This window comes from Desmospora activa DSM 45169 (assembly GCF_003046315.1).
Taxonomy (GTDB): domain Bacteria; phylum Bacillota; class Bacilli; order Thermoactinomycetales; family DSM-45169; genus Desmospora; species Desmospora activa.
Map to the genome: position 1 here is coordinate 1 of NZ_PZZP01000003.1, position 56,272 is coordinate 56,272.

The following is a 56,272-nucleotide window of genomic DNA, read 5'->3' on the forward strand; positions in this document are numbered from 1 at the left end:
AGCCAGGATCAAACTCTCCATAAAAAGAGCTTGAAACGCTCATAATTAAGAATTGAACAGGGTCGTTCATTCGCTCTTCAGTTTTCAAGGAACGCTTGTTGCTTCAGGCTTTTTCAACCCTGCCGCCTCTTGCGGCGACAAGATCTATCTTATCAAACCGTGATGATCTTGTCAACAACTTTTTTTGAAGTTGTTTTTTTGTTTCGCTGCCGTGTTGCGGCGACAGATATTAATTTAACATGGGCAGGCTTTTACGTCAAGAGGTTTTTTAAATTTATTAGGATGCTCTTTTGGAGGATCATGATTCAATTGGCTCCCACCCAAAATAGAGGAGCGAGCAATCCCTTGTGGCTCCTCTAAGAATAAAAAAAGTATATGACAAAACAAGTCTTTGTCGTACTCAAGTTAGTGCGTTAGCTTTGATTTACGCCCATTTGGTAAATGAAGCGATGGGATGATAACAAAAAGGGCAACCATAAATACAAAGAAAGCAATCCCATAAATACCGAAGAGCGAAAGTTGATCTTTTAACTTTCCGGCGATACTACTCGCAATTACCATGGAAGCGGTATATAGCGGAATTAGGATTCCATTTACTCTTCCAATGTATCCTTCGTTCGTCTTTTGCAATATCAGTGTATTGAGTCCAATTTGGACAAGGGGCATCATCAAACCCGAAATAAACTGGGCAACTAATGTTATCCATAAATATGTTGATAAAACCGAGACACACAGACTAAACGCACTCACTATAATCCCAATCATGACTAAATGCTGGGGTGAAAACCGTTTTGCAGCTGTGATAACTAAAAGCCCGCTTAAAGCAGTTCCCGCACCATTCGCTGTCAACAACCACTGTAGCCATTCGTTACCCAATGCTAATCGCTCGGAAACCAAAAATACACTTAAGGGTTGAACCAGCCCAAACCCTAAATAGGATAAAATAAAACAGATACCCACTCGCTTCAGTTTTCTTTTTGAGAAGACATAGCGAAAGCCTGCTTTCATCTCAAAAAGAATGGCGGTTTTAGCCTGTTCTCCCTTGGTTTGTTGATCGTGAGGAAGGAGTGTTTGTACCAGCGCCGATAAGAGATACATCATCCCCATAATCGCGATCGCTACATCAACACCAAATCGTTGAAATACGAAGGTACCTATTACCGGGCCAAGGAGAATAAAGATCGAAAAAGCGGTCTGATAGATCGCGAGGCCTATTTTTAATTGGTTCTCTTGGAGATGCTTTTTAAATAACTTGAATCCTGCCGGTTGTGAAAATTGCATAAAGCTAGCATACGCAAGCGGTACAAGGAATACTGCCTTCCAACTGATAAAAAGAAACGCAATCAGAACGATAAATACAAATACAGCGTTTAACAAATCACATACAATCAGTGTTCTTTTTGGTCGCCAGCGATCCGCGAAGGTTCCACCGATAAAGGAAAAAAAGATTACCGGAGCAAATTCTGCTACCGTTAGCAACGAAATCGCAAATGGATCGTGTTCGTCCGTTCGATGATAAACATCAGTACGGCATAATAACGAATCCAAATACCGACTTGTGAACATAAGATCGCTGTAATCATAACCAAAAGAACGCGATTGCGGAATAAAGCTGACAGTTTGGATTCGATTATTTCCTCTTGTGGCATATTGATAGTCCCTTTCATCGTCATCGAGAAATGCTTTATTCCACGAATCTGCCCTTCGCTTCGAAATCAACATCATACTCAATATATCTTGCAGTTTTCTTTGCCATCTCATTACCGTAAAAACGGTCGACCAGATGAAGGGACATTTCGATACCTGCAGAAACGCCAGCAGCTGTAATGATCTTTCCCTGATCAACAAACTTCACTTTTTTCATCACAGTCGTATCTGGAAATCTGTTTTGTAACTCCTCAATACTTGCCCAATGAGTGGTTACTTGCTTTCCATTAAGTAAACCAGCTTTCGCTAATAAAAAAGCACCCGTACAAACCGATGCCATGACTTGAACATGTTCCATCCGTTCCTTAAGCCACTGAATGGTTGCAGCATTATAAAACTCGTTTTCAATACCCGGCCCTCCCGGAATAACGATGATGTCAAATGGAGGAGCAGAACAGAAGCTATCATTGGGTAATATCTTTAGCCCATTTCTGGCTACAATCGTTTCTCCTGATTCCGAGAACGTCGCAACTTGAAAAGGTTTGGCTTTCCAATCTTGCTCAAATTGAGTAACCGATAAAACTTCAAATGGACCAGCAAAGTCGAGTACCTCTACACCTTCAAATAAAAAGATCCCTACACTGATTGGCTTCATAATCAAATTCCTCACTCTTCATATTTTCGAATACATCTCGATTATAAAAATGAAAACGGGTTTGATCATGACTCAAAAGAGCTATTAGATGTGTCAAAGAATTGAAAAGCGCAAATAAATATGCCGATTATTTTGATAACCTATTTTGAAAAATGGACTACAAATTAGACCTACTAATCTTATCACCGATTGGGATTACCATTTCATTAAGCCCACCCTTGTTCATAAGCGTAACGTGTAAGTTGAACTCTATTTTTTAAATGAAGCTTATGCATAATATTTTTGAGGTGGTTCTTCACAGTATGCTCCGATAGGGTCAAATGATTGGCGATCTCTTTATTACTCCATCCCTTCGCCACAAAAGTTAATATTTCTTGTTCCCTTTGAGTAAGGTCATTTGGTTGTGCAATGCTTGAACGGTTAAATTCTTTCATCATTCGTTGCGCTATCTCACGGGATATCAAGGCTTCATTGTTCACCAATGTATGTAAATATTCAATCCATACCTCCGGGTTTAAGTTTTTAAGAAGATACCCTTGTGCCCCTCTCTTTAAGGCTTCAAATAAATCAGAAGCATCATCTGAAACCGTCACAATCGCGATTTTCACAGCTGGAAAACGTTCTTTAATTATTCCTGTGGTCTGAAGACCGTTTAATACGGGCATGTTAATATCCATCAAAATTAAATCCGGCATGGTTTGTTCAGTCAATTGGATGACGTCTTGTCCATTCGTCGCTTCTCCTATGATTTTAAAAGCAGGATCACTCTCAATAATCATTCGTATCGCTTTACGGGCATGCTCGTGATCATCACCGATCACGATTCGATAGGGAGCGTTCATGTCGCTTTCTCCTTTTGAATGACTAACCTTGTTTTATCTTGTTGTCGTGAAAGGGTTAAAGTCGCCTTTATTTCTCGCACTCGCTCCTGCATAATCCTTAAACCAAAGCAATCCAGTTGTTGAAATGGATTTCCATGAAATCCTTGGCCGTTATCCTCTACTTCCAAACACCAACCCCATTCCTTTGATTGAAATCGAATTGTAGCATGGGAAGCATGAGCATGTTTTCGGATATTGGTTAACGCTTCCTGGATGCAAGCAAACAGTTCCACTTTTTCTTTTGCTGACAGCTGCGTCTCTGCCAACTCTAATTGTAATTCAACGATTACCCCAGTATCGAATTGAAACCGTTCTACCAGCTCTTGGACAGACATTTTCCATGCTGTAGCTGGAGTCGATGCAGGAGTGCCCTTTAGATTAGAAATCGAATGGCGAACATAGTTGTGAATCTGCCGTAAACTTTTGTCTAACTCCTCCCACCCCATATCGGGCTGCTTTTGTTTCATCTGACTGATCTGTACCGAACATAAAAACAAGGATTGAGCGATTCCATCATGCAACTCCCGTGCAATCCGTTCACGCTCCTGTAAGATTGCTTTTTCTGTTCGTTCTTTTTTTAGTTGCTCCTGTAGCTGTTCATACCTTTTAAACAATTGGACAAGAAAAGTCATCGTAACAAAAAAAACAATGATCGGTGATAACCAGTTACCCAGTTCCATCGAAATATAAGGAAGCAGAAATTCGTGACGCACATATTCCCACAGTCCGATCACGATCGTGGGAATGATGAGTATCAACCATTTAATTTGTTTATCAGACATGTCGAGATTGCTCCATGAGAAGGATTTTCGTTTGCTTTTTATCCATTAAATATGGATACGTCAAGACCAATCCGGCCACATACAATCCCAAGGCGATATAAGCCGGTAACAAATGAAAATGATCAATATAGCCCACATCAAAATGAACCCCGATTCCAGCGACAAAACCGGGAAGCCCGCTTAAGAAAAGCGCCCACCACACCCAGCGCTCCCCTTGCCGGATTCCCCATAAGGCCGTTAACAAAAAAACGATTCCCGTCGCTAGCAATGTGCCGCCAAAACCTGCGCGGTCATGGGCGATCAGAGGCTTGTGCATTTCACGGGAGACAGCCGCTACCGCAGCAAGGTGCTCCATCCATTCCCGTTGATCCCAGTCACGATGATGGGTTTCATCCAAAATAAAAAACGAGAGGAAAGGCGCTAGCTCACGCAGCAAACGGGTACGCTCATGCGTGATTTCCTCCACACTGGCAGTCGGTTTGTAACCAAGGCGCACCGTCAACGGAGTCGATATTGAGCCGATGTCACGCAAACGGGCCAATAACGCCTCTTTTCCTTGATTGACCCAAGGATGGGATAATTGAAGTCCACCCTCTTTATCATTTCGTATAATCGTGCCCACAATCGGCTCTTCTGTCACCATTCCCAAATCGAGTAGTCCTGCTCCAAATAGGGATAACGGTTCCACTCCCAATCGTTCGGGGTCGATATCACCGGCGATGGCGACGGGGGAAGCGAGTTCAACTCCTAATAAATGCCGGGACAATTTTGGGGATGGGGCCATATGACCCATATGCTGAATTAGTTGCTTCCCCAGTGGAAAGCGGTAAAGCCCTCGCATCGCACCCAGCGTCAAACGGCGGGCACGCTCATCCGACAGCGAAAACAACAACGGCTGAAACAGCGTGCGATAGGACCAATCCGGCATCGAGTGATTCGTCCCTTCCCTATTAACTTCAACCTGTGAAGGCTTTTGCTAATCGAAAAAGCAGGGAGACTTCCTGCGATGTTTGGAATGTGCTCCCCCTTTAATGTTTAGTCCACACTTGTAAGGATAAAAACAGATCATACTCAACGTGAAAAATTACTCATATCGCTCGCCATTGATGGAAAAGCTGGTGGTTACCTCTGCATTGAGGGATTGAGAGACGGAACAATATTTGTCCCGGGAGAGATCGACGGCGCGCCGTACTTTATCCACAGGAAGGTCTCCGCTTAATTGATAATGAATGTGGACATGGGTAAACCGCCGCGGATGATCTTCCGCCCGCTCTCCCGATACTTCCATTGCAAATGACTCCACCGTCAGGCGCATTTTGCGCAAAATATCGACGATGTCAATCCCGGAGCATGCCCCTGTGGCCGCCAGCAACAGTTCCGTCGGACGCGGACCTTCATTTTCCCCACCCACTTCCGGTGCCGCATCCAATAGTACTGTATGTCCAGATGGAGTCTGCGCCTCAAAACGCATCTTTCCGCCCCAAGTCATTTCCATTTTCATCGGTATTTTCACTCCTTATGAAAAGTCGCCTAAGATGGTGATCAGACCCGCCTCGATCAAGGCGGCAAAAAAGAGTAACACCACAATTCCCACCAACATCGGTAACGTCCGTCTGCCGATGCTTTTCCACTCTTCTCCGCTTTTTACACGGGCAGTGGTTGAAAAAATCCCCACAATCGATCGGGAGACCGTTATGCCTAAGCGAATCCCAAAAGCGGCCGCAATCAAGATCGCCGGCAGTTCCAATATGCCGTGAGGAAGGATGGTGGTAACAAACAGCACCAACGGATTAGCACCTGATTGAGTAGCAGCCATTCCCAAAACTACACCTAAGAGCATCCCATTGGAAAAGAGGGCAACCAAGGGAAATACGCCAAAAAAGAGCCCCGATACCACCATAATAAGAGAGGCGGTAACATTATTGACAAAGATGGTGACAAAGGCATTGGTATAGGTGGGGTTTTGCTGGATCCCTTCCAAGGTTTTTTGAAAGTCTTCCCACAGCGGAGAATCCATCAAAGCTTTTGCGATGGTTTCCGATCCTGCATATCCGGCCAATGCGGTAAACAGAAAAACGAATGTGGCAAAGATCAGGAAATTTTTATCTTCCCCAACGGCTCGAATAAAACGACGCATCCCCTCACACTCCTCTTTTCCCACCAACCTATCATAACACTCGTCCACGAGAATACATTTAAAGTGGGACAGGTGCATCAAGCACCCATTAACGATTGTGGCGGAGGTGGCGGGAGTTGAATTTCTTCTGGGTATTGTCGGGCAAACGGCTAAAGCGCATCCTGATGGTGGCGGTTGCCCTAATCCTGGCATTTGGTATTTATGTGGCGGAACAGCGGGACATCCAGGTCTTTATGCCGCTTAATCAAGGTCCGGCAGCAGTCTACAGTGTCGATACGGATCAAAAAAAGTTGGCCCTTACCTTTGACATCAGTTGGGGGGAAGAGCGAGCGGGGCCCATTCTCGATGTTTTGGAACAAAAAGGGATAAAAAACGCAACCTTTTTCTTGAGCTCCCCCTGGGCCGAGACACACCCTGACATCGTCAAACGGATCGTCGATATGGGATATGAGGTTGGTAGCCACGGTCATCGTCATGAAAACTACAGCACCTATGACGAAGAAAAGATTCGCACCCAAATTCGCAAAGCCCATCAAATATTGACCGAGTTGACTGATCAAGAGCCCAATCTAATTCGCTTTCCCAACGGAGACTTCGACAAACGCGTATTAAAAGTTGCCGATGACATGGGCTATACCACCATCCAGTGGGATACCGACTCCTTGGACTGGATGAATCCCGGCAAGGATAAAATTATCAACCGGGTAACCAGTAAAGCCCATTCCGGGGATATCATTTTGATGCATGCCAGCGACTCCAGTAAACAGCTGCATGAAGCACTGCCGGTGATTATTGACGATCTGACGGAAAAAGGGTATGAATTTGTGACTGTATCTGAGCTGATCGCAGGCTCAGAGGTAGACTTAAACCCCGTGGATTAGGAGGCTGACCACACCGGTTCAGCCCTTCTTTTTTTTCTTTTTCTTTCCTTTGTGCTTGTTAGTCTCTCCTCGATCGGCTGTCTTGTTCGTTGAAGTTTTTGCCGGTTCCAGCAAGCGATGCAACTGCATGATTTGCCAGGTGTTGCAAGCCATTAAGGTTAACACCATCAACAACATCATTTCCAGCGATTGCGCTTCAATTGAAGGAACTGCCTCCAACCATGTAGCCGCCACCATAAAGAAGAGAGCGGGGATAAAGCCCATTTCATTGGTCGCTTTCATTTTAAACCATGCCACAATCAAGGAAACAATCAAAATCGTAAGCGGTAACACCAGATGCAGAGTAAAGGAAGTGGTCTCCTCTCCCTGCAAGCGAAAAGGTGTGGAGAAAATATTGACCAAAACGAGAACAGTGAATAGCAACTGCAACCCTTGGTAAAGATAAGGATTTCGAATAAATCCCCGGGCCACCATATTAAACACCATATAGGCAAAAAAGCCCATCTGGGCGATCGCGCCAAACATCAACCCCGCCCACAATAGATAGACAAAATCGATTCCAAGCGGTCCAAAAAACAGCTGTAACAACCCTCCAGCCAGCGGTGCCGTCAATGTTCCCAAAGCCAATGTCGTCCAAAACAGAAAAAATAATTTACGTATCGTCATCGGGCGATTAGCGCTCCTTTTTCCATAAATCCACACCCATTATACCGATGACCTGGCTGAATGCAAATAATATCCACATCACCAATGTGACAGTTCAAAGGAATTCATAAAATATCCTTCCCCTTCCCATATTAACAGTGTGAGCTTGGAAAGGGAGTTGACTCATATGGTTCATCGTTTGCACGTTGTGCCAATCGTACTTCTATCGTTGATCGTCACCGTTTCTTGTAGTCCCGCTAAACGACCGGAGTCAGAGTCTCCGGATTACGGAGAGACGAAACAGATGGTGATGGATGTTTTGCAGACACAAGAAGGCAAAAAAGCACTGGTGGAATTGCTGCGTGATCCGGAATTTCGTCAAGATATCATCATCGATGAAAAAGAGATGGAGCAAACCATCAGCGACACCATGCTTTCGCCTAAAATGGAAAAACAACTACAAAAGCTGCTGGAAAAGCCCAAGGTGGCAAGCAGCTTTGCCAAAGCGACGCAAAAAGAGCAAAAACAGCTGATGAAGTCGCTGTTAAAAGATCCTGAATATCAAAAGGGATTGTTGGATATTATGCAGGATCCTGAATACAGTAAACATCTGAAACAACTGATGAAAAGCCGGGAATACCGCCAACAGACGATGAAGACAATGGAAGAAGCACTGGATAACCCCGTGTTCCGGGAAAAGTTCAGCAAAGTAGTGGAAGAGGCGGTCAAGAAGCAAGAACAGGAGAAAAAGAAAAAGGAGAAACAAGGAGGACAACAGCAATCAAGTGAAGGGGAAGACGGCGGCACTTAGGTTACTTCTCTTAAAAAACAAGCGACCGTCAAAAGAACAGTCGCTTGTTTGGCCTGATCAAGAAGATTGAACCGGGCTCGTGCGCTCAATCACTTTTTGGGCCAGCTCTTTATACAACTTACCGACAGACGTATCGGCGTCATAGACGGAGGGTGAGAAATCAGGAGAAGAGGGGTCTCCGTTATTAGGAGCACCTAAGGGAATTTGGGCGAGCAAATCCGTTTGCAGCTCCTCCGCCAACTTCTCGCCGCCACCCTCTCCAAAAACGTAATCCCGCTTGCCACAGTCCGAGCATTGGTAGTAAGCCATGTTTTCTACCACACCCAAGATCTCATGCTCCGTATGCAGCGCCATCGCCCCTGCTCGTGCCGCCACAAAGGCAGCGGTAGCATGCGGCGTCGTCACCAGCAATTCCTTGCTCTGGGGCAACATCTGGTGGACATCCAGCGCCACATCACCAGTACCGGGAGGCAAGTCGAGGATGACATAATCCAATTTGCCCCACTCCACCTCTTGGAAAAAGTTGCGCAACATTTTGCCCAACATGGGACCGCGCCAGATCACCGGGGCATTTTCCTCCACGAAAAAGCCCATGGAGATCACTTTGACACCAAAGCGTTCCACCGGATAGATCGTTTTATCCACCACCGCCGGACGCTCCTCAATCCCCATCATATCAGGCACGCTAAATCCGTAAATATCGGCATCGATCACCCCGACGCGTTTTCCTTCCCGCGCCAAAGCCACCGCCAGATTGACCGCTACCGTCGATTTTCCCACCCCGCCTTTACCGCTGGCGACTGCAATAAAGAGAGTGTTGGAATCTTGCGCTGTTAGTGAGGAGGCTTGTTCCGCCTGTAGCGGTGTGCGCCCCTCTGCCCGCTTAGCACGAACTTTTTGTTGATGTTCCGCGCGTATGCGAGCACTTAACGCATCCCGCTCCTTTTCACTCAAAATGCTGACGGTGATTTCTACCTTTGGTACGCCAATGTCTTTTAGCACTTTCTCCACCTCTTGGATCAACTGATCCCGGTGGGGAGAATCTTCGTTGAACAACATCAATTCCAGTGTCACCTTATCTGCAAAAATACGGATATTGCGAACCAGGTTTAATTTAACAAGGTGATGTTTAAACTCCGGTTCTTCCACTTGGCGAAGCGCTTCCAGCACGTTTTCGATCGTCGTCATACCCTTGTTACACCTCAATCCAAAGCAGCTTTATTCATTTCCATCATACCAATCATCGCCGCATTTTCAAAGTGAGCCCTCTTCCTCCGTCTCTTTTTCCACGAGGTAACTGATTACTCCGTGGTAAATGGAAGTGGCCAATAGGTTTTGATACGGTTCCTGGGCTAAACGGGAAGCCTCTTCCGGGTTGGATAAAAAGCCGACCTCTACCAAAGCCGAAGGAACGGATGAGGTTTTCAATATGTAAATTTCTCCGCTGTGCCGTTCTTTCCGTTTGGTGTTTTCCAGATTGCGAACTAACTCATTTTGGATATGACCGGCGAGTAACTCATTATCTTCCAAGGTGGGGTAATAAAAGGTTTGGGCACCGGACCAGCGGGGCGAAGGAACCGCGTTTAGGTGGATGCTGATAAACAAGTCCGCATCATTTTCCTTTACCATCTGCGCCCGTCGGTATAAATCCTGTGCTTTGCGCTTGCGGGCGCCATCGTCCGCCAAATCCCGGTCCGTCTCACGGGTCATAATCACCAAAGCACCCGCCTCCTGCAAATAATCCCGCAACTGCAACGCAATCGCGAGGGTAACTTCCTTTTCCACCAATCCGTCCCGACTAACGGCTCCCCCATCCCTTCCGCCATGTCCAGGGTCTACTACAATGATTTTTCCGGACAATGGCATACTCCAGGCATCTTGGCTTGCAGAGCCCGTCCACCACGCCAGCACTGATGTCGCCGCAGCGAGAAGTAAGAGGAAGGATAAAACCCAAAAAGCCGGGCTCCGTTTCGATATCCATTCTTTCCACTGGTCCATAGGGGTCCCCCCTTTGATACAAACCGGGTTTGTCCCATATATATGGAGAGACGGGCCGATTATGCCTGTTACTGCATTCGTTTCCGCAGTTGGATGCCAAAATCAATCCCTTCTAAAAACCAGCGCGTCGCCACCTCGTCAAAAAAGAGCAATACGGACTGGCAGGTCCACTCGTCTACATGAAAAAAAAGGTCCATCTCGTCTGCGATTCTCCCTACTAAACGATCGCCTTGTTCACGAAAACGGGTATTGTACCAATGGCGTCGTTCGGAGAAGGGAAGATCAGGCGGGCATTCCACCGCACCACGACGAGAGTGCTCAATTCCTTGTACATAGGATTCAAACGCTAATCGATATACTGCTTCATCGACGGCAAACCGCTTATGAGGAGACAGGGAGCGCGTGGTTGGCTCCAATACCTCCTCCACCAGTCGGGACAATTTGCCCCAGGAGAAACAAGCCAGCGCTTCTTGGCGTACCCGTTCCATCCGTGTCAGTCGCCACGCTTCCAGCCATACCACTTTGCCCATCACAGTCCCCCCTTTCGCCTCACCGATCATCATGGCTTTCCTGATGTAGTGTTGCCGGGGAGAGGAAAGATTACCAGTCCAATCGATCTGGTACATTGTGCTACAAAGCAAAAAACCCCGCCGCAAAGGGCAGGGTTGATGCGATCCCATCAGCGCTTGGAAAATTGAGGCGCGCGACGGGCTTTTTTGAGGCCGTATTTTTTCCGTTCTTTCATCCGCGGGTCACGGGTGAGAAAGCCGGCTTTTTTCAGGGACGGACGCAGTTCCGGATCTACTTTTAACAGAGCGCGGGCGACGCCGTGGCGGATCGCTCCCGCTTGGCCGGTAAAGCCGCCACCTTCAACGGTGACCAATACATCGTATTGGTTGACCGTTTCGGTAAGTACTAACGGTTGCCTTACAATCGCCTTCAACGTTTCCAGACCAAAGTAATCATCCATCTCGCGACCATTGATCACGATGCGGCCGTCTCCCGGTACCAAGCGAACGCGAGCAATCGATTCCTTGCGGCGACCGGTGCCGTAAAATTGGACTTGTGCCAAAGTTGGTTCCCTCCTTTATTATCCGCGTACTTCCCACTGTTCAGGCTGTTGCGCCTGATGGGGGTGTTCCGAACCGGCGTATACCTTCAGCTTTTTCAGCTGTTGGCGACCCAGTTTATTCTTGGGCAGCATGCCTCTGACAGCCAGTTCAATCATCATTTCTGGCCGCTTCTCACGTAAATCGCCAGCGGTAATGCTCTTGAGACCACCCGGCCAGCCGGAGTGACGGTAGTACATTTTATCTGCGGCTTTGTTCCCGCTCAGTTGGATTTTGGCGGCGTTGATGACAATCACAAAGTCACCCGTATCCACATGGGGGGTATACTGGGGTTTGTGTTTTCCGCGCAGCAGGGTCGCCACTTCCGTGGCCAAACGACCCAACGTTTTATCGGTAGCATCTACCACATACCATTTCCGTTCCACTTGGTTCGGTTTGGCCATAAATGTGGTTCGCATTCAAATTCCCTCCTCGTGGCCACAACCATCGCTCTTATACATGGTCTGGCTTTCATTCAAAAAGTGTTGCGCCGAACATGTTCCACCGGGGCAAGTGGAAAAATACCAACGATCATATTACACCAACTTCAAGCTCGTGTCAAGATAAGGAATTTCTCTCTACAAAATCATCATAGCCCACCCGCATTAAACACAACCCTTGCGGCGGTAGCGTTTTCCCAGCCGCCTCCCGCTTTTTGGCAGCTACGATCGCGGGAATGCTATCGGCGGATATTTTTCCCATACCGACATCCAATAAGGTACCCGCGATAATACGGACCATGTTATACAAAAAACCATCCCCGATCACATCCATCGCTACCACTCCTGGTTGTGGTTGAACCATGCGACAGTCGTACAAGGTGCGCACACGGTGGGAGACTTGTGCTCGCGCAGCGGAAAAAGCGGTAAAATCATGGGTACCGATAAGATGGCGCCCCGCTTCAACCATCGCATTCCCATCGAGGGGGTGAGGCCAGTGGGTGGTATACCGGCGGATAAATAAATCGGGAATGGAACGGTTGTCCCAGGAATAGCGATACCACTTCCAACGCGCATCCTTGCGAGCGTGAAAGCGATCGTGCACATGCTCCACCGCTTGCACCAATACGTCTTGCGGCAAGGTGTGGTTAAGGGCGCGAGCCCAGCGCTCTACCGGCATCGTGGAGTCAATATCGCAGTGAATCACCTGCCCCTTCGCATGGACACCAGCATCGGTTCGACCGGAGCTGGTGACGCGAACGGGATGGCCCGCCACTTTTGTAAGGGCTTGTTCGAGGACGGTTTGCACCGTGCGGCAACTCGGTTGGCTTTGAAACCCGGAAAAACCAGTACCGTCATAAGCGACCGTCATTTTTAACCGCATGGTGCTCCCTCCTTTTAATTCCGCAGTCCCACCAGGGCGAGAATCACCACCGTCAACACGCCCCATAAAAGGAAGTCAAGCCGGGTGTAGCGGAGTTCCCGCAGTTTGGTCCGACCGACACCACCCTGGTAGCCGCGGGCTTCCATCGCCCATGCCAACTCTTCCGCCCGCCGAAACGAGGAGATAAATAACGGGATCAAAATGGCGATAAAGCCTTTGGCTCGTTTCCACACCCCTCCCGATTCAAAGGAGGCGCCACGGGCTTTTTGCGCTTTTATGATTTTATCCGTCTCTTCCCACAGCGTAGGGATAAAGCGAAGGGCGATCGACATCATCAGTGCCAGCTCATGTGCAGGCACCCCGACGCGGGTAAGAGGGGACAGGAGCTTCTCTAACCCGTCCGTCAGGTCGATGGGAGAAGTGGTCAGAGTGAGCAAGGTGCCGGTCACCACCAACAGCAGAAAGCGAAGGGCGATCATCACGGCCTGAATCACCCCTTCTTCATAAATGGTGAACCATCCCCAATCGACCCACACCTCACCACCACGGGTCATCCACAAATGAAGCCCGGCGGTAAAGGCGATTAAAAACAGGATCGGCTTTAAACCCCGCCACACCATCAACAACGGAACACCAGACAGCAACAGACCCGTCAGGGTTACCACCACCAACAAGCCATAAGTCAAACCATTGTTCGCCAAAAAGACGACGATCATAAACAAAAATACATAGATCAGTTTGGCGCGGGGATCCATGCGGTGCAAAGAGGAGTCTCCCGGCACATATTGGCCCAGGATCGGATTGGATAGCGCACTCATAAGCCTCCCCTTCCTTTGACCCGTGCCATAATCGCTTCCACCAGTGCCTCCGGTGTAAAACGATCCAATTTCAACGGAACGGCGAGTTCCTGATTGATGCGCTCCATGAGCCGGATCGTTTCTGGTAGTTCCAATCCCCATTCCCGTAAGCGGTCTGGGTGTTGAAACACCTCTTGCGGCGAACCACTTAAAACCATCCGCCCTCCCGCCATCACAAACAACCTTTCCGCATATCGACTCACATCTTCCATGCTGTGGGAGACTAAGATTACGGTCATATTTCGCTGCCGATGAAGGGAGTAGATGCGATCCAGCAGTTCGCGTTGTCCGGCAGGATCGAGACCGGCAGTAGGCTCATCCAGGATCAAAATCTCAGGATGCATCGCCAATACCCCGGCTATAGCTACTCGCCGCATCTGCCCTCCGCTCAGTTGAAAGGGGGAGCGCTGAGCCAGTTCTGGTGACAACCCTACCCATTCCAGTGCCGTTGTTACCCGCTGCTCGATCTCATCCTCTGCCAACCCCAAATTACGGGGGCCGTACGCGATATCTTTGATCACCGTCTCCTCAAATAATTGATGTTCAGGGTATTGAAACACGACTCCTACCCGTCCACGTAGTGACGATAGATCTTTGCTGTCGACATCGATGACGGTATCTCCAATCCGCAATGTACCAGAAGTGGGGCGAAGTAAACCGGCGATATGCTGGATCAGCGTCGATTTGCCGGAGCCTGTCGGCCCGATCACCCCGACAAAAGCGCCGGTCGGCACCGTTAGATTTACTTCGGTGAGAGCCGGTTTGGCATAAGGAGTTCCCGTCAGATAAACATGGGATACATTTATTGCAACAATGCCCATAATTCCTTCACCAACGTTTCTTCATTGGAGATACGACGGGAAAGGGGAAGGCCCTGTTGCCGCAGTCGGTCCGCCACTTCGGCAAACAGCGGCAACTCAAGGGACCATTCCTGCAAATGATCCACCTGGTTGAATACATCGACCGGGCTTCCGTCCAACCGGATCGCTCCCGCGGCCATTACCACTACCCGTTGGGCGTATAAAGCTTCTCTGGCGGAGTGGGTAATATGGATCACCGTCGTTCCCCCTTGATGGAGCGAACGGATCGCATGTAGCACTTCTCTTCTCCCGGCGGGGTCCAGCATCGATGTGGCTTCATCAAATACAATCACATCGGGTCGCATCGCAATCACACCGGCAATCGCCAGACGCTGTTTTTGTCCGCCGGACAAATGGTGAGGGGATTGATCCTCCATTCCGGAAAGGCCCACCCGCGGGAGGACATCGGCGATTCTCCGCCGCATTTCCTCCCGGGGCAGGCCCAGGTTTTCCAGTCCAAAGGCGACATCGTCACGAACAGTGGTGCCTACGATCTGGTTATCGGGGTTTTGGAAGACCATCCCCACCCGCTGCCGGATCGCGCCCCATTGACGATGATCGTTGGTATCCAAACCACATACTTGCACCGTTCCCGCAGTTGGAACCAGCAGCGCATTTAACAATTTGGCTAGGGTGGATTTTCCGGAGCCATTGGGACCCATCACAGCGACATACTCGCCTCTGTCCACGCTCCAATCCAGCCCGGAAAGAACGGTACCCGTCCCTTCTTCTCCCTGGCCGGGGTAGTGAAAGCCGACATTTTGCAATCGAATTATCAAGCCATCCACCCCTGTTCTGCAAAGAAAAAAGGGCAGATTTCAGGACCGGATCGATCCTGCCCTCTCCCTTTGATCCACAGACGGTTTATTTCACCAGTTCAAGATAAACCATTTCCGTCGCATCGCCACGACGTGGCCCGATTTTAATGATGCGGGTATAGCCGCCATTACGCTCTTCATAACGGGGACCCACTTCATCAAACAGCTTTTTTACGGCATCCACTTTTTCGTGGTTGACCTGCTCCCCTTCTTTTTCAGTGCGGGAACGGTTGGTCCTTACGAAGGAAGCGGCCTGGCGCCGGGCATGGAGATCGCCCCGTTTGGCCAGGGTGATCATCTTTTCCGCAATCGAGCGTACTTCTTTGGCTCGAGTCGCCGTCGTTTTAATCCGTTCGTGGATGATCAGGTCGGTGACCAGATCACGGAGCAGCGCTTTCCGTGCTGCTGTATTCCGACCCAGTTTTGAATATGCCATCGTTTTTCCCCTCCCTTGTAAACAGATGATGAGAGTTAGTCATCGCTGCGCAGGGAGAGACCCAACTCGGACAACTTCTCCTGCACTTCTTCCAGCGATTTGCGTCCCAGGTTGCGAACTTTCATCATGTCCTCTTCCGACTTCTGTGTCAGTTCTTGGACGGTGTTGATTCCAGCCCGCTTTAAACAATTGTAAGAGCGAACCGACAGGTCCAGCTCCTCGATGGTCATTTCCATGACCTTTTCTTTTTTATCTTCTTCTTTTTCCACCATGATCTCCGCATCTTGCGCTCCTTCTGTCAAACCGACAAAAAGCAACAGATGCTCAGTCATGATCTTAGCCCCCAGGCTGACCGATTCCTCTGGACGGAGGCTACCGTCGGTCCACACTTCCAATGTCAGCTTATCGTAGTTGGTGACTTGGCCGACACGGGTGTTTTCTACCTGGTAATTAACCCGTTCAATCGGGGTATAAATCGAGTCGATCGGAATCACACCGATCGGTTGGTCTTCACTTTTGTTGCGGTCCGCAGGAACATATCCACGACCCCGGTCAGCTGTCAGACGGGCATGAAGGCGTCCATCATCAGCCAAAGTGGCGATATGAAGATCCGGGTTAAGAATCTCCACATCGGAATCGGCGCGGATATCGCCGGCTTTTACTTCACCGCCGCCCTCCACGTCAATTTCCAACACCTTCTCCTCATCGGAATGAACCTTGAGCGAGAGGCGTTTTAAGTTGAGGATAATTTCCGTTGTATCCTCTACCACACCGGGAATCGTGGAAAACTCGTGCAACACCCCGTCTATCTGGATGGACGTAACCGCCGCACCCGGAAGAGAAGACAACAGAATACGCCGTAGCGAGTTGCCCAGGGTGGTGCCATAGCCGCGTTCCAAGGGTTCCACAACGAATTTTCCGTATCGGCCATTTTCGCTGACCTCAACGGTCTCGATTTTGGGTTTTTCGATTTCAATCATCAGCTTTGAAACCCTCCTTCAGAACGTCGCATTCCGGGTGACATCGGTGTAATCTGGGATGGAATAAGCCATCTATCGCCCGGCAAACGGTCATGGGCAACCAAATGTATAAATGGGTACCCTACCAGTATACACATAGCCTTACCAGTATAAACCAAAAATCAACCCGGAATCCAATCGGTCATCAGACACGGCGACGCTTCGGTGGGCGGCATCCGTTATGGGGAATGGGAGTGACGTCTTTAATCAGGTTGACTTCCAACCCGGCCGCTTGCAGCGAGCGGATCGCCGCTTCCCGACCGGCACCCGGTCCTTTGACCATCACTTCCACGGTTTTCATTCCATGTTCCATCGCCTGTTTAGCAGCGGCTTCCGCAGCCATCTGGGCGGCGAAAGGAGTACTCTTGCGGGAGCCTTTAAACCCTAAGGTACCGGAGCTAGCCCAGGAGACGGTGTTCCCGCGCTTATCGGTAATGGTGATGATGGTGTTGTTAAAAGTGGAACGGATATGAACCGTACCGGACTCCACATTTTTCTTTGCACGCCGTTTGACGCGTTGGTTGGTCGTCCGCTTTTTGGCAGCCATTTGTTTCCCTCCTTATCCTTATTTTTTCTTGTTGGCGACAGTCCGACGAGGACCTTTGCGAGTACGTGCGTTGGTTTTGCTCCGTTGCCCCCGCACTGGCAGACCGCGGCGGTGACGAATACCCCGATAGGAGCCGATCTCGATCAAACGCTTGATGTTTAAAGCGGTCTCCCGACGGAGATCCCCTTCCACCATCACGTTTTTATCGATAAAGCTGCGCAGCTTGGAGATTTCGTCTTCCGTCAGGTCGCGTACACGCGTATCCGGATTGATGTCGGTCTCCTTTAAAATGCGGGCAGCTTGGGAGCGACCAATGCCAAAAATATAGGTCAGCGCAATTTCCACCCGCTTTTCACGGGGCAAATCGATGCCTGAGATACGAGCCAAGGTTGAGCACCTCCTGTCTTCAGCCTTGTTTTTGTTTATGCTTGGGATTTTCGCAGATCACCATCACAATTCCTTTGCGACGGATGACCTTACATTTTTCACAAATCGGTTTTACCGAAGGTCTCACTTTCATCTTGTTTCCCTCCTGTATCCACTCGGTGTCAACTCCGGGAATGCGCCCGGATCACGTTTGACGCTGCCATCCGAGCGGAACATTCCGCGGGGGGTCACTTATAGCGATACGTAATCCGGCCGCGAGTCAAATCATATGGGGAAAGCTGGACCGTCACCCGGTCACCGGGCAAAATCCGGATAAAGTGCATGCGGATTTTGCCAGAAACATGGGCGAGCACTTTGTGTCCATTCTCCAGCTCCACGCGAAACATGGCATTGGGCAACGGCTCGATCACCTTGCCTTCTACCTCGATCACATCTTCCTTGGCCATTGACTCACTCTCCTTTTCGCTCTCCAATGTGGAGAAGGTATTGGTTCAAGGCGTGGCGCAGCTTAGCGTTGCTCACCCGGCCATCTTTTGTCATGGATTCTTCTACTTCCCGGGCGATGTGCTTGGTAGGTTGGATATGCTTGACGTTTTTCCTTTTGGACTGGCTAAATTTTCGTTTGTCCCCGTCCACGAGAAGAACAAAATGCGGTTCTTCCCACCCGATCACGATCGCATATCGCCCCGCCTCACGACCTTTTTTCACTTGGACGATCTGCCCGATGGAAGGCCGTCTCTCGGCATCAATCACATCCATCACCCTTCACCTAACCAGCTGTGGTCAATATCTCGTGGCCATCTTCTGTGATCGCAATGGTATGTTCAAAATGGGCACAGAGTGAACCATCTTCCGTGACGACCGTCCAGTTATCCCCCAAAGTCTTCACGTGACGAGATCCCACATTTACCATCGGCTCTACAGCCAAGGTCATACCAGGCTTTAACCGCGGGCCTTTTCCCGGAGGGCCAAAGTTGGGAACACTGGGCTCCTCATGCAGGTTTTGCCCTACGCCGTGCCCGACATACTCTCGTACAATCGAGAATCCAGCCTCTTCCACAATCGTCTGGATCGCGTGGGAGATATCTCCGATGCGGTTTCCGGGTAACGCTTGCTTCAATCCGCGATACAGGGAGTCTTCGGTCACTTCTAGCAAACGTGACGCTTCCGCGGAGATGGTGCCCACCGGATAGGTCCAGGCGGAATCACCGTGATACCCATCTAAGAAAGCTCCAATATCGACGGTGATAATATCCCCTTCCTCCAACACGCGCTCACCAGGGATACCGTGAACCAACTCCTCGTTGACGGATGCGCAGACACTACCTTTAAACCCGTTATACCCCTTAAAAGAAGGAGTGGCTCCCTGCTTCCGAATGTAGGAATCAACGATCCGGTCGATCTCCTTGGTTGTGATCCCCGGCCGGATCGCCTCTCGGATCAACTGGTGGGCTTCATATACAACGCGACCCGCCCGTCTCATCCGCTCGATTTCTTTCGACGATTTTAGGATTATCATTCTACTGATCCCCTAAGGTGACCAAGAATGTTTTGGGTGACAGCTTCAATCGACTGTTGGCCGTCGATTTTACAGACGTTGCCTTTGTCCTTGTAGTAATCCAGCAACGCCTGTGTCTGTTCCAGGTTGACTTGCAAACGCTTGGCCACCGTTTCCTCTTTGTCGTCGTCCCGTTGATGAAGGAGACCGCCGCAGCGATCACAAACCCCTTCATTCTGCGGGGGTGCAAACGCCACATGATAAGTGGCTCCGCAATCGCGACAGATCCGTCGACCGGTCAACCGTCTCAAAAGCTCTTCCTCTTCCACCTCGATATAAATAACATGATCGAGGGTTTTGCCCATCTCAAGCAGGCTGTCATCCAAGGCCTCCGCTTGCGGAACGGTACGGGGAAACCCGTCCAACATAAAGCCTTCGGCACAATCATCTTTGCCCAACCGCTCTTTTACGATACCGATGGTAACACGGTCAGGAACGAGTTGTCCTTCATCCATATAGGACTTGGCTTCCAATCCCAAGGGAGTGCCTTCTTTCACTGCGGAACGGAACATGTCGCCTGTGGAGATGTGCGGGATGTGGAACGCCTCAGTGATCCGGTCAGCTTGGGTGCCCTTTCCGGCACCAGGCAGTCCCATCAGCACGATATTCAAGCCTCATCCCTCCCAGTGGTGTAAACAAACACAGGGCGGTCCGCCTGGAGATCACCCCCGGTGCTCGCTCCCGGTTTGCGAGAGCAAGCACCGTCATGTGCGACAATCGGCCTGTCGGCCGTTTACACGGGATTCCCCAGGAAACCTGGGGAATCATTTATTTGTTGATAAACCCTTTGTAATGGCGCTTGATTAACTGGCTTTCGACCGTTTTCATCGTCTCCAGAGCCACGCCGACCACGATCAAAAGCGAGGTTCCGCCAATCTGTACCGAGCTGGGTAAGCCGGCCAAGCTGGTGAAGAAGACCGGCAAAATGGAGATCGCAGCCAGGAACAAAGCACCGGCAAAAGTGATACGGTTCATCACATAGGTAAGGAACTGGGAAGTCACTTTGCCTGGACGTTTCCCCTGGATATACCCACCGTTTTTCTTTAACTGATCCGCCAGCTGAATCGGGTTGATCTGTACAAAGGTGTAAAAGTAGGTAAATCCGATGATCAGCATCACATAGAAGACCATCCCCAGCGGTGCATTAAAGGTCACATTGGCCATAACCCACTGGGAGATGCTGCTGTTGGGGAAAAATTGGGCAATGGTAGACGGGAAAATCAACAGCGACATGGCGAAGATAACCGGAATCACCCCTGCCGCGTTCACTTTCATCGGGATGTAGGTGGATTGGCCGCCGTACATCTTGCGTCCCACGACCCGTTTGGCATATTGGACTTTGATCTTCCGTACTCCTTGTTGGATGAAGATCACACCGACGATGATCAACATCAACACCGCTAAGATAATCAGGATCTTGACAATGCTGAGGAAGATCTCATCACCGGCATTGAGGAACTGCGATTGATAGATTTGCTGACTTGCCGGTGCAATGCCGGCAATAATCCCAGCAAAGATCAGGATGGAGATCCCGTTTCCAATGCCGTGTTCGGTGATGCGCTCACCCAACCACATCAGGAAGGCCGTTCCGGCGGTCAAGGTGATGGTGATCAACGCTAAGGTAAAGAAGTTGGGATCATTGATAAAGTTCATCCCCATATTGGCGCCCATCGTGTTAAAACCGATCGTCAGAGCGATGGACTGGATCAATGCCAGCACTATCGTACCATAGCGGGTTACACGTGCCAACTTGCGCCGACCCACTTCCCCTTCTTTTGCCCATTGGGCAAACTTGGGTATCACATCCATCGTCAATAACTGCACAATAATCGACGCAGTGATATAAGGAAAAATTCCCAAGGCAAAGATGGAGAAGTTCAGCAGCGCTCCCCCGGAAAAGGTATTCAACAGACCGAATACCCCGGCACCTTCGGTCAGTGCATGGAGGGCGTCTTTGTTGGTATTGGGTACGGGAATGAAACTACCGATCCGGAAGACGACGATCATCGCCAGGGTGAAAAGTATCCGGCGGCGAAGGTCCTCCACCTTAAAGATGTTACGCACGGTCTGAAACATCAGAGCACCTCCGTCGTGCCTCCGGCTTTTGCGATTCCTTCCGCAGCCGCGGTCGAGAACTTATGAGCCTTCACCGTTAGTTTGACTTTCAGTTCCCCATTCGCCAGCACTTTCAAACCGTCCTTCATATTTTTCACCACACCAGTTTCCTTGAGGAGTTCCGGCGTCACCACCGTGCCCTCTTCAAAGCGGTTGAGGGTATCCAGATTGATCACGGCGTATTCTTTGCGGGTGGGATTGGTAAACCCGCGCTTCGGCAGACGGCGGTAAATCGGGTTTTGTCCCCCTTCAAATCCGGGTCGCACCCCACCGCCGGAACGGGCTTTTTGCCCTTTGTGCCCACGGCCGGAGGTTTTACCTTGGCCAGCAGAAATCCCGCGGCCTAAGCGTTTGCGGTTTTTCCGGGCCCCTTCCGCCGGTTTCAATTCATGCAATTTCATCCTTTGCACCTCCTCTGCGAGCTCGATGAGTCACGGATCAAGCATCGACTTCTTTCACTTCAAGCAGATGCTTGACTTGATTAATCATCCCGCGGATTGCCGGGGTGTCGTTTTGGATCACGGTCTGTTCCCGCTTGGTCAGGCCGAGAGTCCGTACCGTCACCCGTTGTGGTTCCGGACGGCCGATCAAGCTCCGTTTGAGGGTGATAGCCAATTTTTTTGCCACGATATCATCCCTCCTTATCCTAACAACTCTTCTACTGTTTTCCCGCGCAACTTGGCCACATCTTCGGGACGCTTTAAGCTTTCAATCCCTTGCAGGGTGGCGCGAACCATATTGATCGGGTTGTTGGAACCTGTCGATTTGGTCAAAATATCACCGACACCGGCCACTGTCAACACATCGCGGACAGCGCCGCCGGCGATCACACCGGTACCTTTGGATGCGGGTTTCATCAACACCCGTCCGGCTCCGTAAGCCCCGATCACATCATGGGGGATCGTCGTCCCGTTGAGCGGGATGGAAATCATATTTTTCTTGGCGGCTTCCACGCCTTTGCGGATCGCTTCCGGTACTTCAGCCGCTTTGCCGATTCCGGCACCCACTTTGCCCTTGCCGTCACCGACGACGACCAAGGCGCTAAAGCTAAAGCGACGACCGCCTTTCACCACTTTGGCCACCCGGTTGATGCTGACCACTTTTTCGATCATATCGTCTTTGGGTTGGTCCTTGCGCACGCTCTTACCCCCTCTGCTCAAAAGTCGAGACCTCCTTCGCGAGCACCCTCAGCCAATGCCTTAATCCGTCCGTGGTAGAGATATCCGCCCCGGTCGAATACAACATGCTGGATGCCTTTTTCAGAAGCGCGCTTGGCCAACAGTTCGCCCACTTTGCGCGCAGCTTCCACATTGCCGCCGTAGATCCCCAGCTCTTTTACTTCCGAGTCGAGGCTAGATGCGGAAACTAATGTTTTGCCGTTTTTGTCGTCGATCACTTGGGCGTAAATATATTTAGCGGAACGGAACACATTTAGACGTGGACGCTCCAACGTGCCGGTAATCTTTTTGCGGACACGCAGATGGCGCCGTTTCCGACTCGCGTTGCGGTCTAGTTTGTTGATCATGCCGCTGTCACTCCTTTCTGCACGAGATTACTTCCCGGTTTTCCCTTCTTTGCGACGAATGCGTTCATCGCTGTATTTAATCCCTTTACCTTTGTAGGGTTCCGGTTTACGGATTGAGCGGATATTGGCGGCTTGTGCGCCTACCGCTTCTTTGTCGATCCCTTTGACGATAATTTGGGTTTGAGAGGGGACATCCAGTTCAATCCCTTCCCGCGGATCCACTTCCACCGGGTGGGAGTAGCCAACGTTCAGGACCACTTTGCTGCCCTTTTTCTGGGCGCGGTAACCGACACCCACCAATTCCAAGGTTTTGCTGTAGCCGTTGGTGACCCCTTCCACCATGTTGGCCACCAAGCTGCGAATGGTTCCGTGCAACGCACGGTGTTTGCGGTGGTCACTCGGGCGTTCCATAATAATTTCGTTGCCCTCTACCTTTACGCTGATTTCAGGGTGCAGCTCCCGGGTCAAGGTTCCTTTGGGCCCTTTGACCTGAATGGTGCTCCCGTCCAATTTTACCTCCACCCCGCTGGGAATGGTGACCGGTTTTTTGCCGATACGGGACATGCGATTTCACCTCCATCCTTTCCGACGAGATTACCAGATATAAGCCAGCACTTCGCCGCCCACTTTGGCGTTGCGCGCTTCTTTGTCCGTCATAACCCCTTTGGAGGTCGACAGAACAGCGACTCCCAATCCACGCAGAACGCGGGGCACTTCATCGTTTTTGGCATAAACGCGCAAGCCCGGTTTGCTGATCCGTTTCAACCCGGTGATCACGCGCTCGTTGTTGGGCCCGTATTTCAAAAAGATACGGATGATCCCTTGCTTGCTGTCTTCGATATACTCCGCATCGCGGATGAAGCCTTCCCGCTTCAGAATCTCCGCAATCTCCCGCTTCAATTTGGAAGCCGGCAACTCCAGGCTTTCATGGCGAACCAGGTTCGCGTTACGGATGCGGGTCAGCATGTCAGCAATCGGGTCAGTCATAACCATGCGAGATCCCTCCTTCCACAATCAATTACCAGCTGGCTTTTTTAACTCCGGGAATCTGCCCTTTGTAGGCCAACTCACGGAAACAAATACGGCACAAGCGAAACTTTCGGATCACGGAATGCGGACGTCCACAACGTTCACAGCGGGTATAGCCACGCACTTCAAACTTCGGTTTGCGCTTTGCCTTCGCGATCATCGATTTCTTCGCCAACGGATTCCCTCCTTATAGAATGAGTTAGTGGCTCCGCCACTTCGAAATTTTGATACTGGACGAATGTCCAGTGTAACCGATCCTTCAGATCACTACTTACAGATTTTCATACTGGACAAGTCGTGCCTCGATCGAGGTCACACTCATCTATCGTTATTTCCGGAACGGCATACCCATCTGGGTCAACAGCTCACGGGCTTCTTCATCAGAATCGGCAGTTGTCACGATCACGATGTCCATGCCCCGCACTTTATCCACTTTATCGTACTCGATCTCCGGGAAGACCAATTGTTCCTTCAGCCCCAAGGTGTAGTTGCCACGACCGTCAAAAGCCTTAGGCGAAATCCCACGGAAGTCGCGCACACGGGGCAGAGCCACATTGATCAGCTTATCGAGAAAGTCATACATCCGCTCACCGCGCAAAGTCACTTTCGTCCCGATCGGCATTCCTTCCCGCAGCTTAAAGCCGGCGATCGATTTCTTTGCCCGGGTGATCACCGGTTTTTGTCCGGAAATCAGAGTCAGATCTTCCACTGCGCTATCCAGCACTTTCGCGTTTTGCACCGCTTCACCCACACCCATATTGATAACCACTTTTTCCACTTTGGGCACTTGCATGGGAGATTGGTACTCAAACTTTTTCATCAGCGCCGGGCTAATTTCCTGTTGGTAACGTTCTTTTAATTGAACTGACATGGCTCAATTCCTCCTTTCCTGACGAGGATTACTTATCCAGCACTTCACCGGATTTCTTGGCGTAACGGATTTTCTTTTGCTTTCCGCCTTTGCCTTCTACGGTTTTATAACCGATCCGTGTCGGTTCTTTTGTCTTCGGGTCTTCCACCATCAGGTTGGAAAGGTGGATCGGGGCTTCCTTGTCGATAATGCCCCCCTGCGGATTATCTTGTGTCGGGCGGCTGTGTTTCTTCATCATGTTGACGCCTTCGACCAGAGCCCGTTGTTCCGTCGGGAATACCCGCAGCACACGCCCTTTTGTATACACCATTTTCCCGTCTTTGTCACGGGTTGGGGCGTCCTTTCCGCGCATCACGATCACAGTGTCGCCTTTTTTAATGTGCAGCTTGTTGGGACGGTTCGCCTTCATGTGGTCGGCACCTCCTTACTTGACGGTTCTCATCCGCATCCGGTATCAGAGTACCTCCGGAGCCAGTGAGACGATTTTCATAAAATCTTTTTCACGCAGTTCCCGAGCAACGGGGCCGAAGATACGGGTCCCACGCGGGCTTTTGTCTTCCCGGATCACCACGGCTGCATTTTCGTCAAAACGGATGTAGGAACCATCTTGACGACGGGTGGAACGCTTGGCGCGCACAATTACGCATTTGACGACTTCACCCTTCTTGACAACGCCCCCGGGTGTTGCTTGTTTTACCGATGCAACGATAATATCGCCGATCCCTGCCGACTTCCGTTTGGAACCACCCAGCACTTTGATGCACATCAGTTCTTTGGCACCGGAGTTATCGGCAGCGCGCAAACGGGTTTGCGGTTGAATCATCGGTCTCCCTCCTTCCGCCAGTCAAAATGAACTTAAACGATCACGGCTTCTTCTACGATCTCAACCAAGCGCCACCGTTTGTCTTTGGACAGCGGGCGGGTTTCCATGATTTTAACGACGTCGCCCACTTTGGCTTGGTTCTGCTCATCATGCGCTTTAAATTTCTTGCTGTATTTCACGCGTTTGCCGTACAATTTGTTCCGCTTGTAAGTCTCCACCGCGACGACGATCGTTTTGTCCATCTTGTCGCTGACGACTTTACCTACGCGCACCTTGCGGCGGCTGCGTTCTTCAGTCATGCCTGTTTCCTCCTTTCAATTCCCAGTTCGCGCTCCCGCATCACCGTTTTGGCGCGGGCAATATTCTTGCGAACCTGACGGATCCGTGCCGGGTTATCCAACTGACCCGTAGCGGCCTGGAACCGGAGGTTAAACAGCTCTTCTTTCAGCGAGGCCAATTGTTGCTCAATCTCCGCGGTGGTCATCTCCATCAGCTCTTTAGCTTTCATCCGTTCCACCACCCGCTTCATCACGTTTTACAAACTTCGTTTTGATCGGAAGTTTATTGGCGGCAAGCCGCATCGCTTCCCGAGCCACATCTTCCGGAACCCCTGCCAGTTCAAACATGATTTTGCCCGGTTTCACAACGGCTACCCACTTTTCAGGAGAACCTTTACCGGAACCCATCCGAACCTCCAGAGGTTTTTGCGTAATCGGTTTGTCGGGGAAAATTTTGATCCAGACTTTACCGCCACGCTTGATATAACGAGTCATCGCAATCCGTGCCGCCTCGATCTGCCGGTTGGTGATCCAGGAAGGCTCCAGAGCTTGTAAGCCGTATTCGCCAAAAGCCACTTCTGTGCCGCCTTTGGCGCGGCCTCTCATGCGTCCACGATGCTCTTTCCGATACTTGGTGCGTTTCGGCATCAACATGTTACTTGCCTCCTTCCGCGTCTCCCTTTTTCTTGGCCGGGAGGACCTCACCGCGGTAAATCCACACCTTTACACCAATCCGTCCGTAGGTGGTGTGGGCTTCCGCAAATCCGTAATCAATGTCTGCACGCAAGGTGTGCAGAGGAACAGTACCCTCGTTGTAACCTTCAGTCCGAGCGATATCCGCTCCGCCGAGGCGGCCACTCACTTGCGTCCGTACCCCTTTGGCACCGGAACGCAGTGTCCGTTGGATCGTCTGTTTCATCGCGCGGCGGAAAGAGATCCGACGCTCCAATTGTTGTGCGATGTTTTCCGCCACCAGACGAGCGTCCAGCTCAGGGGATTTAATTTCGTTGATATTGATGTGCACTTTCTTTCCAGTCAACTTCGTCAGTTCCTGGCGCAAGGCTTCCACTTCGGAACCGCCTTTTCCGATCACCATGCCGGGCTTTGCGGTATGGATCGTCAGATTGACGCGGTTGGCGGCCCGTTCGATTTCCACGGAGGAAACCGCCGCCTCTTTCAGCCGTTTCGCCAGAAATTCACGGATATGGTTATCTTCGTGCAGCATGTCAGCGTAATCTTTGCCACCGAACCACTTGGATTCCCAGTCACGGATGACGCCGACACGCAACCCTACCGGGTTGACTTTCTGACCCATGTGTTTCCCTCCTTATTTTTCAGATACAACCACCGTAATGTGGCTGGTCCGCTTGTTGATGCGGCTGGCACGTCCCTGCGCACGGGGACGGAAGCGTTTTATGGTCGCACCTTCGTCCACCACCGCTTTGGATACCACCAGATTTTCCGGGTTGAGATTGTAGTTGTGCTCTGCGTTGGCGATTGCCGATTGCAACACTTTTTCAATGATCGGAGAAGCCGCACGAGGCGTAAACTTCAAGATCGCCAATGCTTCAGCCGCGGATTTGCCCCGAATCAGGTCAATCACTAATCGCGCTTTGCGAGGAGCGATCCGGACGTGGCGTACCACCGCTTTTGCTTGGGCTTCAGTCGCTTCCATGGCTTAAGACCTCCTCTCTATCACGCTCAATTACCGTTTCCGGGTTTTCTTATCGTCACCGGCATGCCCTTTAAACGTCCGCGTGGAGACGAATTCGCCCAACTTATGACCCACCATGTCTTCACTCACATACACCGGCACATGTTTGCGCCCATCGTGCACCGCGATGGTGTGGCCGATAAAATCGGGGAAGATGGTGGAACGGCGCGACCAGGTTTTGATCACCTTTTTATCGTTCTTCTCGTTTAGCTCCCGGACTTTCTTCAGCAAGTGTTCATCTGCAAAAGGTCCCTTTTTGAGGCTACGACCCATGCATTTAACCCCCCTTCTTGTTTACACAGGGTGATGAGATTACTTCTTCTTGCGACGACGCACAATATATTTATCCGACGGTTTGTTTTTCTTGCGGGTTTTGTAACCCAACGTGGGTTTACCCCATGGGGTAACTGGAGATTTGCGTCCGATCGGAGCGCGACCTTCCCCACCACCGTGCGGGTGATCCGAGGGGTTCATAACCGAACCGCGAACCGTCGGGCGAACACCTTTCCAGCGACTGCGCCCCGCTTTTCCGATGTTGATCAATTCATGATCCAGGTTGCCTACCTGACCGATGGTAGCACGGCAAGTCCGTTGCACCATGCGGGTTTCACCGGAAGTGAGGCGAATGATGGCGTATTTGCCGTCTTTACCGAGCAACTGTGCCTGTGTTCCGGCTGCACGAACCATCTGTCCACCGGCACCCGGCTTCAGCTCGATATTGTGGATTACACTACCCACCGGAATGTTATCCAGGGGCAAGGCGTTCCCTACTTTGATGTCGGCATCTGGGCCGGACTCAATCGTATCGCCTACTTTTAGCCCTTTCGGATGCAGGATGTAGCGTTTTTCTCCATCTGCATAATGGATCAGTGCGATATTGGCGGAACGGTTTGGATCGTATTCAACGGTGGCAACTTTACCGGGAATGCCATCTTTGTTCCGCTTAAAATCGATGATCCGATACTTACGTTTGTGACCGCCGCCCTGATGACGGGTGGTGATGCGGCCTTGATTGTTACGGCCCGCTTTTTTGATCAGATTGGTCGTCAGGGATTTCTCCGGCTTATCCGTGGTAATCTCCTCAAACGTGGAGACCGTCATCTGCCGACGACCAGGCGAGGTCGGTTTAAAATGCTTGATACCCATGATTCGTTCCCTCCTTTTCCAGGGGATTAAGCTTCAAAGAGCTCGATGCTCTTGCTGTCGTCCGTCAGCTTCACAATCGCTTTTTTGCGATCGGAGCGATATCCGCTGTAACGGCCGAAACGCTTCGGTTTCCCTTTGACACGCATGGTGTTCACCTGAGAAACCTTCACATCAAAGATCTTTTCAATCGCTTTTTTGATTTCGGACTTGTTGGCTTTCAGATCTACTTCAAATACGTACTTGTTTTCCTCCATCATGTCGGTGGTTTTCTCGGTTACCACCGGACGGCGGATAATGTCGCGGGGGTCTTTCATCTGCCGAGCACCTCCTCCACACGAGAAACGGCATCCCGGGTGATGATCACCTTATCGTAGTTGAGGACGTCGAGGACGTTCAACCCATCGGTATCGATCACTTTGACACCGGGAATGTTGCGCGCGGACAGGGCGACGTTCTCATCGAAGCTGTTGCTGACCACCAATGCTTTACGATCGGCGTTCAGGTTGTTCAGCACCTGTACCATCTCTTTGGTTTTTGGCGCTTCCAAGGACAACTGATCGAGAACCACCAAGCTGTCAGCCTTCACTTTGGAAGAAAGCGCGGAACGAATCGCCAGGCGGCGCACTTTTTTCGGCAGTTTATAGGCATAGCTGCGTGGTGTCGGACCAAACACAACGCCTCCGCCAACCCAGATCGGGGAACGGATGCTACCGTGACGCGCACGTCCCGTCCCTTTTTGTTTCCACGGTTTGCGGCCACCGCCACGAACAGCGGAACGGTTTTTTACGGCATGGGTTCCACGGCGTTGGGATGCTTGCTGCATCACAACCGCATCATGCAGAACCGCTTCATTGGGCTCGATTCCGAATACGGATTCGGATAATTCCAATTCGCCCACTTGACTGCCGTTCATGTCCAAAACATTTACTTTTGGCATGTCGTCTCCTCCCTTCTTCCGTTATTGACCCTTGACTGCGGATCGAATGACGACGTAGCTGTTTTTCGGACCCGGCACCGAACCCTTGATCAACAACAGGTTTTTGTCGGTGTCCACTTTAACCACTTTCAAGTTTTGCACGGTCACTTTTTCGCCACCCATGCGTCCAGGCAAGGTTTGCCCCTTAAAGACACGCATCGGATCGATCGCTCCCAAGGAACCAGGACCACGATGATAGCGAGAACCGTGACTCATCGGACCGCGGGATTGGTTGTGCCGTTTAATTGCACCGGCAAAGCCCTTCCCTTTCGACGTGGCGGTCACATCAACGATGTCACCTTCCGCAAACAGATCCGCTTTTACTTCCTCGCCCAACTCAAATTCGGTCGGGTTCATCCCGCGAATCTCACGGATAAACTTTTTGGTTGCCACACCTGCTTTTTTCGCATGGCCGGCTTCCGGTTTGTTGGCACGATGTTCTTTTTTATCGGCAAATCCGAGCTGAACGGATTCATAGCCGTCGGTTGCGGCTTCTTTCTTCTGCAACACAGCGCATGGGCCCGCGTTGATCACCGTCACGGGGATCATGGTGCCGTCTTCGGCAAACACTTGCGTCATGCCCAACTTTTTACCGAGAATCCCTTTCACGTCGCACACCTCCTACCGACTGGTTTTTGTTTCATTTAAAGTTTGATTTCAATGTCGACGCCGGACGGCAAATCGAGCCGCATCAGTGCATCCACCGTTTGCGGAGTCGGGTTGACGATATCGATCAGCCGCTTATGGGTGCGCATCTCGAATTGCTCCCGCGAATCCTTGTATTTGTGAACCGCACGCAAAACCGTGTAGACGGCGCGCTCCGTCGGCAGCGGGATCGGTCCCGACACATCCGCCCCCGTCCGGTTGGCTGTCTCGACGATTTTCTCCGCCGATTGATCCAATGCGCGATGGTCATACGCTTTGAGGCGAATGCGAATCTTTTGCTTTGCCATGTATGCCCCTCCTTTTCGCTCATTTTCAGGAAATGAACCTTTGCTCCGCGGAAATTCCCCGTTCACCCATGGCAAAGGGGCCGGGTGTGTCGGCAACCTTCCGCATCATCGCCGTTCATGACCAACATTCCTCATTATACTGAAATGGATAGTCTTATGCAAGGAAAAATAAGCCGGATCTAGCATTCCGGCCAAAATTGCCATCTCAAATCTAATCAAGTCCAACAATGACAAGTTTAACCTTATGTAGGGTATCACGGAAAGAAGGGGTATGCAAATGTATTTGAGGGGATAAGTCGATGATTTGATCAAATAGGAAAATCAAATCACTGGAAATTTTATCAGTGAACAGCTAACTCTGAGGAGAAAAGCCCAAATAACAGGTAATCGAGTTTATAGTTAGAAAATAAGTGTAAGGAGGGGAAAATTGAGGAATATTCACTACAAATTCGATTGATTAAATCCTTTTTTATCAGGATGGAAATAATACTCTATTCCGAATTAATATGATAAAATAAAAATATGGTAGTAGCCAAGGGCGGGTAGCCACACCAACCTCTCCAAGAGAGGGGGTGAGGCCATGAAACTTCTTGACCTGATCGTAAACGCGGCTGGTGTAGTTGTACAAGCATTGGCTGTGTATGTAGCGTATCAGGCACTCAAAAAGAAGTAACCCGTCCCCTGGCAAAGGTATGCGGGTTACTTCTCGCTTATCCGTGGCCGCTCGTCTGCGGCAGCTACCCGGCGGTAGGGGTGCCTCCCTGCCGCCGTTACTATTTCTATCCATAGGATATCATAAATATGCTTGTTTCGTCCAGTTGGGTGCTGTTAATCAAAAAGATAGGTCAATTGACATATTATACGGATTTTCCATATTTTCCAATCTGCTGATGAAGCTTTGTGTGATTCCTAACTTCTTTCTCCGTTATTATAGACGGTTCGGTTATTCCCTCTACACCTCATCAATTCTCCTACATTTCTTTCCTGCCATCTCTTATCCAAAAAAATGCCTAAAAACCCTCTAGTCATTAACCCTTTTAATATGATAGGATTACTCCAAAATACAGATCCGCCCCATGATCATCATGGGTGACGGAAGGAACGAAGAAGGTGATGGGTTTGGCCACAGATGATGGGTATCTGGTGGCGACGTATGAGATTGACGGTCATCATGATCCTTTTAAAAAAGCGAAGGGGATCGCCATCGGTTTAACCGTGGGTACTTGGACGGAGCTGCCGCAGGAGAAACAGGCAGAGTTGGCTCCTCACTTGGGTAAGGTGGTGGATATAACCACTGTTTCGGCAACTGCCGATCAACCGGCGAAAGCACACATCAAAATCGGCTATCCTGTTCGTAATCTCACTCCCGATTTGCCGGCCATTCTGACGACGGTATTCGGCAAGCTCTCCCTTGACGACAATATTCGTCTGCTCGATTTGGAGCTGCCGCCGCAGTGGGAGCAGCACTTTCCTGGACCAAAGCTAGGAATTGCAGGCATGCGGGAACGATTGGGTGTGTTTGATCGCCCCCTGTTGATGAGCATTTTTAAACAATGTATCGGCCTGCCGCTGGTCGATTTAGAAAAAGGATACCGCCAACAATTAGCAGGTGGCGTCGATTTAATCAAAGATGACGAAATCTTTTTCCAAGACGAAAAAGCACCGGTGTTGGAACGGGTGCGACGTTTTAAAGCCTTAAACTTGCAGCGAGAAGAAGAGACCGGCCAAAAAGCTTGGTATGCAGTTAATGTCACTGGCCCTTCCACCACGATCCTGGATCAGGCGAGGCGGGTGGTGGAAGCAGGGGCGGATGTACTGCTTCTCAATGTTTATCCTTATGGTTTAGACATCTTACACCGCTTGGCCGCCGATGACGACATTCCCGTACCGGTGATGGCTCACCCCGCCTTTGCCGGCGCGATCCAAGGGGTGGATTCCCCTTTGTTGCTGGGTAAACTGTTGCGTTGGGCAGGAGCGGATCTGGTGTTATACCCCTCTCCCTATGGGTCAGTCGCCCTACCGCGGGCAGACGCTCTCGCCATCGCCGCTCACCTGCGAAGCAAAAGCGTTCATCGACCGGCTTTCCCTGGACCTGCCGCTGGTATTCATCCCGGGATGGTACCGGTGCTGTTAGATGACTTTGGCCATGATCTGTTAGTTAATGCCGGTGGCGGCATCCATGGTCATCCACAGGGAGCGGCTGCTGGAGGTAAAGCGTTTCGGGATGCGATCGAGGCAACGGTCGCCGGACAATCCTTGGATGAGGCGGCACAGGAATCCGCCGAGTTGCAACAAGCGCTAGATCAATGGGGAGTGGTACAAGCGTGAACGGTACCGAACGCGTGCTGTTCTGCGACTTTGACGGCACCATCACCACCAACGACAATATCATTCGCCTCTTGCGCCAGGAGAATCCATCGGGATGGGAAGGGATCAAAGATGATGTGCTGGCTCGGCGCATCAGCATTCGGGAAGGGGTGGGCCGAATGTTTTCCCTGATTCCCTCTCAACGGCGGGAAGCGCTCACCCGTTTTGTTGTGGAAGGGGCGGAGATTCGTCCTGGCTTTCAACGCTTTTTGACGTATTGCCGCAGCGAGGGCATCCGTCTGTTGATCACCAGCGGCGGGATCGACTTCTTTGTCTATCCCATCTTGGAACCCTTTGGTATTCCGCAGGAGGATATCTTTTGTAACGGCAGCGATTTTTCCGGCGAAACGGTTCGCATTACCTGGCCACACTCCTGTGATCGCCATTGTGACGGGGATTGTGGCATGTGTAAAACCACCATTATGCGCCGTTTTCCCGCTGCAGAACGAATCGTGATCGGGGATAGTGTAACCGACCTGGCCGGGGCGCAATTGGCAGACTGGGTGATTGCCCGCGACTATTTGTTGGATCGTTGTCGTGAGCAACAACTACCCCATCGCCCGTTTGAAACGTTTGATGATGTAATCGCAGCATTGGAAGCGCATGCCCCTGTAAAGGGAGGAATGACGGAATGAATGCACCATCAAATACAAAAATACTGCCACTAGAGCATATCCAGGCTGGCTTTGACACCTTGCGGGAAGTGAAGCAGACCTTTGCTCAGCGCGGGTGGTTCCCGGCTACCAGCGGCAACCTCTCCTTGCGCCTGTCAGCGGATGGCGCAGATCCGTTACTGGTCATCACCGCCAGCGGGAAAGACAAATCCGTCGACACAGCGGAAGACTTTCTGGTAGTCGATCTACAGGGAAAACCGGCCTATCCCACACACTTAAAACCATCAGCGGAAACATTGCTACACACCGCGCTATATCGGCGTTTTCCTGAAGTCGGAGCCGTCTTTCACATTCATACCGTCGCCAACAACCTCGTATCCGAGTGGGCAGCTGCGCGCGGATCTGTCACCTTTTCCAAGCATGAGTTACTAAAAGCCCTGCAGCGGTGGGAAGAAGATGCCGAAATCCACATCCCGATCGTGGAAAATCACGCTAATCTCCCTCGCCTCGCCCAAGCAATGGAGGCGGTGATTCATCCGGATGTACCGGCTGTGTTAATTCGCAACCATGGTGTCACCGTTTGGGGGAAAAGTGTATTTGAAACAAAGCGCCACCTGGAAGCCTTGGAGTTTTTGTTTGAGTACCAAGTACAGCGTTGGATGATTGAACGGCTGTGACCGTAAGCAAGAAGTTTTTGAACGGAGGAGTGCTTTTGCCGAGCAACCCAGAACTGCCCCTAGTAGGCTGATGCGAGGATCCCCCCGCGTTCGCCGCGATTGCGCTACTTCTTTGCCAACACAAGAGAACAAAAGGCGCAATACCACTTTCTTTGCAATCCAAAATGGAAAACCTTGAGGAGGGATGGCCTCATGGCCCACATCCGTATCCGCAATACCGAACAACGGCTGGAAAGCGAACAGGAAGTACGCGCATTTTTACAGGAGCAAGGTGTGCTTTATGAACATTGGAATCCGGAAAAACTGCCGGAAAATCTGCGGGACTATTACACCCTGACAGAGGAAGAAAAAGCGGAAATCCTGCAAGTCTATGATGAGGAGATCCGCTCACTGGCACAACGGAACGGCTATGAAAAATGGGACATCGTCGCATTATCCGATGCCACGCCCAATCTCGACGAGCTCTTAAAGAAATTTGAAAACGTCCATATCCACACCGAAGATGAAGTGCGCGCCATCACCGCAGGCAACGGCATCTTTACTATCAAAGGCGGTGATGAGATCGGCTATTTCGATGTAGAATTATCAGCCGGAGACGTCATCTCCGTACCGGTAAACACCCCTCACTTTTTTACCTTAATGGAAAACCGGAAGGTGGTTGCCGTTCGCCTCTTTATTGATCCTGCCGGCTGGGTCGCCCATCCTTACGAGGACCCCACATTCAAGAAGACTTCTTAAGCCGGTGCAGCCCGCCAAGTGCGGGCTGTAAAAAATTGATTGAAACTTTTGCCTATAGGAGGAAAACGTATGGCGCAAGCATATCAACCGTTGACAGACGAAGGGGCAATCCAGTACGTCCGCCAATTGCCCGGTCTCTTTGAGCAAACGGCAGAGTTAGTGAATCGGGAGATTGGAGACGGCAACCTTAATCTGGTGTTTCATATTGTAGATCAACAGTCGGATAAGAGTGTAATCATCAAACAAGCGCTGCCCTATGCACGGGTGGTGGGAGAATCCTGGCCTTTGACCTTGGATCGCGCTCGAATTGAATCGGAGACCTTAAAAAAGGAAGCAGAACGAGCCCCCGGTCTGGTTCCAAAAGTGTTTCATTATGATCCGGTGATGGCGCTCACGGTGATGGAGGACCTGTCGGATCATATAATTTTGCGAACCGGACTGATCCAACGTCAGCGTTATCCTCGTTTGGCTGAAGATATCGCCACCTTTTTGGCACACACGCTATTTTTTACCTCGGACTACTATCTCGATCCCGCCAGTAAAAAAGAGCTGGTGCGCCAATTTATCAACCCGGAGCTATGCAATATCACCGAAGGGTTGGTTTTTACCGACCCCTACTACGATGCGGACACCAATTCCTTTAATCCCCACATCCGCCCCCAAGTGGAAGCAATCTGGAGTGACGCGGTCTTAAAGCGGGAAGTGGCCACATTAAAAGAATCGTTTATGACAAAAGCACAAGCGTTGCTGCATGGGGACCTTCACACCGGATCAATCATGGTTACCGATAGCAGCACCAAAGTGATTGACCCAGAATTTGCTTTTGTGGGGCCAATTGGGTTTGATATAGGAGCGTTTTTGGCCAACCTCTTCCTCTCCTTTGCTTCGCACGAGGGTCAACCGGGTTCCATCACGGAACGACGGGAGTATCAAGTGTGGTTGTTGGAGACCGCACAGCAGACATGGCACCGGTTTGAGCAACAGTTTCGAACGCTGTGGCAGGAACATGTCCGTGATGAAATGTGGAAAACACCGGGTTATGTGGATCAAGTACTGCAAGAGATCTTGGTCGATAGCATCGGTTTTGCCGGTTGTAAAATGATGCGGCGGGTAATCGGATTGGCGCCGGTGGCTGACCTGGAGACAATCGAAGATGAAAGGGTGCGGGCGGAGGCGGAGAGATTGGCACTACACATCGGACGTGAATGTGTACTACAACGGCGCTCAATAACCGACGGGGATGCACTCGTTCACTTGGTTCAATCCATTGCCGCCCAAAAGGAAGTGCAAATATGAGCACCATCCTTTCGCAACTTCCCCATCCCGTTTCTCTACGATGGACGGAAGAGGGGCTTCAACTACTGGATCAACGAAGACTCCCGCTAGAAACCAGCTATATCACCTGCCGCTCTCCCCAAGTAGTACGGGACGCTATCGTTACCCTAGCTGTTCGCGGTGCTCCCGCCATCGGCATCGCTGCGGCCTACGGTCTTTATCTGGGAATCCGTCATCTTCCTGATACGGATACCGACGGCTTTTGGCAAACCCTTCAACGGACAGCTGCGGATTTGCGCTCGGCTCGTCCGACCGCCGTTAATCTGGTATGGGCGTTGGATCGTGTTCTTTTGCGTGCTGAAACTGACCGCAACCTTCCCCTCTCCCAGCTTAAAACACACATACTGGAAGAGGCACAGGCGATTCAGCAGGAGGATGCTGCGCTCTGTCGACAGATCGGAGAAAACTTTCTGCCCTTACTTCACGACGGAATGGGCATTCTCACCCACTGCAATGCTGGTGGTTTGGCTACCGCCGCCTACGGCACAGCACTGGCCCCCCTTTATCTAGCCAAGGAAAAAGGCTGGAACATCCACGTATATGCCGATGAGACCCGGCCGGTACTCCAGGGCTCTCGTCTAACCGCCTATGAACTGCAACAAGCGGGGATCGACGTAACCTTGATCTGCGATAACATGGCTGGCCATATGATGCAACAGGGCAAGATCCAAGCCGTTATCGTCGGAACGGATCGAGTCGCCGCCAATGGGGATGTAGCTAACAAGATCGGAACGTATTCGCTAGCCGTTTTAGCGAAAGCCCACCACATTCCCTTTTATATCGCTGCCCCTACCCCTTCCATCGATCGGAACACCCCTACTGGTGACGATATTCCGATTGAAGAGCGGGATGCAGCCGAGATCACCCATGGCTGGAATACTGCCACTGCACCTCCGGGCGTAAACGTATACAATCCAGCCTTTGACGTTACACCGGCCAACCTGATCACCGCAATCGTCACAGAATATGGCGTAATCAAACCACCGTACCTGGAAGCAATCGCCGCTTTGCCAACCTTCAAAAGGTAAAACCCTGTTTTCAAATTCGGATCATGCCCACTTAAACACCCCCAACCTGATAAAAGGAAGGGGGTGAATTGTGATAAAGAAAATTGACGTTTTTTCTTGTAGAATAAAATGAATCTTCCACCAATATATGCTATACTGATGGACAAGGCACGATCCAGATCGGACGTCTCTCCCATGCGGTTCTCTTTTTTTAGGTGGACTTTTTTCGGAGTCTTGCCCTGGCCTTGGCCTCACGGGGCCAGGGCAGGGGCCATCCGAACCTTCCCCTGGAAAGGAGGTGCCTTCCGTGAGCCCCATGCGGAAGGAGGTGAAACCGCATGCGAGACTTGTTATCTTGGCTCTTCAGCCATTTTTGGCAGGCGTTCCTGGTCTTTGGACCGGTATTCCTGACATTTTGGTTGCAACGACGCCGAGAAAGCAAGAAGTCCGATACCCGTGGCAGCGGAAACCGGACTTCAACTGACACCTAAGCTCAGTTGTCGCACGGACCCGGTACACGGGTTCGTGCCGTTAGTTTATGCGTTTCTTTTGTATTCATTCTATCCTAATCCCAGACAAAAGTAAACAGGGGCGAAATGTGGAGAAGTTCGGGTCGATTTCGGAGATTACATCTTTAGCACACACTTCCCCCTCTCATCCCTCTTTCCGCACAATCCTCCAGCTCCCCGTCTCTGTCGATACGATCGCCGGCTTTAGATCCGATAATTGTGTCGATAACGATTCATCAACGGAAAGTCCGGGAATACTCAGCTCCGCCATCAATAACCGATAACAGCGGTCCCGTACCGTTGGCGGCACTCCGCTCCGCTTCAGCAAACGGATCGCTTCTTTGTACTTTCCCCAATCCAGCAATTGATCAAAGTGAAGGGATACAGCCTCATCCAAGGGACGTTGAAACTGAATAGCGGAAGCATGGCCTCTCCCCTTTCCCGGCTGCCAGCTCAAGTACCCCTCTTTCTCCATGTTTTTTAGCAGGCGCGTCACATTTCGTTTTGAACTATAAAGTGTCTCCGTCAACTCATCCAAACGAACGTTGATCGTTTGCCCAACCCCCACATCTGAATAGTGCAATCGCAATTCGATGTAATATTCCAGCGTTTTTATCGAAACCACCCCGTCTGGTTACGATATGGATGATATCATCATCCCACACTATTGGCACTTTTGAAAAGGGCAATCCTTCATTAATCGTCGGAGATTTGCGCCGATCATGATGACCAAGCTTAAGACCCGTATCGATTGATGATTGGTCACTTAATCGCAACCGCTGCAAATAAACCGTCGGATCCAGTTTCTCCACTTCAATGAGATCTGTCATAAACAGCAATAAAAGGAGGAGCCTCCACAAAGAGATTCAATTTTCCCACTTTATTATTGAAACCCCTTACAAAGCTGAAGTACCATAGAGTAGACTATCTGAGAGGGGAAGTGATTCTGTGAAACGCGCGGGTTATAAAAAGGGTATTGCAATCATGCTGTCGTTGATGTTGATTGGCAGTCTTTTTTTCACGCTTCCGATGCAAACGGTTGCACAAACCGAGGAAGACACGGTTGATGTTACCGTCCACTATTGGCGTTTTGGCGGCGATTATGAAGGATGGAATTTGTGGGCGTGGGCGGAAGAGCGGGATGGAAAGTCCTACCCGTTTACAGCGAATGATGAATACGGCAAAATCGCCCGCTTTCAAATAACAGGCCTGCAGGAGGGGGACCAGATCGGCCTTCTACCCCGCCGCAGCATGCCGGAAAATGAGTGGGCGGAAAAAGATTTTAGCGATCGCACTATCACCCAGTGGAACCGGGAAAAAAATCAGGTGGAGGTGTGGATCCTGCAAGGAGAAGATACCGTTTATTATGATGAAAAAGAGGTGGATCGCTCCCCAAAAATTGTAGACGCCAGCATCGATGATTGGGATACGATCTCCATCCGCACCAATCAACCCTTCGCTTGGCAAGAAGCAGAAAAACGGATAACCTTATCGGACGGCATCGCCATCCAATCGATTGAAGCCCCAGATCCGGAGCAAACAGAGACCAACCATTTGCTTCTGCATACAAATCAAAAACTGAATCTCTCCCAACCGCCTCGTCTCTCCTTTGAGGGTTTCGGGGAAAAAACCGTTACCGCTGGCAAAGTAGTCCGCACCGCTACCTTTGATCAACGGTATGCCTATAATGGTGAACTGGGACCATTATACGACAAAAAGAAAACCGATTTCCGCTTGTGGGCCCCTACTGCACAGCGGGCACAATTGGTCGTTTACGATCATTGGGAAGATGACGAGGGGCAAATGATTGAGATGAAAGCGGGTAAAAAAGGGACCTGGCAAACCACCTTATCCGGTGATCAACACGGCACCATCTACACAACCCGCGTCAAAATCGGAGATAAATGGAATGAAGCGGTTGACCCTTACGCCAAAGGCGTTACTGTCAATGGGGACAAAGGGATTGTACTCAATCTAAAAAATACAAACCCCAAAGGATGGAAGCCGCAGAAGAAGCCGACATTCGGCGAACCGACCGATGCCGTCATCTATGAAACCCATGTACGGGACCTATCGATTCACCCCGACAGTGGCATCCAACATAAGGGGAAGTTTCTTGGTGTAGCGGAAAAAGGAACACAAGGGCCGAACGGCGTGAAAACCGGACTGGATCATATCAAGGATCTGGGTGTGACCCATGTGCAATTTTTACCCATCTATGACTACGCCTCAGTGGATGAAACCCGTCTGGATGAACCACAATTCAACTGGGGATACGATCCCAAGAACTACAATGCACCTGAAGGCTCCTACGCGACCGACCCTTATCATCCCGTCACCCGCATCACCGAGTTGAAGCAGATGGTACAGACGCTTCACGACGAGCGGCTACGGGTGTTGATGGACGTCGTATATAACCATGTCTACGATGTGGAACAATCTTCGTTTCATAAACTGGTACCGGGCTATTACTTCCGCTACAACGAAGATGGCACCTTGGCCAACGGTACCGGTGTAGGAAACGATACCGCTTCCGAGCGACGGATGATGCGCAAATTTATCGTTGACTCCGTCACCTTTTGGGCGAAAGAGTACAACCTCGACGGCTTCCGCTTTGACCTGATGGGTATCCATGATGTGGATACCATGAACGAAGTGAGAGAGGCGTTGGATCAGATCGATCCCTCGATCCTGATCATCGGTGAAGGCTGGGATCTAAATACACCGCTGGACCCCGCAAAAAAGGCCAACCAGAAAAACGCCGCCCAGATGGCGGGCATCGCTCACTTTAACGACTATATCCGTGACGGGCTAAAGGGAAGTGTATTTGAGGAGCGAGATGCCGGTTTTGTCAACGGTAAACCTGGCATGGAACGGGAGATCCGGCGAGGGATTGTGGGCGGGATCGCTTACAGTGAAGAGCTATCTACCTTTGCTACCTCCCCTGATCAGACGGTCACTTATGTAGAAGCCCATGACAATCACACCTTGTGGGATAAGCTAGAGCTCACCCAACCGGATGCTTCCGAAGAGGAGCGCAAACAGATGCATCAACTGGCTACATCCATCGTCCTTACCTCTCAAGGCATCTCCTTTCTCCATGCGGGTCAGGAGTTTATGCGCACCAAATACGGCGATGAAAACAGTTATAAATCCCCGGATCAAATCAACCGTCTCGATTGGAATCGCCGAGCAGTCTTTGCTAATGAAGTCGACTACGTCAAGGGATTAATCCAATTGCGCCTGGCTAAACCCCAGTTTCGCCTGTCCGATCCCGACGAAATCCGGGAGCGTCTCACGTTCCTGAACAGCCCGGAAAACACCGTCGCCTACACCATCGCAGGCAGCCAACGGGAGAATACGCTGGTAATCATCCACAATGCTAACCCCGACACAGTGGAAGTCACACTTCCCGACAGTGATTCCTGGAATGTACTTGTCAACGAGGAGCGGGCAGGCACCCAAACCTTAGGTACGATCAAAGGAAAAACGGTTACTGTTAATCCACGCAGCACGATGGTATTAGAAAAGAGATAGCGCCTAACCTCTTGATTATCGGATCAATCACGTTATCTTGGCAGTGATTATGGCGGGTGGATGCAACCCAAAAACCGGGGATTGATTCTCCACCCGGCTTTGCTGTCTGTTGGCCCGCTAAGACGATTTTTCCAACGCCACCTTAATCATAGATAAACCTATCCCTATCATGGGGATCATCGCTCGGGGGACCAACCCTGTAGTTAAAATGCTATGGAAAACGAACGTTCGTTTGAATATCAATCCCGATCAAATGGGTTTATAACCAAAAAGCGACCTCTCATGAACAAGCTCATGGAAGGTCGCTTTTTTGAGTGGATCACCAACAACTGTTGGCTCAATTTATGAACAAAAGAAAGCACCCAAGGGGCGCTTTCGAGGTTATTGACAAAATATGAATAGCCGGTTTACAGGAGGCTTTTTCGATCCGGTTTCCGGTTTAATTCCAAGACCTTTAGCCCCGTTCCCATATCGGATGCCAAAATTTCGTTTTTGTGCAGGAAGACTCCCCACACCATTGCCCGGTCAGGCACATAGGAAGCCACTTCATAGGGATGGGTCGGATCGGTGATATCCACAATACGTACCCCATCTGAATAATGGGAGAGATAGAGGAGATTCCCTTTCACTTTGGGATCATGCACAGTGTATGTTCCTGGATCCCGCTCCCCCGCTTTAATTTGACGCATGGAGTTCTCCGAACGGTAATCTCCGATCAGCTTTGGATTTTTCTTGTCCTTGATGTCGTAAATGCGTACATATCCCCATCCCCGCTCAAATGCTGGATCATCGGGATCCGGTTCAAATACTTCCCGTGTCTCAATCAGGATGGTATCCCCTTTAGCCAGAGCGGCGGAGTGGGCCGCGCCTTGAACATGCCGTTCAAACTTGGTGTGACCGACAATGGTAGGATTTTCGGGGTTACGGATATCGACGATAATCGTGCCCAAATCCCAATAGGAAACATAGGCGAATTCGCCCTTCTTATCCGTGATGATACTGTGGGCAAAGGCAGTGCGTTGGGCACCTTCGTCATCGGTGTACGTATAGCCGTCATAGTCTGCCGCTTTTAACAATTCCCGTGGATTCCAGTTATGTAACTCCACCGGCTGGGCAGGATTACTGACATCAACGATGGAAAAGTCGTGGTACTTCCCTTCCGTGTAGTAATCCGCATAAATGTTGGCGGCAAGAAAGATGGCGCGATCGCCTTGTACTGTCAAGTAAAGCTCATGGGTACCGGAGCGGATCTCTTCCGGCAAGGTCCAAAAAGCCAATTTTTTTGGGTTCGCGGGATCGGTCACATCATAGACCAACACCCCACCGTTTTGTGTCTGATCCTGACGGTACTTTTGTACGCTTACCACCGCCAGATCCCCTTTAAAATGCTTGGTGTTTACTTCTTTTACAATCACCTTTTCCTGCCAGGTTCCGGGGAGGTCATTGGCGAAAGCGGCCACTTCCACCGGATTTTTGGGGTCACGGATATCAAATACCCGCACACCTTCGTTGGATTGCTGACCGCGATGCGTTCCCATATAGGCATATCCTTTATGGGCGTAGACATCGGCAGATGTAACGTCGACTCCTTTTCGCTCCTCCGGGGATGCAGTCGCGATCTCGTTTAACTCGTAGTTCGGGTGAACACTCATCTGTGCTTTCCCGTTGCTAAAGGCTTTTCCCGGCTTTACCAAACCTGCTTTATCCCCATCTACCTCCGGCCCAGCGTTACAAGCGAACGCCGTTGCCGGCATTACAGCTAGTAAAAACGCAATCCCACACATGATTCCTTTTAGCTGATACCGCAAGTTCACAACCCCCTTTTTTAAACAAAAAAGATATGTCTGGCAACTATAAAAATGATGGTGTAAAAAGAAAAGAGCTTTGATCGATTACAACCTCTCCATTGTCTGCTTAAAGGGCCAGACATTACCCAGTTAATTTATTATACATTTTAGTCTGTCTATTTACGTATTTTAGAAACAAAAAAAGTTACTTTGTTTAACGCCAATCAGAGATCAAACCAATACTTTCAGGCATTAGCCCAAAGAAAAGAAAACCATCTGGCACTCCTACCCTCTATCAGACATGATTTTAAGGCATGTGCTGCAAAGGGCTCATTGTCGTCGGATTTGCACTTGGCTTCGGTGCCGTCTGGCAGCTCCTCGGGGTACCCGGTGGCGTCTTGGCGGTTTTTTTGTTCACAGCACAGGATATTGATCCCAGTGGCCTCTCAGCTCCGTAACCGCGTGATTCATGATGCCCTAAGCACGCACAAGTTGTGACAGCGATTGAATGAGGTTGCTTTTTATTTCTGAAAGTATAAATTTGAAGCGTTACTCTTATGCACAACAAAAAGACCTCCCACTTATGGGAGGTCTTTAACTATATCCCTTACTTGGTGATGGTGGTCACAGCGCCAGCGCCGACGGTGCGGCCGCCTTCACGGATGGTGAAGCGGGTGTTGTCTTCGATCGCGATCGGGGCGATCAGTTCCACTTCCATCTCGACGTTGTCTCCGGGCATCACCATTTCCGTACCTTCCGGCAGGCTGATCACGCCAGTTACGTCGGTGGTGCGGAAGTAGAATTGCGGACGGTAACCGCCGAAGAACGGCTTATGACGACCGCCTTCGTCTTTGGAGAGAATGTACACTTGTGCTTTAAATTTGGTGTGGGGTTTCACCGTACCCGGCTTGGCCAGCACTTGGCCACGCTGGATATCTTCCCGGTTCACACCGCGCAGCAGGGCGCCGATGTTGTCCCCAGCTTCAGCTTGATCCATCAGCTTACGGAACATTTCCACCCCGGTGACAACCGTTTTGCGGGTTTCTTCTTCCAGTCCGACGACTTCCACTTCGTCGGAAACCTTGATCACACCGCGCTCTACACGACCGGTGGCTACGGTACCACGACCGGTGATGGTGAAGACGTCCTCAACCGGCATCATGAAGGGCTTGTCGGTGTCGCGTTCCGGAGTAGGCACATAGTTATCCACTTCACGCATCAGTTCCAGGATCTTTTCAGCCCATTCACCTTCCGGCTCTTCCAGGGCTTTCAGAGCGGAACCAGCCACAACCGGGATGTCGTCACCCGGGAAGTCGTACTCGGACAAGAGTTCACGTACTTCCATTTCCACCAGTTCCAACAACTCTTCGTCATCCACCATGTCCACTTTGTTCAGGAATACAACGATGTGTTCCACGTCAACCTGACGGGACAGCAGGATGTGTTCCCGCGTTTGCGGCATCGGACCATCAGCGGCGGAAACTACCAGGATCGCGCCGTCCATTTGAGCGGCACCGGTGATCATGTTTTTGACGTAGTCAGCATGGCCTGGGCAATCCACATGCGCATAGTGGCGATTTTCAGTTTCATATTCCACGTGAGCGGTGGAGATGGTGATTCCACGCTCTTTTTCTTCCGGAGCGTTGTCGATTTGGTCGTAAGCCATTGCAGTGCTGCCGCCGGCTTTGGCCAGGATCGTGGTGATCGCAGCCGTCAGAGTGGTTTTACCATGGTCAACGTGACCAATCGTGCCTACGTTGACGTGCGGTTTTGTACGCTCAAACTTCTCTTTCGCCATGACTTGAGATCCTCCTTTTGTTCACTTCCATAAATAGTTAATGTATAAGGGAGAAAGTGGAAGCGGGTATGATCCGCTCCAACTCTCTTTACCCGTTAAAAGGTGCGTCTAAGATCACTGACCCGAGTTTTTGGCGATGATCTCTTCCGCGATGCTCTTCGGCACTTCTTCATAATGATCGAAGTGCATGGAGTAGGTTCCACGACCTTGGGTACGGGAACGCAAGCTGGTTGCATACCCAAACATTTCGGCCAGAGGCACCATTCCCTTGATCACTTGGGTGCCGCCACGAGTTTCCATCCCTTCCACACGACCACGGCGGGAGTTGATGTCGCCCATGATGTCGCCCATATATTCTTCGGGAACATTGACTTCCACTTTCATCACCGGCTCCAGTATGACGGGGCTACACTTGCCTTTGGCTGCTTTTAGCGCCATTGAACCGGCAATCTTAAAGGCCATCTCCGAGGAGTCCACATCGTGGTAGGATCCATCTACAATGGTAGCCTTTACGTCTACGAGCGGATATCCGGCCAACACACCGTTTTGCAGGGCTTCTTCCACACCTGCTTGCACAGCGGGGATGTATTCCCGTGGTACGACACCGCCAACGATCTTGTTGACGAATTCAAAACCGCCGCCTTCTTCCAGGGGCTCAAATTCGATCCAAACATGACCGTATTGACCACGACCGCCGGATTGACGGATAAACTTCCCTTCCACCTTGGCGGCGCTGCGGAAGGTTTCGCGGAAGGCCACCTGTGGGTTACCCACATTGGCATCCACTTTAAACTCCCGTCGCAGGCGATCGACGATGATGTCCAGGTGCAACTCACCCATTCCGTGGATGATCGTCTGACCAGTATCTTCATCGGTCTCAGCGCGGAAAGTAGGGTCTTCTTCCGCCAGTTTGGCCAGAGCCATCGCCATTTTATCCTGGTCACTCTTGGTCTTCGGCTCGATCGCCAGCTGAATCACCGGGTCGGGGAAGATCATCGATTCCAGGATAATCGGGTTCTTTTCGTCACACAAGGTGTCACCAGTACCGGTATCTTTCAGACCGACGGCAGCGGCGATATCGCCAGCATACACCGTTTTAATCTCTTGCCGGCTGTTGGCGTGCATCTGTAGGATGCGTCCGATCCGCTCGCGCTTATCTTTGGTAGCATTAAGCACGTAGGAACCGGAATCCAAGGTGCCGGAATACACCCGGAAGAAGGTAAGTTTACCCACATAGGGGTCAGACATGATTTTAAAGGCAAGTGCTGCAAAGGGCTCATTGTCGTCGGATTTGCGCTTGGCTTCGGTGCCGTCTGGCAGCTCCCCTTGGATCGGGGGAACATCCAGCGGAGACGGCATGTAGTCGACAACGGCGTCCAGCATCAACTGAACCCCTTTGTTTTTATAGGAAGAACCGCACAGCACTGGGATGATCTCCACATTGCAGACACCCTTGCGCACAGCCGCTTTGATCTCTTCTTCGGTAAGCTCCTCTTCCATGAGGACTTTCTCCATCAGTTCATCATCGAGATCGGCGACGGCTTCCAGCAGCTTGGTGCGATATTCTTCGGCCTTTTCCTTGTATTCATCCGGAATTTCCCGTGCTTCCGTACGGGTACCCAGATCGTCCAAATAGAAGTACGCGCAGTTTTTGACCAGGTCGATAATCCCTTCAAAGGAATCTTCAGCCCCGATCGGCAACTGGATCGGCACAGCGTTGGCATTCAGCCGGTTCCGCATCTGTTCAACGGCACCGTAAAAATCGGCACCGATGATGTCCATTTTATTAACATAAGCGATGCGGGGAACACTATATTTATCCGCCTGGCGCCAAACGGTCTCGGACTGAGGCTCCACGCCGCCCTTGGCGCAGAAGACCCCTACGGAACCGTCCAACACGCGCAGGGAGCGTTCCACCTCGACGGTAAAGTCCACGTGACCGGGAGTATCGATGATATTGATACGATGGTCGTTCCACTGACAGGTGGTCGCAGCGGAGGTGATCGTAATTCCACGCTCCTGCTCCTGCTCCATCCAGTCCATCGTGGCCGCACCTTCATGTACCTCACCGATTTTATGAACCCGACCGCTGTAGAACAGGATCCGTTCCGTCGTCGTGGTTTTACCCGCGTCGATGTGTGCCATGATCCCGATGTTGCGCGTCTCTTTCAAAGAGAACTCACGTGCCATCAGGGTTGTCTCCTTTCATCGTTGGCAAAAAATATTGGCTACACCCTTACCAGCGATAATGGGCAAAAGCGCGGTTGGCTTCGGCCATCCGGTGGGTGTCTTCCTTTTTCTTGACGGCGGCGCCGGTGTTGTTGGCGGCATCCATCAATTCATTGGCTAAACGCTCTTGCATGGTTTTTTCACCACGCAGACGCGCATAACTGACCAACCAGCGCAGACCGAGGCTGGTGCGCCGTTCTGGCTTTACTTCCACCGGCACCTGGTAGTTGGCTCCGCCAACGCGGCGTGCTTTTACTTCCAGCACCGGCATCACGTTTTTCAAGGATTGTTCAAACACTTCCATCGGATCTTTGCCCGAACGTTCACGGACGAGATCAAAGGCATCGTACAAGATTTTTTGTGCCTTCCCCTTTTTACCGTCCAGCATCAGCCGGTTGATCAGACGAGTGACCAACTTGCTGTTATAAATCGGATCCGGCAGCACTTCCCGACGGGGTACAGGTCCTTTTCGCGGCATTGGATTCCCTCCTTTTCTGCATGGTCGTTTTCATCGATTATTTCTTCGGCCGTTTGGTTCCGTATTTGGAACGCCCTTGCATCCGGTTTTGAACACCGGCGGTATCCAGTGCACCGCGGACGATGTGATAACGGACACCCGGCAAGTCTTTTACCCGGCCACCACGCACCAGCACAGAGGAGTGCTCCTGCAGATTATGGCCGATCCCCGGGATGTATGCCGTTACCTCGATCTGGTTGCTCAAACGCACACGGGCATATTTACGCAGGGCGGAGTTCGGTTTTTTCGGAGTCATGGTGCCCACACGGGTGCATACACCCCGTTTTTGCGGAGAGCTTTGGTTGGTCGTTTCTTTGCGATAGCTGTTATAGCCGTGTTGCAACGCCGGAGCGGTCGATTTTTCCACTTTGCGCTTCCGACCTTTGCGAATCAATTGGTTGATTGTCGGCATATCCAGTCACCTCCTCACCAGTTTGTTTCAAGCCCACAGAACCAGGCGGTTCATTTTAATGCGTAAAATCGGAACCCACACCCAAACCAAACCGCGTGCGTCTTAAGGCCACGCGGTTTGATGGGTATCGGTTGTTCCAATTTACTTACTCAAGGATGGCGGCAGTCGCCGCGCCCACGTCGATCCCGCAGGCTTTACCCAACTCCCTCATGGAGTCGACATATACGACGTGAACCCCGTGATGGCGACAAAGCTGGATCAAGGAGCGCGTCACATGCTCATCAGCATCCTTCGCCACCAGCACTTGTTGCACTTTTCCTTGCTCAACCGCTTTCTTGGTCTGCTTGGCTCCAATCATCAGGGAACTTGCCGTTTTCACTTTATCATAAGACAAGAACGTTCGCCCTCCAAAGTGAAAAATACCAAGCACACGACGATATCTTACCACCTGGATCAACCGTTGTCAACAAGTGGATGTTAGCTTTTACGACTACTTCTTCCGACCAATGAAGTAAGATATCGCAAGAACACTATTGTACTGGTGTAGCAGCGGAATAAATCGATAACCATACCCGAACCAAACCACGTGACCGTCAAACGCACGCGGTTTGGTGGGTGTCGTTTTCCGAAATTTACTTATACAGGGAATGGAGCTGTCATTGCATCCCCATCGCCCCCGCAAGCTTTACCCCACTCAATCCGCCAATACCGTTTCCGCCATTTCGCCGCTTTCTGCCCCTTCCGCTTCTGGTGACTTTTTGACAGCCAGATTGCGGTAACGGGACATTCCGGTTCCAGCGGGTACCAGTTTCCCGATAATGACGTTTTCCTTCAGCCCCAGGAGGCGGTCTACTTTGCCTTTGATGGCGGCATCGGTGAGAACACGAGTGGTTTCCTGGAAGGATGCCGCAGACAGGAAGGACTCGGTCTCCAGCGACGCTTTGGTGATGCCGAGCAGGATCGGTCGGGCCACTGCCGGTTCTCCACTTTTCAGAAGGACTTTACGATTGGCTTCTTCGTAGTCGTACAGATCGACGAAGGAACCGGGCAAGAGATCGGTATCGCCGGAATCGGTGATCCGGACTTTACGCATCATTTGCCGGATCATCACTTCCACGTGCTTATCGTTGATCTCCACCCCTTGCAGACGGTATACCTTTTGTACTTCCTGCAAGATATACTCCTGCACACCGCGAACCCCTTTTACCCGCAGAAGCTCTTTGGGATCGATCGACCCCTCGGTCAATTCGTCGCCTGCTACCACGACATCGCCAATTGCCACTTTCATGCGGGAACCGTAAGGAACTTGATAGGATTTGGATTCTACATCGCCTTCTACTTCGATCTCACGACGATCCTTCACCTCGCGGATGTCGCTGATCTTACCGGAAATCTCGGTGATCGTGGCCTGCCCTTTGGGATTGCGCGCTTCAAACAGCTCCTGAATCCGGGGCAAACCTTGGGTGATGTCGTCACCAGCCACACCGCCGGTATGGAAGGTACGCATCGTCAACTGTGTACCCGGCTCCCCGATCGATTGGGCAGCGATGATCCCTACGGCTTCGCCAATTTCAACCCGGGTGCCCAACGCCAAGTTGCGACCGTAACATTTGCGGCAGACACCATGGTGCGTGCGACAGCTGAGAACGGAGCGAATCTCTACTTCCTCGGCGCCGGAATCCACAATGCGCTCAGCGATCTGTTCATTGATCAGCTGGTTACGCTCAGCCAGCACTTCACCCGTTTCCGGATGTCGTACCGTTTTAAAGGCAACCCGACCCACAATTCGGTCGAACAACTCCTCGATCACTTCGTTGCCTTCCTGGATCTGACGAACGGGCAAACCATTGTCGGTACCGCAATCTTCTTCCCGTACAATCACATCCTGGGCCACATCGACCAAACGACGGGTCAGATAACCGGAATCGGCGGTTCGAAGCGCCGTATCCGCCAAACCTTTCCGCGCGCCGTGAGTGGAGATAAAGTACTCCAACACATCCAGCCCTTCACGGAAATTAGATTTAATCGGCAACTCGATGATCCGTCCTGACGGATTGGCCATCAGGCCCCGCATTCCAGCCAACTGTGTAACCTGGGAAACGTTCCCCCGAGCACCGGAGTTAGCCATCATATAGATGGGATTAAATTTACCCAGCTTTTTCATCAATACGTCTGTGATATCGTCCTTGGCCAGACTCCAGATGGAGATCACCCGTTCATATCGCTCTTCTTCGGTGATGAGACCGCGCCGATACTGCTTTAGCACGGTTTGCACCTTTTTCTCCGCTTCATCCAGGATGTCGGATTTCTCTTCCGGCACCACCACGTCAGAGACGGACATCGTAATCCCGGCCTTGGTGGAATAGGAGTAGCCCAACGCTTTCATGTTGTCCATGAGAACCGAGGTTTCTTTGGTACCAAAGCGGCGGAAGCATTCAGCGATCACGGTGCCGAGGAAGCCTTTTTTGAAAGCGTCCTGTTCCGGCATTTCCTTGATCTTCTTGGCGATATCGATCCCTTTGTCATACACAAAGTATTTTTCCGGGGTGCCATCCTGTAGATTCACCTTGGAAGGTTCGTTGATATACGGATAATCCGGCGGGAAGATCTCGTTGAAGATCAGCTTTCCGACGGTGGTCAACAACAGTGCTTGCCGTTGTTTTTCCGTAAAGGCCGGCTTATTTAGGGTCTTCGCCGGAACCGCAATCCGGGTATGCAGGGAAACATACCCCTGCGTGTAGGCGTTGATCGCTTCGCCGATATCGGTAAATACTTTCCCTTCCCCAGGCGAGCCCGCTCGCTCCAAGGTAAGGTAGTAGCTACCCAGTACCATGTCCTGACCCGGGGTTACAACCGGTTTTCCGTCTTTGGGGTTGAGGATGTTTTGTGCCGCCAGCATCAACAGTCGGGCTTCCGCCTGCGCCTCGGCAGACAATGGCACGTGCACCGCCATCTGGTCCCCGTCAAAGTCAGCGTTATACGCGGTACAGACCAACGGGTGCAAACGAATAGCGCGCCCTTCCACCAGGATAGGCTCAAACGCCTGGATTCCCAAGCGGTGCAACGTAGGAGCACGGTTAAGCAGAACGGGATGCTCTTTAATAACCTCTTCCAGCACATCCCACACTTCAGGGTGAACACGCTCCACTTTGCGCTTGGCGCTCTTAATGTTGTGAGCCAAGCCTTTGGCCACCAGCTCCTTCATCACAAAGGGCTTAAACAGCTCCAACGCCATCTCTTTGGGCAGACCGCACTGATACATCTTTAAGTTGGGTCCCACCACGATAACGGAACGACCGGAGTAGTCCACCCGTTTCCCCAGCAGGTTTTGGCGGAATCGTCCCTGCTTCCCTTTTAGCATATGGGAGAGGGATTTTAAGGGACGGTTGCCAGGTCCCGTAACCGGACGGCCACGGCGGCCGTTGTCGATCAGGGCATCGACGGCCTCTTGCAACATCCGCTTTTCGTTCTGGACGATAATGTCCGGCGCACCCAGATCCAACAAACGCTTTAAGCGGTTGTTCCGGTTGATCACCCGGCGGTAAAGATCGTTGAGGTCGGAGGTAGCAAAACGTCCCCCATCCAGTTGCACCATCGGACGGAGCTCCGGTGGGATTACCGGCAACACGTCCAACACCATCCAATCCGGCTGGTTCCCGGAAGAGCGGAAGGCTTCCAATACCTCTAGCCGTTTGATCGCCCGGTTACGCCGTTGCCCTTGGGCGGTCTGCATTTCGTCTTTGAGTGCTTGCACATCTTTGTCCAAATCGATATCCGCCAAAATCCGCTTAATCGCCTCTGCACCCATCATCGCAGTGAAGGCGTTGCCGTATTTTTCGCGGTAGCTGCGATACTCCTTTTCGGAGAGGAGCTGTTTTTTCTCCAGAGGCGTCGCACCGGGATCCACTACTACATAGGAAGCAAAGTAGATCACTTCCTCCAGCGAGCGGGGCGACATATCGAGAACCAGCCCCATCCGGCTGGGAATTCCTTTGAAATACCAGATGTGGGAGACGGGGGCCGCCAATTCAATGTGACCCATCCGTTCCCGTCGCACTTTTTGCCGGGTTACTTCTACACCACAGCGATCACAAACAACGCCTTTGTAGCGGACGCGCTTATATTTGCCGCAGTGGCACTCCCAATCCTTGGTGGGACCGAAGATTTTCTCGCAGAAGAGCCCTTCTTTTTCCGGCTTCAACGTGCGGTAGTTGATCGTTTCCGGCTTTTTCACTTCCCCACGGGACCAAGAGCGGATTTTATTGGGGGAAGCGAGTCCGATTTTCATGAACTCAAAATTGTTAACGTCCAACACAGGGCATTCCTCCCTCAGGGCAGGGCCGTAAATCGTTCGTCACAGCCACCCTTTGATGGCAGTCGCCTCGCGTATCGAGGCCCGACGTGCGAATCACGAAGAGTTCCGATCGGCGTGGCCGCCGTCGATCTCCAACCCGATTTTGTCACTGGTCGGTTCATCGTCCTCGTCGATTTCACGGATCTCGATTTCCTGTTCATCCTCCGCCAAAATCTTAACGTCCATCCCCAGGCTCTGCAGCTCTTTGATGAGAACCTTGAAGGATTCCGGTACACCGGGCTCAGGGACGTTTTCACCTTTGACGATGGACTCATAGGTTTTCACACGTCCGACCACATCGTCCGATTTGACGGTGAGAATCTCTTGCAATGTGTAGGCGGCACCGTAGGCTTCCAATGCCCACACTTCCATCTCACCAAAGCGCTGCCCACCGAACTGGGCTTTCCCGCCCAAAGGCTGCTGCGTAACCAGTGAATACGGTCCGGTAGAACGAGCATGGATCTTGTCGTCTACCATATGTGCCAGCTTAATCATATACATCACGCCGACGGTTACCCGGTTTTCCATCGGTTCACCGGTTCGTCCGTCAAAGAGCGTCGTTTTACCGTCCCTATCCAACCCCGCTTCCACCAAGGAGTCAAACACGTCTTGCTCTGTCGCCCCGTCAAAGACTGGTGTCGCCATATGGAGGCCCATCTGGCGGGCGGCCATCCCCAAGTGTACTTCCAGCACCTGACCGATGTTCATCCGCGAAGGCACACCCAACGGATTTAACACTACTTGCACTGGGGTGCCGTCAGGCAGGAAAGGCATATCTTCCTCCGGCAGGATGCGGGCGATAACCCCTTTGTTTCCATGGCGTCCCGCCATTTTGTCCCCTTCGGAAATCTTCCGTTTTTGCGCGATGTAGACACGCACCAATTGGTTGACGCCCGGCGGCAATTCGTCGCCGTTTTCCCGTTCAAACACTTTTACATCGACGACAATCCCATCGGTTCCATGGGGGACGCGGAGAGAGGTATCGCGCACTTCCCGTGCTTTTTCCCCGAAAATAGCATGTAGGAGCCGTTCCTCAGCGGTCAGTTCCGTCACCCCTTTGGGGGTTACCTTGCCAACGAGGATATCGCCGGATTTAATCTCAGCCCCAATGCGGATGATGCCTCGCTCATCCAGATTTTTGAGAGCTTCTTCCCCTACATTGGGAATGTCACGGGTGATCTCTTCCGGCCCCAGCTTGGTATCCCGTGCCTCCGACTCATATTCTTCGATATGAACCGAAGTGTAGACGTCTTCTTTTACCAGTTTCTCGGACAAGAGGATGGCATCCTCGTAGTTATACCCTTCCCAAGTCATAAAGGCGACGACGACGTTGCGTCCCAACGCCATCTCCCCTTGCTCGGTGGAAGGACCATCCGCCAGCGTATCTCCTGTCGCCACCCGTTCGCCGTGGCGGACGATGGGGCGCTGGTTGATGCTGGTTCCTTGGTTGGAACGGATATATTTATGCAGCTTATATTTATCCAGATCGCCCCGTACCATCTGACCGTCTACTTCTTCTTCATGCCGCACCCAAATCTCATCAGCGGTAACGCGCTCCACCACACCCGGTCGTTTTGCCAGAATGGTCACACCGGAGTCCCGTGCCGCTTTATACTCCATTCCCGTACCCACAAAGGGAGATTCCGGTTTTAAGAGCGGCACTGCTTGCCGCTGCATGTTGGAACCCATCAAGGCACGGTTGGAGTCATCGTTTTCCAGGAAGGGAATGCAAGCGGTAGCCACCGACACGACCTGTTTGGGCGAAACGTCCATAAAGTCGACGCGCTCCCGCGGTACCGGCATAATCTCTTCCTTGTAGCGGATAACCACCTGTTCATTCACAAACTGCTTATTTTCATCCAGCTCGGCATTGGCCTGCGCGATATAGTAGTTGTCTTCCTCATCCGCCGTCAGGTAGACGATTTCGCCCGTTACTCGACCGGTCTCCGGATCTACCTTGCGGTACGGCGTCTCAATAAAGCCGTACTCGTTGATGCGGGCATAAGAGGACAGCGAGTTAATCAACCCGATGTTGGGACCCTCCGGCGTCTCAATCGGACACATCCGGCCGTAGTGGGAATGGTGAACATCTCGGACTTCCATACCCGCCCGCTCACGGGTGAGACCGCCGGGTCCAAGAGCGGACAAGCGCCGTTTATGGGTCAACTCCGCCAACGGGTTGGTCTGATCCATAAACTGCGACAGCTGGCTGCTGCCAAAGAATTCTTTGATCGAAGCGATTACCGGCCGGATATTGATCAAAGCCTGCGGGGTGATGGCGTTGGCATCTTGGATCGACATCCGCTCCCGCACTACCCGCTCCATCCGGGAAAGCCCGATCCGGAACTGGTTTTGCAGCAACTCGCCCACCGAGCGTAGACGACGGTTACCCAAATGGTCAATATCGTCGGTATTGCCAACTCCGTGCAGCAGGTTGATAAAGTAGTTGATAGAGGCGATCACATCTTCAGCGGTAATGTTTTTCACCGAACGATCAATTTCGCCGTTGGACATCACCTTGATCACTTTTCCATCTTCCGCCGGGGAGAAAATTTTAATGGACTGCAGATGGATCAAACCATCCTCCGGCACCCCTCCGCGAACGGAGTATTCGTATTGACCGTATGCCCCCGCTTCCAAAATCGACATCAGCCGATTCATCAGCCGTCTGTCCAACACTTGACCCGCTTCAGCGATAATTTCGCCGGTTTCCGGATCGATGACGGATTCTGCTAGGCGCTGATTGATCAATCGATTTTTGATGTGAAGCTTTTTGTTCATCTTGTAACGGCCCACATTAGCCAAATCGTATCGTTTGGGATCGAAGAAGCGAGAAAAGAGAAGGCTGCGGGCGTTATCCGCCGTCGGCGGTTCACCGGGACGCAGGCGTTCGTAGATTTCAATGAGCGCCTTTTCCGTATTACCGGTGTTATCTTTATCTAAGGTATTGCGAATGTATTCATCTTCGCCTAGCAAGTCCAGGATTTCAGCATCGCTGGAAAAGCCGAGTGCACGCAAAAGTACCGTCACCGGAATCTTCCGTGTACGATCAATGCGTACATAGATGATGTCTTTGGCGTCGGTTTCAAATTCCAGCCAAGCCCCACGATTCGGGATCACCGTGGCGGTGAAGGTGGGTTTTCCATTTTTGTCGACTTTGCTATTATAGTAGACACTAGGGGAACGTACCAACTGGCTGACAATGACACGTTCAGCGCCGTTGATGATAAACGTACCCGTATCCGTCATCAAGGGGAAATCCCCCATGAAAACTTCCTGCTCCTTCACCTCACCCGTCTCTTTGTTGATCAGACGGACTTTGACGCGCAGGGGCGCCGCATACGTGACATCCCGTTCTTTGGACTCTTCCACAGAATACTTGGGTTCTTCCAACGTATAGTCGATAAACTCCAACACCAAGTTTCCTGTAAAGTCTTCGATCGGAGAAATATCCTGAAACATCTCTTTCAGACCATTCTCCAGAAACCAATCATAGGACTTCTGCTGGATCTCGATCAGGTTGGGCAATTCGAGAACTTCATTGATTCTCTCATAACTGCGCCGTTGCCGCCGACCGTATTGGACCAGTTTACCTGCCAAACGAGCTCCC

The 56,272-nt window shown here is 51.1% G+C and carries 67 protein-coding genes; 10 read left to right on the top strand and 57 right to left on the bottom strand.

Going from position 1 to position 56,272, the window contains the following annotated elements:
* Positions 1-405 precede the first annotated feature (405 nt).
* The 7 genes from C8J48_RS16035 to C8J48_RS16065 form a co-directional block, all read right to left on the bottom strand.
* Positions 406-1,725: an MFS transporter gene (locus tag C8J48_RS16035; protein WP_245891263.1), complete on the bottom strand. Its 1,320-nt coding sequence runs from the start codon at positions 1,723-1,725 to the stop codon at positions 406-408.
* Positions 1,685-2,305 carry a DJ-1/PfpI family protein gene (locus C8J48_RS16040; protein ID WP_211316686.1) on the bottom strand — a complete coding sequence of 207 codons (621 nt, stop codon included), beginning with the start codon at positions 2,303-2,305 and terminating at the stop codon, positions 1,685-1,687. The genes C8J48_RS16035 and C8J48_RS16040 overlap by 41 nt, the downstream gene beginning before the upstream one ends.
* 203 nt (positions 2,306-2,508) lie before the next feature.
* Positions 2,509-3,144, bottom strand: coding sequence for a response regulator (locus C8J48_RS16045; protein WP_107728283.1), 636 nt, complete (start codon positions 3,142-3,144; stop codon positions 2,509-2,511).
* On the bottom strand, positions 3,141-3,965 hold the full coding sequence (locus tag C8J48_RS16050; RefSeq protein WP_107728284.1) for a sensor histidine kinase: 825 nt from the start codon (positions 3,963-3,965) through the stop codon (positions 3,141-3,143). The genes C8J48_RS16045 and C8J48_RS16050 overlap by 4 nt, the downstream gene beginning before the upstream one ends.
* Positions 3,958-4,893 carry a dihydroorotate dehydrogenase gene (locus C8J48_RS16055; protein WP_107728285.1) on the bottom strand — a complete coding sequence of 312 codons (936 nt, stop codon included), beginning with the start codon at positions 4,891-4,893 and terminating at the stop codon, positions 3,958-3,960. The genes C8J48_RS16050 and C8J48_RS16055 overlap by 8 nt, the downstream gene beginning before the upstream one ends.
* Before the next feature lie 156 nt (positions 4,894-5,049).
* Positions 5,050-5,466 carry an OsmC family protein gene (locus C8J48_RS16060; RefSeq protein ID WP_107728286.1) on the bottom strand — a complete coding sequence of 139 codons (417 nt, stop codon included), beginning with the start codon at positions 5,464-5,466 and terminating at the stop codon, positions 5,050-5,052.
* 15 nt (positions 5,467-5,481) lie between these two features.
* Complete coding sequence (locus tag C8J48_RS16065; protein WP_170105636.1) at positions 5,482-6,102, bottom strand: stage II sporulation protein M; 621 nt, start codon at positions 6,100-6,102, stop codon at positions 5,482-5,484.
* 116 nt (positions 6,103-6,218) lie between these two features.
* Between C8J48_RS16065 and pdaB the strand changes: the two genes are divergently transcribed.
* A complete protein-coding gene (gene pdaB / locus C8J48_RS16070; protein ID WP_107728287.1) occupies positions 6,219-6,983 on the top strand; it encodes a polysaccharide deacetylase family sporulation protein PdaB in 765 nt (254 codons plus the stop codon).
* A gap of 18 nt (positions 6,984-7,001) precedes the next feature.
* On the opposite strand, the gene C8J48_RS16075 is transcribed toward pdaB, so the two are convergent.
* Entirely contained in the window at positions 7,002-7,649 is a 648-nt protein-coding gene (locus tag C8J48_RS16075; protein WP_107728288.1) for a KinB-signaling pathway activation protein, read from the bottom strand.
* 166 nt (positions 7,650-7,815) lie between these two features.
* Between C8J48_RS16075 and gerD the strand changes: the two genes are divergently transcribed.
* Entirely contained in the window at positions 7,816-8,439 is a 624-nt protein-coding gene (gene gerD, locus C8J48_RS16080) for a spore germination lipoprotein GerD (protein WP_107728289.1), read from the top strand.
* 57 nt (positions 8,440-8,496) lie between these two features.
* On the opposite strand, the gene C8J48_RS16085 is transcribed toward gerD, so the two are convergent.
* The 40 genes from C8J48_RS16085 to rpsJ all read right to left on the bottom strand — a co-directional run bounded on the left by C8J48_RS16085 (position 8,497) and on the right by rpsJ (position 30,781).
* Positions 8,497-9,627 (bottom strand): Mrp/NBP35 family ATP-binding protein, encoded by a 1,131-nt coding sequence (locus C8J48_RS16085; protein ID WP_107728290.1) that lies wholly within the window; start codon positions 9,625-9,627, stop codon positions 8,497-8,499.
* A gap of 66 nt (positions 9,628-9,693) precedes the next feature.
* Complete coding sequence (gene cwlD / locus C8J48_RS16090) at positions 9,694-10,437, bottom strand: N-acetylmuramoyl-L-alanine amidase CwlD (protein ID WP_107728291.1); 744 nt, start codon at positions 10,435-10,437, stop codon at positions 9,694-9,696.
* Positions 10,438-10,505: 68 nt separating this feature from the next.
* Positions 10,506-10,967: a hypothetical protein gene (locus C8J48_RS16095; protein ID WP_146160520.1), complete on the bottom strand. Its 462-nt coding sequence runs from the start codon at positions 10,965-10,967 to the stop codon at positions 10,506-10,508.
* Positions 10,968-11,116: 149 nt separating this feature from the next.
* Positions 11,117-11,509 carry a 30S ribosomal protein S9 gene (rpsI, locus tag C8J48_RS16100; protein ID WP_107728293.1) on the bottom strand — a complete coding sequence of 131 codons (393 nt, stop codon included), beginning with the start codon at positions 11,507-11,509 and terminating at the stop codon, positions 11,117-11,119.
* Between the two features lie 18 nt (positions 11,510-11,527).
* A complete protein-coding gene (gene rplM / locus C8J48_RS16105) occupies positions 11,528-11,965 on the bottom strand; it encodes a 50S ribosomal protein L13 (protein WP_107728294.1) in 438 nt (145 codons plus the stop codon).
* Positions 11,966-12,104: 139 nt separating this feature from the next.
* Positions 12,105-12,869 (bottom strand): tRNA pseudouridine(38-40) synthase TruA, encoded by a 765-nt coding sequence (gene truA, locus C8J48_RS16110; RefSeq protein ID WP_107728295.1) that lies wholly within the window; start codon positions 12,867-12,869, stop codon positions 12,105-12,107.
* Between the two features lie 14 nt (positions 12,870-12,883).
* Positions 12,884-13,687, bottom strand: a complete 804-nt coding sequence (locus C8J48_RS16115; RefSeq protein ID WP_107728296.1) for an energy-coupling factor transporter transmembrane component T family protein — start codon at positions 13,685-13,687, stop codon at positions 12,884-12,886.
* Positions 13,684-14,547, bottom strand: coding sequence for an energy-coupling factor transporter ATPase (locus C8J48_RS16120; RefSeq protein ID WP_107728297.1), 864 nt, complete (start codon positions 14,545-14,547; stop codon positions 13,684-13,686). Before C8J48_RS16120 ends, C8J48_RS16115 begins: the two co-directional genes overlap by 4 nt.
* The gene (locus tag C8J48_RS16125; protein WP_425430485.1) at positions 14,529-15,365 is read right to left on the bottom strand and encodes an energy-coupling factor transporter ATPase; all 837 of its coding nucleotides are present in this window, start codon (positions 15,363-15,365) and stop codon (positions 14,529-14,531) included. The genes C8J48_RS16120 and C8J48_RS16125 overlap by 19 nt, the downstream gene beginning before the upstream one ends.
* A gap of 85 nt (positions 15,366-15,450) precedes the next feature.
* Positions 15,451-15,840, bottom strand: coding sequence for a 50S ribosomal protein L17 (gene rplQ / locus C8J48_RS16130; protein WP_107728299.1), 390 nt, complete (start codon positions 15,838-15,840; stop codon positions 15,451-15,453).
* A gap of 35 nt (positions 15,841-15,875) precedes the next feature.
* Complete coding sequence (locus C8J48_RS16135; RefSeq protein ID WP_107728300.1) at positions 15,876-16,820, bottom strand: DNA-directed RNA polymerase subunit alpha; 945 nt, start codon at positions 16,818-16,820, stop codon at positions 15,876-15,878.
* A 184-nt stretch (positions 16,821-17,004) separates the two neighbouring features.
* The gene (gene rpsK / locus C8J48_RS16140) at positions 17,005-17,406 is read right to left on the bottom strand and encodes a 30S ribosomal protein S11 (protein ID WP_107728301.1); all 402 of its coding nucleotides are present in this window, start codon (positions 17,404-17,406) and stop codon (positions 17,005-17,007) included.
* 18 nt (positions 17,407-17,424) lie between these two features.
* On the bottom strand, positions 17,425-17,793 hold the full coding sequence (rpsM, locus tag C8J48_RS16145; protein WP_107728302.1) for a 30S ribosomal protein S13: 369 nt from the start codon (positions 17,791-17,793) through the stop codon (positions 17,425-17,427).
* A 19-nt stretch (positions 17,794-17,812) separates the two neighbouring features.
* On the bottom strand, positions 17,813-17,926 hold the full coding sequence (gene rpmJ / locus C8J48_RS16150) for a 50S ribosomal protein L36 (protein ID WP_090892810.1): 114 nt from the start codon (positions 17,924-17,926) through the stop codon (positions 17,813-17,815).
* Positions 17,927-18,020: 94 nt separating this feature from the next.
* A complete protein-coding gene (gene infA, locus C8J48_RS16155) occupies positions 18,021-18,239 on the bottom strand; it encodes a translation initiation factor IF-1 (RefSeq protein WP_107728303.1) in 219 nt (72 codons plus the stop codon).
* Between the two features lie 4 nt (positions 18,240-18,243).
* On the bottom strand, positions 18,244-18,552 hold the full coding sequence (locus C8J48_RS16160) for a KOW domain-containing RNA-binding protein (protein ID WP_107728304.1): 309 nt from the start codon (positions 18,550-18,552) through the stop codon (positions 18,244-18,246).
* A 10-nt stretch (positions 18,553-18,562) separates the two neighbouring features.
* Positions 18,563-19,312: a type I methionyl aminopeptidase gene (gene map, locus C8J48_RS16165; protein WP_107728305.1), complete on the bottom strand. Its 750-nt coding sequence runs from the start codon at positions 19,310-19,312 to the stop codon at positions 18,563-18,565.
* The gene (locus C8J48_RS16170) at positions 19,309-19,962 is read right to left on the bottom strand and encodes an adenylate kinase (RefSeq protein WP_107728306.1); all 654 of its coding nucleotides are present in this window, start codon (positions 19,960-19,962) and stop codon (positions 19,309-19,311) included. Before C8J48_RS16170 ends, map begins: the two co-directional genes overlap by 4 nt.
* A gap of 157 nt (positions 19,963-20,119) precedes the next feature.
* The gene (secY, locus tag C8J48_RS16175) at positions 20,120-21,427 is read right to left on the bottom strand and encodes a preprotein translocase subunit SecY (RefSeq protein ID WP_107728307.1); all 1,308 of its coding nucleotides are present in this window, start codon (positions 21,425-21,427) and stop codon (positions 20,120-20,122) included.
* Positions 21,427-21,867, bottom strand: coding sequence for a 50S ribosomal protein L15 (gene rplO / locus C8J48_RS16180; protein WP_107728308.1), 441 nt, complete (start codon positions 21,865-21,867; stop codon positions 21,427-21,429). The genes secY and rplO overlap by 1 nt, the downstream gene beginning before the upstream one ends.
* Before the next feature lie 37 nt (positions 21,868-21,904).
* Positions 21,905-22,093 carry a 50S ribosomal protein L30 gene (gene rpmD / locus C8J48_RS16185; protein ID WP_107728309.1) on the bottom strand — a complete coding sequence of 63 codons (189 nt, stop codon included), beginning with the start codon at positions 22,091-22,093 and terminating at the stop codon, positions 21,905-21,907.
* A gap of 14 nt (positions 22,094-22,107) precedes the next feature.
* Positions 22,108-22,578, bottom strand: a complete 471-nt coding sequence (gene rpsE, locus C8J48_RS16190; protein ID WP_107728469.1) for a 30S ribosomal protein S5 — start codon at positions 22,576-22,578, stop codon at positions 22,108-22,110.
* A 44-nt stretch (positions 22,579-22,622) separates the two neighbouring features.
* Positions 22,623-22,991, bottom strand: a complete 369-nt coding sequence (rplR, locus tag C8J48_RS16195; RefSeq protein WP_107728310.1) for a 50S ribosomal protein L18 — start codon at positions 22,989-22,991, stop codon at positions 22,623-22,625.
* Between the two features lie 27 nt (positions 22,992-23,018).
* Positions 23,019-23,555: a 50S ribosomal protein L6 gene (rplF, locus tag C8J48_RS16200; RefSeq protein ID WP_107728311.1), complete on the bottom strand. Its 537-nt coding sequence runs from the start codon at positions 23,553-23,555 to the stop codon at positions 23,019-23,021.
* Between the two features lie 30 nt (positions 23,556-23,585).
* Positions 23,586-23,984: a 30S ribosomal protein S8 gene (gene rpsH / locus C8J48_RS16205; protein ID WP_107728312.1), complete on the bottom strand. Its 399-nt coding sequence runs from the start codon at positions 23,982-23,984 to the stop codon at positions 23,586-23,588.
* A gap of 25 nt (positions 23,985-24,009) precedes the next feature.
* Positions 24,010-24,195, bottom strand: a complete 186-nt coding sequence (locus C8J48_RS16210; protein ID WP_107728313.1) for a type Z 30S ribosomal protein S14 — start codon at positions 24,193-24,195, stop codon at positions 24,010-24,012.
* 153 nt (positions 24,196-24,348) lie between these two features.
* Positions 24,349-24,891, bottom strand: a complete 543-nt coding sequence (gene rplE / locus C8J48_RS16215; RefSeq protein WP_107728314.1) for a 50S ribosomal protein L5 — start codon at positions 24,889-24,891, stop codon at positions 24,349-24,351.
* Between the two features lie 28 nt (positions 24,892-24,919).
* Positions 24,920-25,276 carry a 50S ribosomal protein L24 gene (gene rplX / locus C8J48_RS16220; protein WP_107728470.1) on the bottom strand — a complete coding sequence of 119 codons (357 nt, stop codon included), beginning with the start codon at positions 25,274-25,276 and terminating at the stop codon, positions 24,920-24,922.
* A 69-nt stretch (positions 25,277-25,345) separates the two neighbouring features.
* The gene (gene rplN, locus C8J48_RS16225) at positions 25,346-25,714 is read right to left on the bottom strand and encodes a 50S ribosomal protein L14 (protein WP_107728315.1); all 369 of its coding nucleotides are present in this window, start codon (positions 25,712-25,714) and stop codon (positions 25,346-25,348) included.
* A gap of 32 nt (positions 25,715-25,746) precedes the next feature.
* Positions 25,747-26,013 carry a 30S ribosomal protein S17 gene (gene rpsQ, locus C8J48_RS16230; protein ID WP_107728316.1) on the bottom strand — a complete coding sequence of 89 codons (267 nt, stop codon included), beginning with the start codon at positions 26,011-26,013 and terminating at the stop codon, positions 25,747-25,749.
* Positions 26,010-26,222 carry a 50S ribosomal protein L29 gene (rpmC, locus tag C8J48_RS16235; RefSeq protein ID WP_107728317.1) on the bottom strand — a complete coding sequence of 71 codons (213 nt, stop codon included), beginning with the start codon at positions 26,220-26,222 and terminating at the stop codon, positions 26,010-26,012. The genes rpsQ and rpmC overlap by 4 nt, the downstream gene beginning before the upstream one ends.
* Positions 26,212-26,646: a 50S ribosomal protein L16 gene (gene rplP / locus C8J48_RS16240; RefSeq protein WP_107728318.1), complete on the bottom strand. Its 435-nt coding sequence runs from the start codon at positions 26,644-26,646 to the stop codon at positions 26,212-26,214. Before rplP ends, rpmC begins: the two co-directional genes overlap by 11 nt.
* Position 26,647: 1 nt before the next feature.
* Positions 26,648-27,307, bottom strand: coding sequence for a 30S ribosomal protein S3 (rpsC, locus tag C8J48_RS16245; RefSeq protein WP_107728319.1), 660 nt, complete (start codon positions 27,305-27,307; stop codon positions 26,648-26,650).
* A gap of 12 nt (positions 27,308-27,319) precedes the next feature.
* Positions 27,320-27,667: a 50S ribosomal protein L22 gene (gene rplV / locus C8J48_RS16250; RefSeq protein WP_107728320.1), complete on the bottom strand. Its 348-nt coding sequence runs from the start codon at positions 27,665-27,667 to the stop codon at positions 27,320-27,322.
* Between the two features lie 30 nt (positions 27,668-27,697).
* Complete coding sequence (gene rpsS, locus C8J48_RS16255) at positions 27,698-27,979, bottom strand: 30S ribosomal protein S19 (RefSeq protein ID WP_107728321.1); 282 nt, start codon at positions 27,977-27,979, stop codon at positions 27,698-27,700.
* A 39-nt stretch (positions 27,980-28,018) separates the two neighbouring features.
* A complete protein-coding gene (rplB, locus tag C8J48_RS16260; protein ID WP_107728322.1) occupies positions 28,019-28,852 on the bottom strand; it encodes a 50S ribosomal protein L2 in 834 nt (277 codons plus the stop codon).
* A gap of 26 nt (positions 28,853-28,878) precedes the next feature.
* Entirely contained in the window at positions 28,879-29,166 is a 288-nt protein-coding gene (rplW, locus tag C8J48_RS16265; protein ID WP_107728323.1) for a 50S ribosomal protein L23, read from the bottom strand.
* Positions 29,163-29,789, bottom strand: coding sequence for a 50S ribosomal protein L4 (rplD, locus tag C8J48_RS16270; protein ID WP_107728324.1), 627 nt, complete (start codon positions 29,787-29,789; stop codon positions 29,163-29,165). The genes rplW and rplD overlap by 4 nt, the downstream gene beginning before the upstream one ends.
* 21 nt (positions 29,790-29,810) lie before the next feature.
* Positions 29,811-30,437: a 50S ribosomal protein L3 gene (gene rplC / locus C8J48_RS16275; protein WP_107728325.1), complete on the bottom strand. Its 627-nt coding sequence runs from the start codon at positions 30,435-30,437 to the stop codon at positions 29,811-29,813.
* A gap of 35 nt (positions 30,438-30,472) precedes the next feature.
* Positions 30,473-30,781, bottom strand: coding sequence for a 30S ribosomal protein S10 (gene rpsJ, locus C8J48_RS16280; protein WP_107728326.1), 309 nt, complete (start codon positions 30,779-30,781; stop codon positions 30,473-30,475).
* A 1,113-nt stretch (positions 30,782-31,894) separates the two neighbouring features.
* Here rpsJ and C8J48_RS16285 point away from each other — a divergent pair.
* The 7 genes from C8J48_RS16285 (at position 31,895) to C8J48_RS18855 (ending at position 38,010) form a co-directional block, all read left to right on the top strand.
* Complete coding sequence (locus tag C8J48_RS16285) at positions 31,895-33,109, top strand: 2,3-diketo-5-methylthiopentyl-1-phosphate enolase (RefSeq protein WP_107728327.1); 1,215 nt, start codon at positions 31,895-31,897, stop codon at positions 33,107-33,109.
* Complete coding sequence (locus tag C8J48_RS16290) at positions 33,106-33,783, top strand: 2-hydroxy-3-keto-5-methylthiopentenyl-1-phosphate phosphatase (RefSeq protein WP_245891264.1); 678 nt, start codon at positions 33,106-33,108, stop codon at positions 33,781-33,783. The genes C8J48_RS16285 and C8J48_RS16290 overlap by 4 nt, the downstream gene beginning before the upstream one ends.
* Positions 33,780-34,439 (top strand): methylthioribulose 1-phosphate dehydratase, encoded by a 660-nt coding sequence (gene mtnB / locus C8J48_RS16295; RefSeq protein WP_107728329.1) that lies wholly within the window; start codon positions 33,780-33,782, stop codon positions 34,437-34,439. The genes C8J48_RS16290 and mtnB overlap by 4 nt, the downstream gene beginning before the upstream one ends.
* 192 nt (positions 34,440-34,631) lie before the next feature.
* Positions 34,632-35,177, top strand: a complete 546-nt coding sequence (locus tag C8J48_RS16300) for a 1,2-dihydroxy-3-keto-5-methylthiopentene dioxygenase (protein ID WP_107728330.1) — start codon at positions 34,632-34,634, stop codon at positions 35,175-35,177.
* 69 nt (positions 35,178-35,246) lie between these two features.
* Positions 35,247-36,473: an S-methyl-5-thioribose kinase gene (mtnK, locus tag C8J48_RS16305; protein ID WP_107728331.1), complete on the top strand. Its 1,227-nt coding sequence runs from the start codon at positions 35,247-35,249 to the stop codon at positions 36,471-36,473.
* On the top strand, positions 36,470-37,540 hold the full coding sequence (mtnA, locus tag C8J48_RS16310) for an S-methyl-5-thioribose-1-phosphate isomerase (RefSeq protein WP_107728332.1): 1,071 nt from the start codon (positions 36,470-36,472) through the stop codon (positions 37,538-37,540). Before mtnK ends, mtnA begins: the two co-directional genes overlap by 4 nt.
* Positions 37,541-37,857: 317 nt before the next feature.
* Complete coding sequence (locus C8J48_RS18855) at positions 37,858-38,010, top strand: hypothetical protein (protein WP_170105638.1); 153 nt, start codon at positions 37,858-37,860, stop codon at positions 38,008-38,010.
* 163 nt (positions 38,011-38,173) lie between these two features.
* Here C8J48_RS18855 and C8J48_RS16315 read toward each other — a convergent pair whose 3' ends face one another.
* The gene (locus C8J48_RS16315; RefSeq protein WP_107728333.1) at positions 38,174-38,653 is read right to left on the bottom strand and encodes an SgrR family transcriptional regulator; all 480 of its coding nucleotides are present in this window, start codon (positions 38,651-38,653) and stop codon (positions 38,174-38,176) included.
* A 323-nt stretch (positions 38,654-38,976) separates the two neighbouring features.
* On the opposite strand from C8J48_RS16315, the gene pulA reads away from it, so the two are divergent.
* A complete protein-coding gene (gene pulA, locus C8J48_RS16320) occupies positions 38,977-41,565 on the top strand; it encodes a type I pullulanase (protein ID WP_245891265.1) in 2,589 nt (862 codons plus the stop codon).
* A gap of 407 nt (positions 41,566-41,972) precedes the next feature.
* Here the strand turns inward: pulA and C8J48_RS16325 are convergent, their stop codons facing one another.
* The 8 genes from C8J48_RS16325 to rpoB all read right to left on the bottom strand — a co-directional run bounded on the left by C8J48_RS16325 (position 41,973) and on the right by rpoB (position 56,262).
* Entirely contained in the window at positions 41,973-43,379 is a 1,407-nt protein-coding gene (locus tag C8J48_RS16325; protein WP_425430486.1) for an LVIVD repeat-containing protein, read from the bottom strand.
* 580 nt (positions 43,380-43,959) lie between these two features.
* Complete coding sequence (gene tuf / locus C8J48_RS16330; protein WP_107728334.1) at positions 43,960-45,150, bottom strand: elongation factor Tu; 1,191 nt, start codon at positions 45,148-45,150, stop codon at positions 43,960-43,962.
* 114 nt (positions 45,151-45,264) lie between these two features.
* Positions 45,265-47,340 carry an elongation factor G gene (fusA, locus tag C8J48_RS16335; RefSeq protein ID WP_107728335.1) on the bottom strand — a complete coding sequence of 692 codons (2,076 nt, stop codon included), beginning with the start codon at positions 47,338-47,340 and terminating at the stop codon, positions 45,265-45,267.
* 46 nt (positions 47,341-47,386) lie between these two features.
* Positions 47,387-47,857 carry a 30S ribosomal protein S7 gene (gene rpsG, locus C8J48_RS16340; RefSeq protein WP_107728336.1) on the bottom strand — a complete coding sequence of 157 codons (471 nt, stop codon included), beginning with the start codon at positions 47,855-47,857 and terminating at the stop codon, positions 47,387-47,389.
* A 37-nt stretch (positions 47,858-47,894) separates the two neighbouring features.
* Complete coding sequence (rpsL, locus tag C8J48_RS16345; RefSeq protein ID WP_107728337.1) at positions 47,895-48,308, bottom strand: 30S ribosomal protein S12; 414 nt, start codon at positions 48,306-48,308, stop codon at positions 47,895-47,897.
* A 145-nt stretch (positions 48,309-48,453) separates the two neighbouring features.
* Positions 48,454-48,702: a 50S ribosomal protein L7ae-like protein gene (locus C8J48_RS16350; protein WP_107728338.1), complete on the bottom strand. Its 249-nt coding sequence runs from the start codon at positions 48,700-48,702 to the stop codon at positions 48,454-48,456.
* Positions 48,703-49,002: 300 nt separating this feature from the next.
* Positions 49,003-52,623 carry a DNA-directed RNA polymerase subunit beta' gene (gene rpoC, locus C8J48_RS16355; RefSeq protein WP_107728339.1) on the bottom strand — a complete coding sequence of 1,207 codons (3,621 nt, stop codon included), beginning with the start codon at positions 52,621-52,623 and terminating at the stop codon, positions 49,003-49,005.
* Positions 52,624-52,716: 93 nt separating this feature from the next.
* Complete coding sequence (rpoB, locus tag C8J48_RS16360) at positions 52,717-56,262, bottom strand: DNA-directed RNA polymerase subunit beta (RefSeq protein WP_107728340.1); 3,546 nt, start codon at positions 56,260-56,262, stop codon at positions 52,717-52,719.
* Positions 56,263-56,272: the final 10 nt, after the last annotated feature.

What these genes read in the sequence shown, in the direction of transcription:
- C8J48_RS16135 (WP_107728300.1), bottom strand. Translation starts at nt 16,820, where the DNA reads ATGATTGAAATCGAAAAACCCAAAATCGAGACCGTTGAGGTCAGCGAA.
- rpsK (WP_107728301.1), bottom strand. Translation starts at nt 17,406, where the DNA reads ATGGCTGCCAAAAAGCGGACGACCAACCAACGCGTCAAACGGCGTGCA.
- C8J48_RS16075 (WP_107728288.1), bottom strand. Translation starts at nt 7,649, where the DNA reads ATGACGATACGTAAATTATTTTTTCTGTTTTGGACGACATTGGCTTTG.
- map (WP_107728305.1), bottom strand. Translation starts at nt 19,312, where the DNA reads ATGATAATCCTAAAATCGTCGAAAGAAATCGAGCGGATGAGACGGGCG.
- C8J48_RS16050 (WP_107728284.1), bottom strand. Translation starts at nt 3,965, where the DNA reads ATGTCTGATAAACAAATTAAATGGTTGATACTCATCATTCCCACGATC.
- C8J48_RS16120 (WP_107728297.1), bottom strand. Translation starts at nt 14,547, where the DNA reads ATGGGCATTGTTGCAATAAATGTATCCCATGTTTATCTGACGGGAACT.
- C8J48_RS16085 (WP_107728290.1), bottom strand. Translation starts at nt 9,627, where the DNA reads ATGACGACGATCGAAAACGTGCTGGAAGCGCTTCGCCAAGTGGAAGAA.
- rplW (WP_107728323.1), bottom strand. Translation starts at nt 29,166, where the DNA reads ATGAAAGACCCCCGCGACATTATCCGCCGTCCGGTGGTAACCGAGAAA.
- rplR (WP_107728310.1), bottom strand. Translation starts at nt 22,991, where the DNA reads ATGATCAACAAACTAGACCGCAACGCGAGTCGGAAACGGCGCCATCTG.
- rpmC (WP_107728317.1), bottom strand. Translation starts at nt 26,222, where the DNA reads ATGAAAGCTAAAGAGCTGATGGAGATGACCACCGCGGAGATTGAGCAA.
- rplD (WP_107728324.1), bottom strand. Translation starts at nt 29,789, where the DNA reads ATGCCAAAAGTAAATGTTTTGGACATGAACGGCAGTCAAGTGGGCGAA.
- rplM (WP_107728294.1), bottom strand. Translation starts at nt 11,965, where the DNA reads ATGCGAACCACATTTATGGCCAAACCGAACCAAGTGGAACGGAAATGG.
- rpsL (WP_107728337.1), bottom strand. Translation starts at nt 48,308, where the DNA reads ATGCCGACAATCAACCAATTGATTCGCAAAGGTCGGAAGCGCAAAGTG.
- C8J48_RS16285 (WP_107728327.1), top strand. Translation starts at nt 31,895, where the DNA reads ATGGGTTTGGCCACAGATGATGGGTATCTGGTGGCGACGTATGAGATT.
- C8J48_RS16065 (WP_170105636.1), bottom strand. Translation starts at nt 6,102, where the DNA reads ATGCGTCGTTTTATTCGAGCCGTTGGGGAAGATAAAAATTTCCTGATC.
- mtnK (WP_107728331.1), top strand. Translation starts at nt 35,247, where the DNA reads ATGGCGCAAGCATATCAACCGTTGACAGACGAAGGGGCAATCCAGTAC.
- cwlD (WP_107728291.1), bottom strand. Translation starts at nt 10,437, where the DNA reads ATGGACCAGTGGAAAGAATGGATATCGAAACGGAGCCCGGCTTTTTGG.
- rpsQ (WP_107728316.1), bottom strand. Translation starts at nt 26,013, where the DNA reads ATGACTGAAGAACGCAGCCGCCGCAAGGTGCGCGTAGGTAAAGTCGTC.
- rpsH (WP_107728312.1), bottom strand. Translation starts at nt 23,984, where the DNA reads ATGGTTATGACTGACCCGATTGCTGACATGCTGACCCGCATCCGTAAC.
- rpsG (WP_107728336.1), bottom strand. Translation starts at nt 47,857, where the DNA reads ATGCCGCGAAAAGGACCTGTACCCCGTCGGGAAGTGCTGCCGGATCCG.
- C8J48_RS16055 (WP_107728285.1), bottom strand. Translation starts at nt 4,893, where the DNA reads ATGCCGGATTGGTCCTATCGCACGCTGTTTCAGCCGTTGTTGTTTTCG.
- gerD (WP_107728289.1), top strand. Translation starts at nt 7,816, where the DNA reads ATGGTTCATCGTTTGCACGTTGTGCCAATCGTACTTCTATCGTTGATC.
- C8J48_RS18855 (WP_170105638.1), top strand. Translation starts at nt 37,858, where the DNA reads ATGCGAGACTTGTTATCTTGGCTCTTCAGCCATTTTTGGCAGGCGTTC.
- C8J48_RS16115 (WP_107728296.1), bottom strand. Translation starts at nt 13,687, where the DNA reads ATGAGTGCGCTATCCAATCCGATCCTGGGCCAATATGTGCCGGGAGAC.
- tuf (WP_107728334.1), bottom strand. Translation starts at nt 45,150, where the DNA reads ATGGCGAAAGAGAAGTTTGAGCGTACAAAACCGCACGTCAACGTAGGC.
- truA (WP_107728295.1), bottom strand. Translation starts at nt 12,869, where the DNA reads ATGCGGTTAAAAATGACGGTCGCTTATGACGGTACTGGTTTTTCCGGG.
- mtnB (WP_107728329.1), top strand. Translation starts at nt 33,780, where the DNA reads ATGAATGCACCATCAAATACAAAAATACTGCCACTAGAGCATATCCAG.
- rplE (WP_107728314.1), bottom strand. Translation starts at nt 24,891, where the DNA reads ATGTCAGTTCAATTAAAAGAACGTTACCAACAGGAAATTAGCCCGGCG.
- rplV (WP_107728320.1), bottom strand. Translation starts at nt 27,667, where the DNA reads ATGGAAGCGACTGAAGCCCAAGCAAAAGCGGTGGTACGCCACGTCCGG.
- rplO (WP_107728308.1), bottom strand. Translation starts at nt 21,867, where the DNA reads ATGAAATTGCATGAATTGAAACCGGCGGAAGGGGCCCGGAAAAACCGC.
- C8J48_RS16035 (WP_245891263.1), bottom strand. Translation starts at nt 1,725, where the DNA reads ATGATGTTGATTTCGAAGCGAAGGGCAGATTCGTGGAATAAAGCATTT.
- rplF (WP_107728311.1), bottom strand. Translation starts at nt 23,555, where the DNA reads ATGTCCCGTATCGGCAAAAAACCGGTCACCATTCCCAGCGGGGTGGAG.
- C8J48_RS16160 (WP_107728304.1), bottom strand. Translation starts at nt 18,552, where the DNA reads ATGGATGTGATTGATGCCGAGAGACGGCCTTCCATCGGGCAGATCGTC.
- rpsC (WP_107728319.1), bottom strand. Translation starts at nt 27,307, where the DNA reads ATGGGTCAGAAAGTCAACCCGGTAGGGTTGCGTGTCGGCGTCATCCGT.
- rpsE (WP_107728469.1), bottom strand. Translation starts at nt 22,578, where the DNA reads ATGATCGAAAAAGTGGTCAGCATCAACCGGGTGGCCAAAGTGGTGAAA.
- rplP (WP_107728318.1), bottom strand. Translation starts at nt 26,646, where the DNA reads ATGTTGATGCCGAAACGCACCAAGTATCGGAAAGAGCATCGTGGACGC.
- C8J48_RS16045 (WP_107728283.1), bottom strand. Translation starts at nt 3,144, where the DNA reads ATGAACGCTCCCTATCGAATCGTGATCGGTGATGATCACGAGCATGCC.
- C8J48_RS16060 (WP_107728286.1), bottom strand. Translation starts at nt 5,466, where the DNA reads ATGAAAATGGAAATGACTTGGGGCGGAAAGATGCGTTTTGAGGCGCAG.
- C8J48_RS16095 (WP_146160520.1), bottom strand. Translation starts at nt 10,967, where the DNA reads ATGGGCAAAGTGGTATGGCTGGAAGCGTGGCGACTGACACGGATGGAA.
- mtnA (WP_107728332.1), top strand. Translation starts at nt 36,470, where the DNA reads ATGAGCACCATCCTTTCGCAACTTCCCCATCCCGTTTCTCTACGATGG.
- rplB (WP_107728322.1), bottom strand. Translation starts at nt 28,852, where the DNA reads ATGGGTATCAAGCATTTTAAACCGACCTCGCCTGGTCGTCGGCAGATG.
- infA (WP_107728303.1), bottom strand. Translation starts at nt 18,239, where the DNA reads ATGGCCAAGGAAGATGTGATCGAGGTAGAAGGCAAGGTGATCGAGCCG.
- rplQ (WP_107728299.1), bottom strand. Translation starts at nt 15,840, where the DNA reads ATGGCATATTCAAAACTGGGTCGGAATACAGCAGCACGGAAAGCGCTG.
- rpsS (WP_107728321.1), bottom strand. Translation starts at nt 27,979, where the DNA reads ATGGGTCGTAGCCTCAAAAAGGGACCTTTTGCAGATGAACACTTGCTG.
- secY (WP_107728307.1), bottom strand. Translation starts at nt 21,427, where the DNA reads ATGTTTCAGACCGTGCGTAACATCTTTAAGGTGGAGGACCTTCGCCGC.
- rplN (WP_107728315.1), bottom strand. Translation starts at nt 25,714, where the DNA reads ATGATTCAACCGCAAACCCGTTTGCGCGCTGCCGATAACTCCGGTGCC.
- rpmJ (WP_090892810.1), bottom strand. Translation starts at nt 17,926, where the DNA reads ATGAAAGTGAGACCTTCGGTAAAACCGATTTGTGAAAAATGTAAGGTC.
- C8J48_RS16300 (WP_107728330.1), top strand. Translation starts at nt 34,632, where the DNA reads ATGGCCCACATCCGTATCCGCAATACCGAACAACGGCTGGAAAGCGAA.
- rpsJ (WP_107728326.1), bottom strand. Translation starts at nt 30,781, where the DNA reads ATGGCAAAGCAAAAGATTCGCATTCGCCTCAAAGCGTATGACCATCGC.
- fusA (WP_107728335.1), bottom strand. Translation starts at nt 47,340, where the DNA reads ATGGCACGTGAGTTCTCTTTGAAAGAGACGCGCAACATCGGGATCATG.